At 73.5% G+C, this 55,075-nt stretch carries 52 protein-coding genes, 1 pseudogene and 1 riboswitch (2 of these 54 only partly in view); of the genes and pseudogenes, 18 read left to right on the top strand and 35 right to left on the bottom strand.

Features of this window, described 5'->3' with window-relative positions; translation table 11 throughout:
- Window positions 1-1,539, top strand: partial view of an FxSxx-COOH system tetratricopeptide repeat protein gene (gene fxsT, locus ACNJ93_RS01850; protein ID WP_418955530.1) — the final stretch only. Its footprint begins 2,424 nt before the window's first position; 1,539 of the gene's 3,963 nt are visible here — the last part of the coding sequence; its start codon lies off the left edge, out of view; the stop codon is at window positions 1,537-1,539.
- Between the two features lie 57 nt (window positions 1,540-1,596).
- Here the strand turns inward: fxsT and ACNJ93_RS01845 are convergent, their stop codons facing one another.
- The 7 genes from ACNJ93_RS01845 to ACNJ93_RS01815 form a co-directional block, all read right to left on the bottom strand.
- Window positions 1,597-2,472: an alpha/beta fold hydrolase gene (locus ACNJ93_RS01845; protein WP_418955529.1), complete on the bottom strand. Its 876-nt coding sequence runs from the start codon at window positions 2,470-2,472 to the stop codon at window positions 1,597-1,599.
- A 147-nt stretch (window positions 2,473-2,619) separates the two neighbouring features.
- Complete coding sequence (locus ACNJ93_RS01840; RefSeq protein ID WP_418955528.1) at window positions 2,620-2,856, bottom strand: hypothetical protein; 237 nt, start codon at window positions 2,854-2,856, stop codon at window positions 2,620-2,622.
- Window positions 2,857-2,910: 54 nt separating this feature from the next.
- Window positions 2,911-3,396 carry an NUDIX domain-containing protein gene (locus ACNJ93_RS01835; RefSeq protein WP_418955527.1) on the bottom strand — a complete coding sequence of 162 codons (486 nt, stop codon included), beginning with the start codon at window positions 3,394-3,396 and terminating at the stop codon, window positions 2,911-2,913.
- A gap of 55 nt (window positions 3,397-3,451) precedes the next feature.
- Window positions 3,452-4,186, bottom strand: a complete 735-nt coding sequence (locus tag ACNJ93_RS01830) for a D-Ala-D-Ala carboxypeptidase family metallohydrolase (RefSeq protein ID WP_418955526.1) — start codon at window positions 4,184-4,186, stop codon at window positions 3,452-3,454.
- 152 nt (window positions 4,187-4,338) lie between these two features.
- On the bottom strand, window positions 4,339-5,685 hold the full coding sequence (locus ACNJ93_RS01825; protein ID WP_418955525.1) for an NAD(P)/FAD-dependent oxidoreductase: 1,347 nt from the start codon (window positions 5,683-5,685) through the stop codon (window positions 4,339-4,341).
- Window positions 5,682-7,124, bottom strand: a complete 1,443-nt coding sequence (locus ACNJ93_RS01820; RefSeq protein WP_418955524.1) for an FAD-dependent oxidoreductase — start codon at window positions 7,122-7,124, stop codon at window positions 5,682-5,684. Before ACNJ93_RS01820 ends, ACNJ93_RS01825 begins: the two co-directional genes overlap by 4 nt.
- Entirely contained in the window at window positions 7,121-8,590 is a 1,470-nt protein-coding gene (locus ACNJ93_RS01815) for an FGGY family carbohydrate kinase (RefSeq protein ID WP_418955523.1), read from the bottom strand. The genes ACNJ93_RS01820 and ACNJ93_RS01815 overlap by 4 nt, the downstream gene beginning before the upstream one ends.
- Window positions 8,591-8,917: 327 nt before the next feature.
- On the opposite strand from ACNJ93_RS01815, the gene ACNJ93_RS01810 reads away from it, so the two are divergent.
- Together ACNJ93_RS01810 and ACNJ93_RS01805 are read left to right on the top strand one after the other, a co-directional pair.
- Window positions 8,918-9,898 carry a hypothetical protein gene (locus ACNJ93_RS01810; RefSeq protein WP_418955522.1) on the top strand — a complete coding sequence of 327 codons (981 nt, stop codon included), beginning with the start codon at window positions 8,918-8,920 and terminating at the stop codon, window positions 9,896-9,898.
- 111 nt (window positions 9,899-10,009) lie between these two features.
- Window positions 10,010-11,539: an amino acid permease gene (locus ACNJ93_RS01805; protein WP_418955521.1), complete on the top strand. Its 1,530-nt coding sequence runs from the start codon at window positions 10,010-10,012 to the stop codon at window positions 11,537-11,539.
- 27 nt (window positions 11,540-11,566) lie between these two features.
- Here ACNJ93_RS01805 and ACNJ93_RS01800 read toward each other — a convergent pair whose 3' ends face one another.
- Entirely contained in the window at window positions 11,567-12,364 is a 798-nt protein-coding gene (locus ACNJ93_RS01800) for a GntR family transcriptional regulator (RefSeq protein ID WP_418955520.1), read from the bottom strand.
- A gap of 273 nt (window positions 12,365-12,637) precedes the next feature.
- Here ACNJ93_RS01800 and ACNJ93_RS01795 point away from each other — a divergent pair, with 273 nt between their 5' ends.
- Entirely contained in the window at window positions 12,638-13,978 is a 1,341-nt protein-coding gene (locus ACNJ93_RS01795; protein WP_418955519.1) for a DUF2252 domain-containing protein, read from the top strand.
- A gap of 79 nt (window positions 13,979-14,057) precedes the next feature.
- On the opposite strand, the gene ACNJ93_RS01790 is transcribed toward ACNJ93_RS01795, so the two are convergent.
- Together ACNJ93_RS01790 and ACNJ93_RS01785 are read right to left on the bottom strand one after the other, a co-directional pair.
- The gene (locus ACNJ93_RS01790; RefSeq protein ID WP_418955518.1) at window positions 14,058-15,458 is read right to left on the bottom strand and encodes an NAD(P)/FAD-dependent oxidoreductase; all 1,401 of its coding nucleotides are present in this window, start codon (window positions 15,456-15,458) and stop codon (window positions 14,058-14,060) included.
- A gap of 34 nt (window positions 15,459-15,492) precedes the next feature.
- A complete protein-coding gene (locus ACNJ93_RS01785; protein WP_418955517.1) occupies window positions 15,493-15,870 on the bottom strand; it encodes an ArsR/SmtB family transcription factor in 378 nt (125 codons plus the stop codon).
- Between the two features lie 182 nt (window positions 15,871-16,052).
- Between ACNJ93_RS01785 and ACNJ93_RS01780 the strand changes: the two genes are divergently transcribed.
- Together ACNJ93_RS01780 and ACNJ93_RS01775 are read left to right on the top strand one after the other, a co-directional pair.
- On the top strand, window positions 16,053-17,957 hold the full coding sequence (locus ACNJ93_RS01780) for a heavy metal translocating P-type ATPase (protein WP_418955516.1): 1,905 nt from the start codon (window positions 16,053-16,055) through the stop codon (window positions 17,955-17,957).
- A 68-nt stretch (window positions 17,958-18,025) separates the two neighbouring features.
- Complete coding sequence (locus tag ACNJ93_RS01775) at window positions 18,026-18,541, top strand: excalibur calcium-binding protein (protein ID WP_418955515.1); 516 nt, start codon at window positions 18,026-18,028, stop codon at window positions 18,539-18,541.
- On the opposite strand, the gene ACNJ93_RS01770 is transcribed toward ACNJ93_RS01775, so the two are convergent.
- Complete coding sequence (locus ACNJ93_RS01770; protein WP_418955514.1) at window positions 18,538-19,071, bottom strand: PadR family transcriptional regulator; 534 nt, start codon at window positions 19,069-19,071, stop codon at window positions 18,538-18,540. The genes ACNJ93_RS01775 and ACNJ93_RS01770 overlap by 4 nt on opposite strands.
- Before the next feature lie 20 nt (window positions 19,072-19,091).
- The gene (locus tag ACNJ93_RS01765; RefSeq protein ID WP_418955513.1) at window positions 19,092-21,137 is read right to left on the bottom strand and encodes an FAD-dependent oxidoreductase; all 2,046 of its coding nucleotides are present in this window, start codon (window positions 21,135-21,137) and stop codon (window positions 19,092-19,094) included.
- Window positions 21,138-21,299: 162 nt separating this feature from the next.
- On the opposite strand from ACNJ93_RS01765, the gene ACNJ93_RS01760 reads away from it, so the two are divergent.
- Window positions 21,300-21,824, top strand: a complete 525-nt coding sequence (locus tag ACNJ93_RS01760; RefSeq protein ID WP_418955512.1) for a hypothetical protein — start codon at window positions 21,300-21,302, stop codon at window positions 21,822-21,824.
- Window positions 21,825-22,057: 233 nt separating this feature from the next.
- Here ACNJ93_RS01760 and ACNJ93_RS01755 read toward each other — a convergent pair whose 3' ends face one another.
- The 7 genes from ACNJ93_RS01755 to dhaK all read right to left on the bottom strand — a co-directional run bounded on the left by ACNJ93_RS01755 (window position 22,058) and on the right by dhaK (window position 27,331).
- Window positions 22,058-22,915, bottom strand: coding sequence for an energy-coupling factor ABC transporter ATP-binding protein (locus tag ACNJ93_RS01755; RefSeq protein WP_418955511.1), 858 nt, complete (start codon window positions 22,913-22,915; stop codon window positions 22,058-22,060).
- Entirely contained in the window at window positions 22,912-23,661 is a 750-nt protein-coding gene (cbiQ, locus tag ACNJ93_RS01750) for a cobalt ECF transporter T component CbiQ (RefSeq protein WP_418955510.1), read from the bottom strand. The genes ACNJ93_RS01755 and cbiQ overlap by 4 nt, the downstream gene beginning before the upstream one ends.
- Window positions 23,662-23,667: 6 nt before the next feature.
- On the bottom strand, window positions 23,668-24,213 hold the full coding sequence (locus ACNJ93_RS01745) for an energy-coupling factor ABC transporter substrate-binding protein (RefSeq protein WP_418955509.1): 546 nt from the start codon (window positions 24,211-24,213) through the stop codon (window positions 23,668-23,670).
- On the bottom strand, window positions 24,213-24,917 hold the full coding sequence (locus ACNJ93_RS01740) for an energy-coupling factor ABC transporter permease (protein ID WP_418955508.1): 705 nt from the start codon (window positions 24,915-24,917) through the stop codon (window positions 24,213-24,215). Before ACNJ93_RS01740 ends, ACNJ93_RS01745 begins: the two co-directional genes overlap by 1 nt.
- Before the next feature lie 28 nt (window positions 24,918-24,945).
- A riboswitch (cobalamin riboswitch) is annotated at window positions 24,946-25,169 on the bottom strand.
- A gap of 94 nt (window positions 25,170-25,263) precedes the next feature.
- Window positions 25,264-25,692: a PTS-dependent dihydroxyacetone kinase phosphotransferase subunit DhaM gene (locus ACNJ93_RS01735; RefSeq protein ID WP_418955507.1), complete on the bottom strand. Its 429-nt coding sequence runs from the start codon at window positions 25,690-25,692 to the stop codon at window positions 25,264-25,266.
- Complete coding sequence (gene dhaL / locus ACNJ93_RS01730) at window positions 25,689-26,330, bottom strand: dihydroxyacetone kinase subunit DhaL (protein WP_418955506.1); 642 nt, start codon at window positions 26,328-26,330, stop codon at window positions 25,689-25,691. Before dhaL ends, ACNJ93_RS01735 begins: the two co-directional genes overlap by 4 nt.
- Window positions 26,331-26,338: 8 nt before the next feature.
- Window positions 26,339-27,331 carry a dihydroxyacetone kinase subunit DhaK gene (dhaK, locus tag ACNJ93_RS01725; RefSeq protein WP_418955505.1) on the bottom strand — a complete coding sequence of 331 codons (993 nt, stop codon included), beginning with the start codon at window positions 27,329-27,331 and terminating at the stop codon, window positions 26,339-26,341.
- A gap of 224 nt (window positions 27,332-27,555) precedes the next feature.
- Between dhaK and ACNJ93_RS01720 the strand changes: the two genes are divergently transcribed.
- Window positions 27,556-28,026 carry a hypothetical protein gene (locus ACNJ93_RS01720; protein WP_418955504.1) on the top strand — a complete coding sequence of 157 codons (471 nt, stop codon included), beginning with the start codon at window positions 27,556-27,558 and terminating at the stop codon, window positions 28,024-28,026.
- A gap of 125 nt (window positions 28,027-28,151) precedes the next feature.
- Here ACNJ93_RS01720 and ACNJ93_RS01715 read toward each other — a convergent pair whose 3' ends face one another.
- Both ACNJ93_RS01715 and ACNJ93_RS01710 read right to left on the bottom strand, forming a co-directional pair.
- Window positions 28,152-29,567, bottom strand: a complete 1,416-nt coding sequence (locus ACNJ93_RS01715; RefSeq protein WP_418955503.1) for a carbohydrate-binding protein — start codon at window positions 29,565-29,567, stop codon at window positions 28,152-28,154.
- Window positions 29,568-29,636: 69 nt separating this feature from the next.
- Window positions 29,637-30,593: a LysR family transcriptional regulator gene (locus ACNJ93_RS01710; protein ID WP_418955502.1), complete on the bottom strand. Its 957-nt coding sequence runs from the start codon at window positions 30,591-30,593 to the stop codon at window positions 29,637-29,639.
- A 137-nt stretch (window positions 30,594-30,730) separates the two neighbouring features.
- Here ACNJ93_RS01710 and ACNJ93_RS01705 point away from each other — a divergent pair.
- Window positions 30,731-30,868, top strand: a pseudogene (locus tag ACNJ93_RS01705) (arginase family protein); the annotation flags it as partial.
- 108 nt (window positions 30,869-30,976) lie between these two features.
- On the opposite strand, the gene ACNJ93_RS01700 reads toward ACNJ93_RS01705, so the two are convergent.
- The 4 genes from ACNJ93_RS01700 to ACNJ93_RS01685 form a co-directional block, all read right to left on the bottom strand.
- On the bottom strand, window positions 30,977-31,606 hold the full coding sequence (locus ACNJ93_RS01700) for a hypothetical protein (RefSeq protein WP_418955501.1): 630 nt from the start codon (window positions 31,604-31,606) through the stop codon (window positions 30,977-30,979).
- Window positions 31,607-31,710: 104 nt separating this feature from the next.
- Window positions 31,711-33,777 (bottom strand): RICIN domain-containing protein, encoded by a 2,067-nt coding sequence (locus tag ACNJ93_RS01695; RefSeq protein WP_418955500.1) that lies wholly within the window; start codon window positions 33,775-33,777, stop codon window positions 31,711-31,713.
- Window positions 33,778-34,144: 367 nt separating this feature from the next.
- Window positions 34,145-34,363, bottom strand: coding sequence for a ferredoxin (locus ACNJ93_RS01690; protein ID WP_418955499.1), 219 nt, complete (start codon window positions 34,361-34,363; stop codon window positions 34,145-34,147).
- Entirely contained in the window at window positions 34,360-35,553 is a 1,194-nt protein-coding gene (locus tag ACNJ93_RS01685) for a cytochrome P450 (protein WP_418955498.1), read from the bottom strand. Before ACNJ93_RS01685 ends, ACNJ93_RS01690 begins: the two co-directional genes overlap by 4 nt.
- Window positions 35,554-35,709: 156 nt before the next feature.
- On the opposite strand from ACNJ93_RS01685, the gene ACNJ93_RS01680 reads away from it, so the two are divergent.
- Genes ACNJ93_RS01680 through ACNJ93_RS01660 form a run of 5 tightly spaced genes read left to right on the top strand, consistent with a single transcriptional unit; the run spans window position 35,710 to window position 40,628 of the window.
- Window positions 35,710-36,006, top strand: coding sequence for a hypothetical protein (locus ACNJ93_RS01680; protein WP_418955497.1), 297 nt, complete (start codon window positions 35,710-35,712; stop codon window positions 36,004-36,006).
- Window positions 36,003-36,092: a K(+)-transporting ATPase subunit F gene (kdpF, locus tag ACNJ93_RS01675; protein ID WP_362110617.1), complete on the top strand. Its 90-nt coding sequence runs from the start codon at window positions 36,003-36,005 to the stop codon at window positions 36,090-36,092. The genes ACNJ93_RS01680 and kdpF overlap by 4 nt, the downstream gene beginning before the upstream one ends.
- A 7-nt stretch (window positions 36,093-36,099) precedes the next feature.
- Complete coding sequence (gene kdpA, locus ACNJ93_RS01670) at window positions 36,100-37,764, top strand: potassium-transporting ATPase subunit KdpA (protein ID WP_418955496.1); 1,665 nt, start codon at window positions 36,100-36,102, stop codon at window positions 37,762-37,764.
- Window positions 37,761-39,923, top strand: a complete 2,163-nt coding sequence (kdpB, locus tag ACNJ93_RS01665; RefSeq protein WP_418955495.1) for a potassium-transporting ATPase subunit KdpB — start codon at window positions 37,761-37,763, stop codon at window positions 39,921-39,923. The genes kdpA and kdpB overlap by 4 nt, the downstream gene beginning before the upstream one ends.
- Window positions 39,924-39,944: 21 nt before the next feature.
- Window positions 39,945-40,628, top strand: a complete 684-nt coding sequence (locus tag ACNJ93_RS01660) for a potassium-transporting ATPase subunit C (protein WP_418955494.1) — start codon at window positions 39,945-39,947, stop codon at window positions 40,626-40,628.
- Window positions 40,629-40,705: 77 nt separating this feature from the next.
- Here the strand turns inward: ACNJ93_RS01660 and ACNJ93_RS01655 are convergent, their stop codons facing one another.
- Entirely contained in the window at window positions 40,706-41,866 is a 1,161-nt protein-coding gene (locus ACNJ93_RS01655) for a GTP-binding protein (RefSeq protein ID WP_418955493.1), read from the bottom strand.
- A 4-nt stretch (window positions 41,867-41,870) separates the two neighbouring features.
- Window positions 41,871-42,041, bottom strand: coding sequence for a 50S ribosomal protein L32 (gene rpmF / locus ACNJ93_RS01650; protein WP_418955492.1), 171 nt, complete (start codon window positions 42,039-42,041; stop codon window positions 41,871-41,873).
- A 227-nt stretch (window positions 42,042-42,268) separates the two neighbouring features.
- Between rpmF and ACNJ93_RS01645 the strand changes: the two genes are divergently transcribed.
- A complete protein-coding gene (locus ACNJ93_RS01645; RefSeq protein WP_418955491.1) occupies window positions 42,269-43,318 on the top strand; it encodes a permease in 1,050 nt (349 codons plus the stop codon).
- On the top strand, window positions 43,315-44,163 hold the full coding sequence (locus ACNJ93_RS01640) for a TIGR03943 family putative permease subunit (RefSeq protein WP_418955490.1): 849 nt from the start codon (window positions 43,315-43,317) through the stop codon (window positions 44,161-44,163). The genes ACNJ93_RS01645 and ACNJ93_RS01640 overlap by 4 nt, the downstream gene beginning before the upstream one ends.
- Here the strand turns inward: ACNJ93_RS01640 and ACNJ93_RS01635 are convergent.
- From ACNJ93_RS01635 to ACNJ93_RS01620, 4 genes are all read right to left on the bottom strand, one after another.
- Entirely contained in the window at window positions 44,133-45,770 is a 1,638-nt protein-coding gene (locus tag ACNJ93_RS01635; protein WP_418955489.1) for a cation acetate symporter, read from the bottom strand. The genes ACNJ93_RS01640 and ACNJ93_RS01635 overlap by 31 nt on opposite strands.
- On the bottom strand, window positions 45,770-46,057 hold the full coding sequence (locus tag ACNJ93_RS01630; protein WP_418955488.1) for a hypothetical protein: 288 nt from the start codon (window positions 46,055-46,057) through the stop codon (window positions 45,770-45,772). Before ACNJ93_RS01630 ends, ACNJ93_RS01635 begins: the two co-directional genes overlap by 1 nt.
- Before the next feature lie 265 nt (window positions 46,058-46,322).
- On the bottom strand, window positions 46,323-47,675 hold the full coding sequence (locus ACNJ93_RS01625) for a PucR family transcriptional regulator (RefSeq protein ID WP_418955487.1): 1,353 nt from the start codon (window positions 47,673-47,675) through the stop codon (window positions 46,323-46,325).
- A 178-nt stretch (window positions 47,676-47,853) separates the two neighbouring features.
- Window positions 47,854-49,209 (bottom strand): flavin monoamine oxidase family protein, encoded by a 1,356-nt coding sequence (locus tag ACNJ93_RS01620; RefSeq protein ID WP_418955486.1) that lies wholly within the window; start codon window positions 49,207-49,209, stop codon window positions 47,854-47,856.
- A gap of 373 nt (window positions 49,210-49,582) precedes the next feature.
- Between ACNJ93_RS01620 and ACNJ93_RS01615 the strand changes: the two genes are divergently transcribed.
- Window positions 49,583-50,704, top strand: coding sequence for a hypothetical protein (locus tag ACNJ93_RS01615; RefSeq protein WP_418955485.1), 1,122 nt, complete (start codon window positions 49,583-49,585; stop codon window positions 50,702-50,704).
- 54 nt (window positions 50,705-50,758) lie between these two features.
- On the opposite strand, the gene ACNJ93_RS01610 is transcribed toward ACNJ93_RS01615, so the two are convergent.
- Together ACNJ93_RS01610 and ACNJ93_RS01605 are read right to left on the bottom strand one after the other, a co-directional pair.
- Window positions 50,759-51,844 carry a DUF5954 family protein gene (locus tag ACNJ93_RS01610; RefSeq protein ID WP_418955484.1) on the bottom strand — a complete coding sequence of 362 codons (1,086 nt, stop codon included), beginning with the start codon at window positions 51,842-51,844 and terminating at the stop codon, window positions 50,759-50,761.
- Window positions 51,845-51,966: 122 nt separating this feature from the next.
- Window positions 51,967-52,563, bottom strand: coding sequence for a hypothetical protein (locus ACNJ93_RS01605; RefSeq protein ID WP_418955483.1), 597 nt, complete (start codon window positions 52,561-52,563; stop codon window positions 51,967-51,969).
- A gap of 336 nt (window positions 52,564-52,899) precedes the next feature.
- Between ACNJ93_RS01605 and ACNJ93_RS01600 the strand changes: the two genes are divergently transcribed.
- Window positions 52,900-53,163: a hypothetical protein gene (locus ACNJ93_RS01600; protein ID WP_418955482.1), complete on the top strand. Its 264-nt coding sequence runs from the start codon at window positions 52,900-52,902 to the stop codon at window positions 53,161-53,163.
- Between the two features lie 55 nt (window positions 53,164-53,218).
- Here ACNJ93_RS01600 and ACNJ93_RS01595 read toward each other — a convergent pair whose 3' ends face one another.
- Together ACNJ93_RS01595 and ACNJ93_RS01590 are read right to left on the bottom strand one after the other, a co-directional pair.
- On the bottom strand, window positions 53,219-54,103 hold the full coding sequence (locus tag ACNJ93_RS01595; protein ID WP_418961280.1) for an RNA polymerase sigma-70 factor: 885 nt from the start codon (window positions 54,101-54,103) through the stop codon (window positions 53,219-53,221).
- Window positions 54,104-54,237: 134 nt separating this feature from the next.
- Window positions 54,238-55,075, bottom strand: the 3' portion of a protein-coding gene (locus ACNJ93_RS01590; protein WP_418955481.1) for an NAD(P)/FAD-dependent oxidoreductase. 371 nt of this gene lie beyond the right edge of the window; 838 of the gene's 1,209 nt are visible here — the last part of the coding sequence; its start codon lies beyond the right edge, outside the window — the gene reads right to left on this strand; the stop codon is at window positions 54,238-54,240.

The following is a 55,075-nucleotide window of genomic DNA, read 5'->3' as shown; positions in this document are numbered from 1 at the left end:
ATCCACCGGCTCGTCCAGGCCGCCGTCCGCTCGCAGCTCTCGCCGGAGGAGCACGAGCGCACCATGCACGAGGTGCACAACATCCTCGCCGAGGTCAGCCCCTCGGCGCCCGGCGACCAGGACAACAAGGTCAACGACCCCAAGCACTGGCCCAACTTCGAGCTGATCTGGCCGCACCTCGGCCCCTCCGGCATCGTCGACTGCGACGAGGAGAAGGGCCGCCAGCTCCTCGTGGACCGGGTCCGCTACCTCCTCAAGCGCGGCGAGCTGGAGATGGCGCGGGTGCTCGGCGACCAGCTCAACGAGACCTGGACCAGGAAGCTCGGCGAGGACGACCGCACCACCCTGAACCTGCGCTTCGAACTGGCCAACGCCCTGCGTTCGCAAGGGCGGTACCAGGAGGCGTACACGATGGACGACGACACCCGCGCCCGGCAGCGGCGCATCCTGTCGCCCGGCCATCCCAACACGCTCACCACCTCCGGCAGCCTCGCCGCGGACCTGCGCGGCCTCGGGCGGTTCGCCGAGGCGCTGGAGCTCGACCGCGAGGTCCTCGCGGGCTTCCGCGAGACCTTCGGCCCGGAGCACCCCAGCACCCTCAAGGCCGCCAACAACCTCGCCATCGACCTACGGCTCAACGGCGACAGCGAGGAGGCCCGGCAGCTCGACGAGGAGACGGTGGACCAGCGCACCAGCGTCAAGGGCGGCGCCGAGCACCCGTACACCCTGACGAGCCAGGGCCACCTCGCGAGGGACCTGCGCGAGACCGGCGACTACCGGGGCTCCGTGGAACTGCTGCGGGAGGTGACGGCGTCCTTCGAGCGGGTCCTCAACCCGGACGTGCCGGAGGTGCTGCGCACCAACAAGAGCCTCGCCGTGTCCCTGCGCAAGGCGGGCAGCCCGCACGAGGCGAAGCGGCTCTCCGAGGTCACGTACAGCCGCTACCGCGAGCGGTACGGGACGCGTGTGCCCGACGCCCTGGCCTGCGGTCTCAACCTGGCCGCCGACTACTCGGCGGTCGGGGACAAGCGCGCCGCGCTGGAACTGGCCCGGCAGGTCCTCGACGGCTACCGGGAGGCCATGGGCGACGAGCATCCCTTCACCCTCGCCTGCCGGAACAACATCGTGATCTACCTGCGCGGCGTCGGGAACACCGAGGAGGCCCTCCAGGAGGCCGAGGCGGTGCGGGAGGCGCTCGAACGGAAACTCGGCGCCACGCACCCGTACACGCTGAGCGCGGCCGTCAACCTCGCCAACGTGTACGGCGACCTGGGCCGGATCGCCGAGGCGGAGCAGCTGGAGCGCAGCACGCTGGAGGCGCTCGTCGCACGGTACGGGGCCAACCACCCGGACGCGCTCGTCTGCCGCTCGAACCTGGCCATCACGCTGAAGGCGGCGGGCCAGGAGGACGAGGCGCAGGAGCAGCGGGCCAAGGTCCTGGAACCGGCGCTGAAGCAGTTCGGCGCCGACCACACGATCACGGAGGGCGCGAGGGTGTGGCGGCGGGTCAACCGCGACCTGGAGCCGCAGCCGGTGTGAGCGGGCAGGAGGACCGAGGGCCGTCCGGACCTCCGGGCGGCCCGCGGCTCCCGCGGCTCAGGCCGTGTGCCGGGCCGTGGCCCAGCTGAGGACCTTCGTCAGCACGCGCAGGGCGGCGAAATGCGCCGCGCCCCGCTCGATGACGAGTTCGGCGCGCGGGATCCGCTCGGCGAGCCAGCGGGTGTGCTGCACCGGCGCGAAGATGTCCTCCTCGCCGTGCCACAGCAGGACCGGGCCCTCGATGTCCTCGGGCCGGAAGCCCCAGTCCAGGCTGAAGGCCATGACGTCGTCGACCCAGCCGTCCGCGGAACTGCTCAGCCCCTCCGCGAAGTTCCGCACGAGCATGGAGCGGATGCCCACGTCCGAGACGATCTGGCGGTCGGGGGCCGGCAGGCCCCGGTGCATGTCGGCCACCGAGGCGTCCGGGTCGGATCGGATGGCGAGCGAGCGGAACTCCAGGGCAGCCGTGAGCTGTCGGTGGCCCGCGGCCGCGTTGATGTACTCCCGTACGTTCGACTCGGTCATCCCGTCGAACCAGTTGAGCCCCGGCGCGTTGCGCGGCGCGAGGCCGACGAGGGCCGCCGTGCGGAGGGTCCGCTCGGGGAGCAGCGCGGCGCAGGCGAGGGCGTGCGGTGCGCCGCCGGAGCGTCCCACGACCGCGAACTCGTCGATGCCCAGGGCGTCCGCCACCGCCTCTACGTCGGCCGCCGCGGCCTCGACGCGGCGGCCCGGCAGCCGGTCCGAATCGCCGTAGCCCGGCCGGTCGAAGGTGATCAGCCGCACTCCGAGCCGGTACAGCACGGCGGTTCGCGGGGCCGGGCCGAGGCGGCTCCCCGGGGTGCCGTGCAGCAGGAAGACGGGGCGGCCACGGGGATTCCCGAAGCTCTCCACCGCGAGCCGGCGGCCGTCCCGGGTGCGTATCAGCTGAGCCAATGGGTGCCTCCCCCGTAAGAACGACACACCGCAAGTATGGAGGCCGAAGAGTGTGGGGTACATACGTCCTCCGGCCGAACGTTCCGTCGTTTCCGGACCGTCCACCCGCGGCCGGGGGCCGTTCCCCGAACCCCCGCCCGCCTCGCGCTACGTCCGCGCCGCGGGTGTGTGGCCGCGCAAGGTGGAGACGAGGGTGAGGAGGCGGGCCTCGTTGCCGTCGAGGCCGGCGGCTCGGAGGGCCGTGTCGGCGTCGGTCATGGGAGGGGTGAGGATCGCGGCGGCGAGCGGGGTGAGGGACGGGTCGCTGAAGACGGCCTGGGTGGTCTCCAGGAGGCGGATGTACGCCTGGGCCGCGGCGCGTTCGCTGGCGGTGATGCCGGTCATGTCGGGCTCCTTTCGACGGTTCGCTGCTTCCACCCTCTCTCACGGGTCTGACAGTCAGGTCCCGCCGCCCCGTGCGGCCAGGTGCGTGGCCAGACGTTCGAGGAAGATCCGCTGGCCCGCGACCAGCAGCGGAGCCGCCTGGGGGAGGGGGAGCCAGGCGACCCGGTCCAGTTCGGGGAACCGACGCAGCGTGCCCGAGCCGCGGGGCCACTCCATCTCGAAGGTGCCGAAGACCGCGGTGGCTGGGTCCAGGTCGGCCTCCACCGCCCAGACCGTGACGGTCTTTCCGTTCTTCTGCCGGCTCTCGCCCAGCGGCACGCGCGCCCCCGGCGGGGCCGGCAGGCCGAGTTCCTCCTCGAACTCGCGCGCCGCCGCGGCCTCCGGCGTCTCCCCGGGGTCGTACTCGCCCTTCGGGATCGACCAGGCCGCCTCGTCCCGCGTGGCCCAGAACGGGCCGCCCATGTGCCCGATCAGTACTTCCGTCGCGCCGTCCGCGGCCGTACGGAACAGCAGGAGACCCGCGCTTCGCTTGTCCGGCATGCCGTCAAGTGTCGTCGAGCGCGGGTCCCTCCGCCAGCGAGCGCGGGGCGGCGTGTCAGATGCCGCAGCTGCTCGCCGACCAGTACCGGCTGGAGCGGTGGTCGAGGTGCGTGTGGTCGCCGTGGCCCGGGTAGCCGGGGCCCAGGATCCCGTTGAAGCCGTGGTAGCGGGCCTGCCTGGCCAGCGTGCACAGCGACGGCGAACCGGTCAGGTCCACCCCGTCCCCGTACAGGTGCCGGCTGTCCGAGGCCCCGCCGACCGCCGAGTTGCAGGCGTAGGAGCGGAAGCCGCTGCTGACACTGATCGGGACGTCGCCGAGGGCGTGCCGCATCGCCTCCAGCTTCCACATGGCGCGCAGCGCGTTCTGCTTCGCCGTCGCGGCGCTCACCGCGCCGCCCGACCAGTCGCTGTTGCACTTGTTGAGCTCGGCGTACGAGAAGTGCACCGGCGTGCAGTCGGCGTCCTGCAGGGCGTACAGCTTGGAGAAGGTCGCCGGGCCGGCGACGCCGTCGGCGGCGAGCCCGTACGCCTGCTGGAAGCGGGTCACGGCAGCCTTGGTGGCCGGGCCGTAGCTGCCGTCGATCGCGAGGACCCCGCCGTAGCCGGGGTAGCCGGCGACGCGGATCTGCAGCTGGGTCACGTCCGAGCCGGACATGCCCGAGGACAGGGTGCGGTTCCAGGTGTAGCACTCGTCGGCGTGCGCGGGAGCGGACGTGGCGACCGTGCCCGCGAAGGCCGCGGTCACCACCAGGACCAGGCCGAGCACGAATCTGACGGTACGGCGGACCATGACACCTCCGTGCGGAGAGAGGGGGAGTCGTCGTCTTGCCTTGGTTCCGTTCCTTGGTGTGCGGCATGAGCATGATGGGTCGGAACCGGCCGGTCAACCGCCTCCGTCAGGTGCCAGAGGACCCGACCACTGGCACCTTCCGCATCCGCGCGTCACCGCGCCCGCAGCACCACCGGGCCGCCGTCCGGGTCCACCGCCGCCGTCCACTCCGGCGTGACCCGCACCGAACGCGCCGGGTCCAGGACCGCCCACCGGCGGGAGCGCCACAGCAGGCGGCCGTCCTGCACCGCCGCCAGGACCGGCAGCCGCAGCGGCTCCGCCGGGCGCAGCAGCAACGGCCGCCGGGTGTCCGGACCGCCCACCCGGTTCGGGGTCACCCACAGCAGCGGCGGCTCGACGACCAGCGGAACCGTGCGCGACGGCCAGGGCGCCGCGGCCAGATGGCGCAGCACCGCGTACGCCGCCTGCCGGCCCTCCGCCTCCGCGACGGCCGCCGGCTCCGCCCCGCGCAGGCCGTTGCCCGCGGCGAACACGCCGGGCACGGGCGTACGGAACGCGCCGTCCACCGCCGGCCCGCGTGTCGCGGGGTCCAGCGGCACGCCCCCGGCACGCGCCAGCTCGTGCTGGGGGATCCAGTCGCCGGCGAAGACCACGGTGTCGCAGGTCAGCGTGCCCGTACGTCCTCCTCGGTGACGCACCGTCACCCCGGTCGGGCGGCCGTGGCCGACCAGTCCGGTGACCGTCGTCCACGGCAGCAACGGCGCGCCGACGCGCTCCCGGTACGCAGGCGGCCGCGGCCCCTCCGACACCACGCCGACGACCTCCACCCCCGCCTCCCGCAGGGTCCGCACCGCGCCGCGGGTCACCGGCTCCGCCGCCCCGATCACCACGGCCCGCCGGCCGATCGCCGCGCCGCGCAGCCCGTGCAGGTGGACGGACTGCTGCAGTTCGCCGGTCGTCAGCACCCCCGCGGGCCGCGTCCCCGGCACCAGGCGAGCGCTGCGCGGCCGTTCCCGCGCGCCCGTGGCGAGGACGACCGCCCGCGCCGTGACGCGTTCGAGGCCGGCCGGGCCCGTGACGTCGAGCGTCAGGGACGAGGCGGGGCGGGTCGGACTCGGGACGTCGAGTGTCAGGGAGGAGGCGGGGCGGGTCGGACTCGGGACGTCACGCGTCACGGACGAGGCGGGGCGGGCCGGATCGGGGTCCTCGTGCCACCAGCCCGTCGCCGTCGTCTCCGTGCGGAGCGTCGCGCCCGCCGCCACCGCCGCCTCCGTCAGCCGCCGCGCGTACTCCGGGCCGCTCGACGTCCGCCACCGGCCGAAGCCGGGCCGGTCGCAGTGCCGGGGCGCGCCGCCCGGCCACGGGTCCCGTTCCAGGACCTCCACCCGGCCCGCGCCCGCCTCCGCGAGCGTCGCCGCCGCCGAAAGGCCCGCCGGGCCCGCGCCGACGATCAGGACCTCGACGGTACGCCGCCGCCTGTGCGCGTCCGACCCGCTCACCGCCGCGCCTCCTCGGCCCGCGCCGCCTCGAACTGCGCCCGCACCGCCGCGCCGCACGCGAAGCCCTGGCAGCGGCCGCCGCGCGCGCGGGTGCGGCGGCGCAGGCCGTCGAGCGTGGCGGGCGGGATCGGCGAGGCCAGCGCGTCGCGGATCTCGCCGCGCGAGACCCGCTCGCAGTGGCAGACGAGCCGCCCGTACTCGGGGTCCCGGGCGATCAGCGCCGCGTCCTCGTACGGGCGCGGGAACGCCTCGCCCAGGTTCGGCATCCGCACCGGGGCGAGGGAGCGTTCGGGCCCCAGCTCCAGACCCCCGTCGGCGAGCAGGCCGACCACATGCGCGGCGATCGCCATGGACGCGCTCAGCCCCGTGGAGCGGATCCCGCCGACCGTCACGTACCGCTGCTCCGGGTGCGCGACGATGCGGTAGTCGTCGTGCTCGGTCGCCGCGCGCAGGCCCGCGTAGACCGCGGTGACCTCCTCGTCGACCAGCTCCGGCAGGATCCGCCGGCCCTGCGCGCGCAGCGCGGCGAGTCCCTCGGCGGTCGAGCCGGTGGCGGTCTTGTCGTCCAGGTCCTCCGCGGTCGGTCCGAGGAGCACGTTGCCGTACACGGTGGGGGAGACGAGCACGCCCTTGCCGAGCCGGCCCGGCACCGGCAGCAGGATGTGCCGGACCAGGGAGCGCGCGAACTTGTCGTAGACGATCAGCTGACCGCGCCGCGGGGTCACCGTGAAGTCGTGGTGGCCGAGCAGCGCGTCGAAGGCGTCCGCGTGCAGCCCCGCCGCGTTCACCAGGTGGCGCGTGCGCAGCACGCCGCGCGGGGTGACCAGCCGGTGCGGATCGCCCTGGCGGACCCGCTCGACCCGGCAGTCGAGATGCAGGTCCACCCCGGAGCGGACGGCCTGCGTGGCGTACGCGAGCGTCGTCGTCCACGGGCAGACGATCGCCTCGCCCGGCACCGACAGCGCCCCGAGCGCCCCCGGGCCCAACCGGGGCTCCAAGGCGCGCAGTTCGGCCGCGCCAACAAGGCGGGCGGCGTGGTACTCGTTGCGTTCGGCCTTCGCCGCCAGCCGCGGCAGCGCGGCGAGCTGCTCCTCGTCCCAGGCGACGAGCAGCGCACCGACGGGCTCGACGGGGATCCCGGTCTCGGCGGCGTACGCGAGCAGCCGCCGCTGCCCGTCGCGGACGAGCCGCGCCTCCAGGGAGCCCGGTACGGCGTCGAAACCGGTGTGCAGGATCGCGGTGTTGGCCTTCGAGGTGCCGTCGCCGACGTCGCCGGACGCCTCCACCAGGGCCACGCGCAGCCGGTGGCGGGCCAGTTCGCGGGCGATGGCGCAGCCGACCACCCCGGCCCCGACGACCGTCACGTCGTACGTCGTCCGCTCCGGATGCTCCGGATCCGCTCCGGCGCCGGGCAGCGGCCCGGACCGCGTCACCGTCATGCCGGAGCGCCCCCGCCGGCCGGGTCCGCCGCGAGCAGCGCCCGCACCGCCGTACGGAACCGCTCGCGCCGCTCCGCGGCCTGCGCCGCCCCGATCCGCGGCTCGTACACCGCCGACGGCTTCTGCCGCGGCACGGCGTCGTCCACGGTCAGCGCCCGGTCGAGACCGAGTCGGGCCACCGCCCCGACGCCCAGCGCCGTGGCGTCCGGCAACGCCGATACCTCCACCGGCAGTTGCAGCAGATCGGCCTGCGCCTGCATCAGCAGCGCCGAACGCGTCAGACCGCCGTCGACCCGCAGCACGTCCAGCGGCCCTCCGAGCTCGGCGGCCGCCGCGTCCGCCAGCTCCGCCACCTGCGCCGCGAGCCCCTCGCACAGCGCCCGCACCAGATGACCCGGTCCGGTCTCCAGGCCGAGCCCGGTGAGCGAGCCGCGCAGATCGCCCCGCCACCAGGGGGCGGCGAGCCCGGCCAGCGCCGGTACGAAGGTCACGCCGCCCGCGTCCGGCACCGAGCCGCCCACCGCGTCCAGGTCCGCGGCGCCGCCCGGCAGCACGCCCAGGTCGGTGAGCCAGCGCACCGCGGAGGCGGCCGTGTACACCTGGCCGTCCAGGCAGTAGCTGGTCCGGCCGGCGAGCCGCCAGGCCACGCAGCTGACCAGGCCGGAGGTGCCCCGACGGGGCACCGGACCGGTCTGCGCGAGCAGGAACGCGCCGGTGCCGTACGTGCACTTGGCCGTGCCCGGCTCCGTCACGCGCTGGGCGAGCAGCGCCGCCTGCTGGTCGACGAGCAGACCGGTCAGGGGAAGCGGGGGACCGAAGGCGCGCGTGACGCCGACGGCCGTGTCCGCGTCGACGACGCGGGGGAGCCGCTCGTCGCCCAGGCCGAAGACGCCGAGCGCGGTTCTGGACCACGCGACCGTGTCCAGGTCGAGAAGCTGGGTGCGCCCGGCGGTCGCGGCGTCGGTGACGAACTCGCCGGTGAGCCGGTGCACCAGCCACGCGTCGCTGGTCGTCACCACGCCCTCGCGGGTGAGGTGCCGTCGGATCCAGGCCATCTTGGGCGCGGCGAAGTACGGATCGAGGGGTAATCCGGTCAGTGCACGCAACTCTTCGCCGTACTCCGCGAGTTCGGCGCACAGCGGTTCGGCGCGGCGGTCCTGCCAGACGAGCGCGTCGGTCAGCGGATCGCCGGTGTCCGGGTCCCAGGCGAGCACCGTCTCGCCCTGGTTCGCGAGCCCCACCGCGGCCACCGCCCCGGCCGCCGGGCCCGCGTCGGCGAGCGCCGCACGCCCGGCCGCGACCACGGATCCGTACAGCTCGGCCGGGTCGACCTCGACCCGGCCGCCCGGCAGGTGGCGGGGGCGCACAGGCGCGGAACCCGTGCCGATCACGCCCCGTTCCGGACAGATCACGAGGGCCTTCGTGCCCGAGGTTCCCTGGTCGACGGCGAGTACCGCACCCCTCATCGCGCCACTCCGCCCACCCTGTCGTTCCGCCCTCGCGTGCTTGATCGCAGGGTCGAAGCCTGGTCCAGTCGGCGGACGGCGTCAAGCGTTCCCCCCGGTTCGGGCGACCCCGGGCCGGTCGCGTGCTGACCGGAGGTCAAATCCGTGCCCTGGCCGAATAGTTACGACGACCTGGAGGTCGTCCGAACAAGTGGACCCCTGGCGTCCAGCGGCCTCTATAGTGATCGCCGATCGACGGCAGGACTGCCCGCCGGAGGGCCGACCACCCTCCTCCCCGCGTCCCCGAGGAACCATGACCGCGACACCGCACGCACCACGTCCCGTCATATGAGCGGCGGCAACGGCTTCAGACCCGTGTACCACCCGGCGGGCCACGACAACGAGCTGCGCGTCGCGCTCCAGGACCTGCGGACGGGACGCTGGGTCTCCATGGCGCGATTACTCGACGGGACCGCCGGCTGGGCCGCCTGGACCCGCCGCACGCAGGTCCTCGCCGCCGTCGCCGCCGGATCCGACGTCGTACGCGCCTGGCGCGCCGAGGAGCCGCGCAGCGTCGCCGCGCTGGTGATGCACACCCGGGTCGCCGTCGAGCGGGCCATCCGCGCCCACCGCTCCGGCCACCCCCGCGCCGCGGACCTCCGCGCGGAGGCCGACACCGCCTGCCGGACGGCCGCCGCCGCCGTCCCCGCCGACCCGGTGCCCTGGATCTGCCTGCTCGCCCTGGCCGCCCTGGACCCCCGCCAGGAGCGGGCCGAGCACCGGCAGGGGCCGCCGGCCCCGATGCTGCCGCCCGGCCCCTGGGGGCTGCTGGCCGAGGCCGCCCGCCGCGACCCGCAGAACCGCGAGGCGCACCACCGGATGCTGCAGTTCCTGTACGCCCGCCGGGCCGAGGGCCCCGTCACCGAAGCCCTCACGTACGCGCACTGGGCCGCCGACGCCGCCCCCATCGGCTCCGCGCTGCACGCCCTGCCGCTCTACCCGCGGGTGGAGCGGTACCGGCGCGAACGGGGGCACGAGAAGGCCCTCGACCTGTACTGGGTCGCCGAGGACGCCATCCGGGACGCGAGCCGCGCGCTCGACTCCTGGTTCCTGTTCTGCGCCGTCGAGGAGGCGGCGCTGCCCGATCTGAACCACCTGGCGCACGCCCTGTGGGGCGCGCTCGACTTCGAGGCGGCCGGCCGCGTCTTCGAGGCGCTCGGCCCGTACTACACGACGCTGCCCTGGGCCTGCCGGACCGAGGACCCCGACGATCCCGCCCTGGCCGAGCAGGTCTTCCGGTCCGCCCGCGCCCGCTGTCTCGGCCCTTGACGCGGCGTCCCCCGCCCGCCCGCGACCGCCCGTACGAGATCCCCCGCCCGTACGAGATCCCCGCCCCGTACGCGACCGTCCCCGCTCTCCCGTCCCCCCGGAGGTAACGGCATGTCCCGCACCGTCCCCGTCTCCCTGCCGCACGAGTCCCGGCCACCTCAGGACGAGGAGGCCCGGCTGAGGGAGCTCGGCTACCAGCCGGTGCTCGCCCGGCGCATGGGCGGCTTCGGCAACTTCGCCATCAGCTTCTCCGTCATCTCCATCCTGTCCGGCTGCATGACCCTGTACGGCTTCGGCCTCGCCACCGGCGGGCCCGCCGTGATGATGTGGGGCTGGATAGGCGTCGGCGCGTTCGTGCTCTGCGTGGCGCTCGCGCTGGCCGAGGTCACCAGCGCGTACCCCACCTCGGGCGCGCTCTACTACATGGCGGACCGGCTCGGCGGCCGGCGCTGGGGCTGGTACACCGGCTGGCTCAACCTGCTCGGCCTGCTCGGCGCCATCGCCGGCATCGACTACGGCGCGGCCCTGTTCACCGGCGCGTTCCTCAAGCTGCAGTGGAACATCACGCCGACGCCCGGCTCGACCTTCCTCATCTTCCTGTGCATCCTGCTGCTCCACGCGCTGCTCAACCTCTTCGGCGTGCGCCTGGTCAGCGTGCTCAACTCGATCAGCGTGTGGTGGCACCTCACCGGTGTCGCCGTCATCGTCGGCGCCCTCGCGCTCGTGCCCGACCGCCACCAGTCGCCCGGCTTCGTGTTCACCGAGTTCGTCAACGAGACCGGCTGGGCCAACCCGTTCTACGTCGCCGCGATCGGTCTGCTGCTTGCCCAGTACACCTTCTCCGGGTACGACGCCTCCGCGCACCTGTCGGAGGAGACCTCCAACGCCTCCGTCAGCGCCGCCAAGGGCATCGTCCGCTCCGTGTGGGCCTCCTGGATCGCCGGCTTCCTGCTGCTCGCCGGGCTCACCTTCGCCATCCAGGACTACGAGGGGACCGCGGGCTCCGAGACCGGCGTGCCGCCCGCGCAGATCTTCCTCGACGCCCTCGGCTCCGACGGCGCGACGGTGCTGCTGCTCGTGGTGATCGTCGCCCAGCTGTTCTGCGGCAACGCGGAGGTCGCCGCCGCGAGCCGCATGGTGTTCGCGTTCAGCCGCGACAACGCGCTGCCCGGCTCGGCGATCTGGCGGAAGGTCAGCAGCCGGACGCAGACGCCGGTCCCGGCGGTGTGGCTGTCCGTGTCCGTGGCCGCGGTGCTGGCGCTGCCCTCCCTGTACTCGGCGACGGCGTACGGAGCGGTGACCGCCATCAACGTCATCGGGATCACGCCCGCCTACGCCATCCCCGTCTACCTGCGACTGCGCGCCGGCGACCGGTTCGAGCCCGGGCCGTGGAGCCTGGGGCGGTGGAGCCGGCCGATCGGCTGGATCGCGGTCGTGTGGGTGGCCTGCGTGACGGTGCTGTTCTGCCTGCCGCAGCGGTCGCCGGTCACGGTCGACTCGATGAACTACGCGGTCGTCGCGCTGGCGGTGGTGCTCGTCCTGGCCACGGTGTGGTGGTACGTCGCCCGGCGCTCGTACGGCACGCCGGCGGCGTACGGCAACGCGCGCGAGCAGGCGCAGATCGAGGAGGGCATCGTCTGACGCGCGGTGGCCGGCAGGCGCAGCTCGTCACCCGTCGAACTCGTAGGTGAGCGCGGCCTCCTGGGCCAGGAAGTCGATGTCGGTGATCTCCAGGGCGTTGCCGTGCTGGTCGTTCACCACCCGGTGGACGACCAGCCGGGCCGGTCCGTCGGCGGGCCCGTCGCCCCGGCTCACGCCGACCGACTCGCGGTGGGTCACCCGCAGGCCGGCCCGGTGCATCCAGTGGTACAGCAGCCGCAGGTCCGGCTGGTGCCGGGACGCGTCGAGCCGGCGGTACCGGCCCAACTCGGGGATGCGCTCCAGCGCGTGGCGGGAGAACCGCGACTCCGCGTGCTGCACCGGCGCGCCGTCCGGGGCCAGCACCACCTGCCGGTGGACCAGGGTGGCTTCCCCCGGCCGGAGCGCCAGCGGAGCTGCCAGCGCGGGCGGCGGCGGTTCCCAGGCGAGCACGGCGCGCACCACCGCGCCGGGCGTGGCCGCCCCGCCCGGGAACGTCTGACGGCGGGCGAGCAACAGCGGGAGCCGGTCGGAGCGTTCGGCGGGCGCGACGGCGGCGAAGGTGCCGCGCCGGTCCGTGACCACCCGCCCCTCCTCGCGCAGCATCTGCAGGGCGCTGCGCACCGTCTGCCGGTTGACCGCGTGCCGCCGGGCCAGTTCGCGTTCCGAGGGCAGCCGGCTGCCGGCGGCGACGGCTCCCCGGGCGAGGTCCCGCCGCAGGGCGGCGGCGACGCGGACGTACAGCGGGGGCGCGAGCCCCTCGGGGTCGGCCGCGGGGTGGGAGGCGAGGCGGGGTGCGGGGGCGTACGCGGGGACGGGGTCGGCCATGACGGGCCCTCTCTTCGCTCAGCGTGAACGCTTGGACCGTGTGCGTGATCAATGTCTATCATTGGTCTAAACCACTTCGGAAGGGCTGCCCGGACACCGGCGGGACTCTGGCCGAAACGGTGCAGACCGCGGGCGTCCTCGCAGGCCGGAGCGGGTTCGGGATGCGGCGGCCCGCGCGCGGCCCTTAACTGGCTCCAGACGGTCCGGTGACCGGTCCGCGGCCGATGCGCCGCGGAACTGCCGGTACGTGCTGGGAGAGGCGGGTGAGGCCGGATGACGACTCCGTCCGAGCGGGCCGCGCGCGGCCGGGCCATCCGCAAGAGGGTGCCGCGCTCCTCCCACGGCAACTGGATCCCGGCCTCGGGCCGCCAGGACCCCATAGCCGTCCTGGAGAAGCAGGGCGTCGACCGCGTCCCCGAACTCCTCCCGCTGCGCTACGGGCGCATGGCCGTCTCGCCCTTCGCCTTCCTGCGCGGCGCCGCCGCCGTCATGGCCGGCGACCTCGCCGTCCAGCGTCACACCGGGCTCACCGTCCAGCTCTGCGGAGACGCCCATCTGCTGAACTTCGGCGTCTACGCCTCACCCGAACGGACGATGCTCTTCGACGTCAACGACTTCGACGAGACGCTCCCCGGGCCCTTCGAATGGGACGTCAAACGTCTCGCCGCCAGCGTCGCCGTCGCCGCGCTGCAGAACGGCGGCACCAAGGCCAAGGCCCACCGCGCCGCCCTCGTCACCGTCGCCGCGTACCGGGAGGCGATGAACCGGCTCGCCGGCCTCGGCGAACTCGACGTCTGGTACGAGCGGATCGACGCCCAGCACCTGCTCGACTCCGTCCGCCCCGGCCGCCGCGCCGGACTCGAGGCCCGGCTCGCCCGCGCCCGCCGCCGCACCAGCCTCCAGGCCATGCGCAAGCTGACCGAGGAGACCGCGGACGGCACGCGCCGGATCGTCGAGGACCCGCCGCTCCTGGAACGGGTCGGGGACGTCGACCGCACCACCCTGGGCAAGATTTTCAGCGACTACCGCAGCTCCCTCGCGGAAAAGCGGCGGCTGCTCCTCGACCGGTACCGCTTCGTGGACGCCGCCCGCAAGGTCGTCGGCGTCGGCAGCGTCGGCACCCGCTGCTTCGTCCTGCTCCTGGAGGGCAGGGACTCCGACGACCCGCTGATGCTGCAGATCAAGGAGGCCGGCCGCTCCGTCCTGGAGGAGCACCTCGCGCCCAGCGCGTACCCCCACCAGGGCCATCGTGTCGTCGCCGGACAGCGGCTCATGCAGGCCGCCGGCGACATCTTCCTCGGCTGGATGACCGGACCGGAGCGACGGCACTTCTACTGGCGGCAGTTGCGCGACATGAAGGGCTCGGCGGAGGTCGAGCTCATGTCGCCCTCCATGCTGCGCGACTACGCGGCCCTCTGCGGCCGCACCCTGGCCCGGGCCCACGCCCGGTCCGGCGACCGCATCGCGATCGCCGGATACCTGGGCGGTTCGGACGCCTTCGACCGGGCCGTCGCCGAGTTCGCGATGCGGTACGCGGCCCAGAACGCCGACGACTACGCGGCGCTGACCGCCGCGATAGCGGCGGGCGTCGTCGCGGCGGCGCCGGGGGTGTGACGGGCGGGCCCGCCGGGCCCGCCGGGCCCGCCGGATCCTCGGGTCCGAGGCGTGCGGACCGGGGGAGCGCCAGGGGTGCTCAGTCCTGGGGAGCCTCGCGCCACATCGCCGGCTCGCGCAGCCCCTCGCGCACCGGCCCCAGCACCGCCCGGACGACCTCCGGCGCGAACAGCGCACCGGCCGGCTCGGTCAGCGTCAGCACCGCGCGGAACGGGGCGCCGACCACCGGATCGCTCATGTACCGCTGCTGGATCCGCTCGAGGTACCAGGACACCGGCTTGTCGGCCACGCTCGTGCCGAGGACGTTGCCGGTGGCGCCCGGCATCTTCAGGTCGGCGCCCTTCGAGATGTCCCACGCGAACGCCGAGGCGTCGAACAGGGCGCGCTGCACCCGTCGCGTGGTCGGCGTCTTCCTGCGGTCGGCGAGCGCGTCGCGCAGCGCGACCGCGCTCAGCGCGGCCACCGCCATGCCCTGCCCGTAGACCGGGTTGAACGTGGCCAGCGCGTCGCCCATGGCCAGGAACCCGGCCGGACGGCGGCCCGGACGGTCGTACCGGCGACGGATGTTGGCCGTCTTGCGGAAGCCGAACACCGGCGACTCCGGCTCCGCGCGGCTCAGCCACTCCGAGATGACCGGGTGCGGCAGCCGCTTCGCGAACTCCTCGAACCCCGACTCGTCCGTCGGCGGGGCGTCGTCGCGCAGCCCGGAGAGCGTCACCAGATGCCGGCCCTCGCCGATCGGCAGCACCACCGCGCCGTACACCTGACGGGGGTTGGGGACGATGTAGTAGCCGAGCGCGTCGGTGCGCTCCGGGTCCTCCTCGGCCCGGTAGATCCGCGTCGCGTAGGCGAGGCCCGTGTCGAGGACCTCCTCGTGCGGGGCCTCGGCGCCGATCGCGGCCAGCCAGTCCGGTGCCTTCGAACCGCGGCCGGAGGCGTCCACGACCAGGTCCGCCTCCAGCGTGCGCTGCTCCTTGTCCGCTCCCGCGCCACGCTCGCGCAGCCGCACGCCGCGGACCCGGGCGGAGTCGCCGGCCAGCCCCACGACCTCGCTGCCCTCGACGGTCTCGATCCGCGGGTCCGCCAGGACCCGGCGGCGGACCAGCCAGTCGAGCTGCGGGCGCGCGCCCGTGAACAGGCGGGTGGTGGCCGGAGTGCGCCGCATCCAGCTGCCGTTGGCCCAGCTCACCAGGTCCTGCGGCATGCCGACGGTCGGCGCGCCGAGCTCCGCCAGCTCGTCGAGAAAGCCCGGCAGCAGGGACTCCAGCGCCTGCTGCCCGCCCGCCAGAAGCACGTGCAGGTGCCGGCTCTGCGGGACGCCCGGCCGGGGCTCTGCGCCCTCCGGGTACCGGTCCCGCTCGACGACGGTCACCCGTTCCGCGTGTTCGGCGAGCACGCGCGCGGCGAGCAGCCCGGCGAGGCCGCCCCCGATCACCACCGCATGACGTGTCCGGCGCTCGTTCCCCAACTGGTCGGCCATGCCCGCCCTTTCGTCGTAGGTCCCCCGGGTCCTTCTACGACTGTCCAGTATCCACGGTCGGTTGGGGAAGATCGCGTGCGCCCAGCCGGAGGTGCTCGATGTGGTAGACGGCCTCGTCGAGGAGCTGGGCCACGTGGTTGTCGTACAGGCTGTACTCGATGCGCCGGCCCTGGCGGACGCCGTTCACCAGGCCCAGCGTGCGCAGCAGGCGCAGCTGGTGGGACACGGCGGACTGCTCCATGGCGACGGCCTCGGCGAGCTCGGTGACGCCGCAGGGGCCCTGGCGCAGCCGGGTCAGGATCATCAGCCGGGACGGGGTGGCGAGGGCCTGCAGCGTGGCGGCGATCGTGGCCGCGGACTCGGCGTCCAGCTGGATGGCCTGCGTCGTTCCGTCCTTCGCTCCATGTCCCATGCGCACATCGTATCGGCGGCCGGTTCGGCCCCCGCCGGGCATATATTCATGAATGAAGACCTCTTCATATGTTCCGCTATGGTGGTGGTCTCGGTGCGCCCCTCCGTGCGTCTCCGTGCGTACTCGTCCGTCCCTGCTTGTCCCCGCCCATGCCGTTTCCCGACCGTGAAGAGGTGTGCCCGATGGCTTCCCCGGTGCTCGACACCAGGACCACCGCCCCCGCCGCGACCGCCCCGCCCGCCGGGCGGCGGACCGGCCTGTTCGCCCTGCCCGAGGTCCGCTGGGCGGCGCTGAGCACGCTCGCCTTCCTCGCCGCGCTGCCGCTGGACCTGGCCGGTGCGCCCGCCTGGGCCTGGGGACCGCTCTACGCGGTCTGCTACGCCGCGGGCGGCTGGGAACCCGGCCTCGAGGGCCTGCGGGCCCTGCGCGAGAAGTCCCTGGACGTGGACCTGCTGATGGTGGTGGCGGCGCTCGGGGCCGCCGCGATCGGGCAGTACCTGGACGGCGGCCTGCTCATCGTGATCTTCGCCGTCTCCGGCGCCCTGGAGGCGCTCGCCACCCGGCGCACCGCCGACTCGGTGCGCGGCCTGCTCGACCTGGCCCCCGAGACCGCCGTCCGACTGCTGCCGGACGGCGCCGAGGAGACCGTCGAGGCCGCCGCGCTGCGCGTCGGCGACACCGTGCTCGTACGCCCCGGGGAGCGGCTGCCCGCCGACGGCACCGTGCTCGACGGCGCGAGCGAGGTCGACCAGGCGTCCATCACCGGCGAGCCGCTGCCCGTCCCGCGGGCGGCCGGCGACGAGGTGTACGCCGGCACGCTCAACGGCGCCGGGGCGCTGCGCGTCCGCGTCGGCGCCGACCCGGCCGACTCGGTCATCGCCCGCATCGTCGCGCTCGTCGAGGAGGCGAGCGCCACCAAGGCCCCCACGCAACTCTTCGTGGAGCGGATCGAGCAGCGGTACTCGGTCTGCGTGGTCGTCGCCACGCTCCTGCTCTTCGCCGTCCCGCTCGCGCTCGGCGCGGACTTCACCGAGACCCTGCTGCGCGCCATGACCTTCATGATCGTGGCCTCCCCCTGCGCGGTGGTGCTCGCCACGATGCCCCCGCTGCTCTCGGCCATCGCCACCGCGGGACGCCACGGCGTGCTCGTCAAGTCCGCCGTGGTCATGGAACGCCTCGGCGAGGCGGGCCGGGTGGCCCTCGACAAGACCGGCACGCTGACCCAGGGGGAGCCGCGGGTGTCCCGCGTCCGCGGCGACGAGTCGGTGCTCGCGCTCGCGGCGGCGGCCGAGCGTCCCAGCGAACACCCCCTGGGCCGGGCCGTGGTGACGGCGGCTCAGGAGCGCGGCGTGAGCGTCCCGGAGGCGAGCGACTTCGTCTCCGTGCCGGGCCGGGGCGTACGGGCCGTCGTCGACGGCCGCGCGGTGGAGGTCCGCAGGGCCGACGGCGAGGCGCACGCCGACACCGCCGTCGAGGTCGTCGTGGACGGCGAGGTGCGCGCCGTCCTGGAGTTCACCGACCGGCTCCGCGAGGGCGCGCCCGAGGCGGTCGCCGCCCTGACCGCGCTCACCGGGACCCCGCCCGCCCTGCTGACCGGCGACAACGCGGGAGCCGCGGGGCGCGTCGCGGAGGCCGTCGGCATCACGGACGTCCGCGCCGAGCTGCTGCCGGAGCACAAGGCGGCGGCGGTACGGGAGTGGGAGAGCTCCGGACAGCGCGTCCTGTTCGTCGGCGACGGCGTCAACGACGCCCCCGCCCTGGCCGCCGCGCACTCCGGCATCGCCATGGGCCGGGCCGGCTCCGACCTCGCCCTGGAGACCGCCGACGCCGTCGTCGTCCGCGACGAACTCGCCGCCGTGCCCGCCGTGATCGCGCTCTCGCGGCGCGCCCGCCGGCTGGTCGTCCAGAACCTCGTCATCGCCGGCGTCTGCATCGCCGCGCTGGTGACCTGGGACCTCGCCGGCCACCTCCCGCTGCCGCTCGGCGTGGCCGGCCACGAGGGCTCCACGATCCTCGTCGCCCTCAACGGCCTCCGGCTCCTTCGCGACGCGGCCTGGCACAAGGCGGCGGCCCACCGTTCGGCGTAACTACACAGGGTCACTCCCGCCCACCGCTCGTAGCGTCGTGCTGACAGCCCCGAGCGTTGGGAGACACCATGAACCGCCGTACCGCCGCGGTCGGCATACTCCTGGCCTGCGCGTCCGTCGTCCCCGCGGGCGGCATCGCGCAGGCCCAGGACCTGGACTGCCGCGACTTCGCCACGCGCGAGGAAGCGCAGAGGGAGTTCGACCGGAACCGCAGCGACCCGCACCGCCTGGACGAGGACGACGGGCCCGACGACGGCATCGCCTGCGAATGGCTCCCCTCCGGCCACCGTCCCACCCCCGCGCCCGTCGACCCCACGACCGCGCCGCTCGACCCGGTCCCGGCGCCCATCGACCCGGCGCCCCTGCCCATCGACCCCGCGCCCCGGCCCGTGGCCCCCACCCCCGCGCCCCTCGTCCCGACCCCCGCTCCCGTGACCCCCACGGTGATGCCGACCCGCGGCACCCAGGGCGGCGTGGGTGGCTCGTACCGCCCCACGGGCCTGGAGACCGGCCTCGGCGTCGGCCTCACGGGCGCGGCCCTCCTCGCCGGCGGCGCGTACGCCCTCCGCAGGCGGCGGTCCTAACGGTCCAGTTCCGTCAGGGCGTCCGTGAGCCAGGCGATCCAGAAGCGCTCCAGTTCGATCCCGCCCCGGAGCACCAGGTGCCGCAGCCGGTCCGGCTCGGTCTTCCGGCGCTCCGGCGGGAAGTCGCGGTCCTCGATCTCCAGGTACTCGTCCAACTGGTCCTGATGCAGGGCCAGATGGCGTTCGAGTTCCTCGCGCATCCCCGCGCCGCCGACGACCGCCGCCGCCCGCATGCGCAGCAGCAGCGCGGAGCGCATGGGCTTCGGGTCCTCGGTGCGGGAGACCCACTCCGCCAGTTCGGCGCGGCCCGCGGGCAGGACCTCGTACTCCTTCTTCTGCCCGCGCGTCGGCGTCTCGGAGGGCAGGGCACGGATGTGCCCCGCCTGCTCCAGTTTCCCCAGCTCGCGATAGATCTGCTGGTGCGTGGCCGACCAGAAGTAGCCGATCGACTTGTCGAAGCGGCGCGTCAGTTCGAGACCCGAGGACGGCTTCTCGAGCAGTGCGGTCAGGATCGCGTGCGGGAGGGACATGCACGCATCCTAGATTCGGATCACAGGGTGGCCGCCAGCCGCGTCCCCTGGTCGATGGCCCGCTTCGCGTCCAGTTCGGCCGCCACGTCCGCCCCGCCGATCAGGTGCGCGGTGCGCCCGGCGGCGACCAGCTCCTCGTACAGGCCGCGGCGCGGCTCCTGGCCGGTGCACAGGACGACCGTGTCGACGGGCAGCACGCTCGTCTCGCCGTCGACGGTGACGTGCAGCCCCTCGTCGTCGATCCGCTCGTACGTCGCGCCGGCGACCATGGTGACCCCGCGGTGCTTCAGCTCGGTCCGGTGGATCCAGCCGGTCGTCTTGCCCAGCCCCGCGCCGACCTTGCTGGTCTTGCGCTGCAGCAGGTGCACCTGGCGCGGCGGCTTCGGCCGCTCCGGGGCCCGCAGCCCGCCCCGCTCCTCGTACGAGGTGTCCACGCCCCACTGGCGGAAGTACGTCTCGGCGTCCTGGCTCGCGCCCTCGCCGCCGTCCGTCAGGAACTCGGCCACGTCGAAGCCGATGCCGCCGGCGCCGAGGATCGCGACCCGCTCGCCGACGGGCGCGCCGTCGCGCAGCACGTCCAGGTAGCCGACGACGCTGGGGTGGTCGACGCCCTCGATCTCGGGGACGCGCGGGGTGACTCCGGTGGCGACGACGACCTCGTCGTAGTCCGCGAGGAGTTCGGCCGTGGCGGTGGTGTTCAGCCGGACCTCGACGCCCTTGGCGTCCAGCTGGACGCGGAAGTAGCGCAGCGTCTCGTTGAACTCCTCCTTGCCCGGGACCTGCTTGGCGACGTTCAGCTGGCCGCCGATCCGGTCGGAGGAGTCGAAGAGCGTGACCGTGTGGCCGCGTTCGGCCGCGGAGACGGCGCAGGCGAGGCCGGCCGGACCGGCGCCGACGACGGCGACGCGCTTGGCCAGACGGGTGGGGGAGAGGACCAGTTCGGTCTCGTGGCAGGCGCGCGGGTTCACCAGGCAGGAGGTGATCTTCAGGCTGAAGGTGTGGTCCAGGCACGCCTGGTTGCAGCCGATGCAGGTGTTGATCGTCTCGGCGCGGTCCGCGGCGGCCTTGGCGACGAAGTCCGGGTCGGCGAGGAACGGGCGGGCCATCGACACCATGTCGGCGCGCCCCTCGGCGAGGATCTGCTCGGCGACCTCGGGGGTGTTGATGCGGTTGCTGGTGACCAGCGGCACCGACACCGCGCCCATCAGCTTCTTCGTGACCCAGGTGTACGCGCCGCGCGGCACGGACGTCGCGATGGTCGGGATCCGGGCCTCGTGCCAGCCGATGCCGGTGTTGATGATCGTGGCGCCGGCCGCCTCGATCTCCTTGGCGAGCGCGACGACCTCCTCCAGGGTGGAGCCGCCGGGGACGAGGTCGAGCATGGACAGGCGGTAGATCAGGATGAAGTCCTCGCCCACCCGCTCGCGGATGCGGCGGACGATCTCCAGCGGGAACCGCACCCGGTTCTCGTACGAGCCGCCCCAGCGGTCGGTGCGGTGGTTGGTGGCGGCGGCGATGAACTCGTTGATCAGGTAGCCCTCGGAGCCCATCACCTCGACGCCGTCGTACCCGGCGGCCTTGGCCAGCTCGGCGCAGCGGGCGTAGTCCTCGACGGTCTGCTCCACCTCGGCGTCGCTGAGCTCGTTCGGCACGAACGGGCTGATCGGCGCCTTGATCGCGCTGGGCGCGACCAGGGCCTCGTGGTACGCGTACCGGCCGAAGTGCAGGATCTGCATCGCGATCCGGCCGCCCGCCTCGTGCACCGCGTCGGTGATCAGCCGGTGCTCGGCAACCTCGTGGTCGGTGGTGAGCTTCGCCCCGCCGTCCCACGGCCGGCCGGCCTCGTTGGGCGCGATGCCGCCGGTCACGATCAGGCCGACGCCGCCGCGGGCGCGCTCGGCGTAGAAGGCGGCCATCCGCTCGAAGCCGTTCTCGGTCTCCTCGAGCCCGACGTGCATCGAGCCCATGAGCACCCGGTTGGGCAGGGTGGTGAACCCGAGGTCGAGCGGGCTGAGCAGATGCGGGTACGGGGTGGTGGCCGGGGCCTGGGCCGGGGTCGCGGACATGAGGGCGCCTCCTCGCGCGGGATCGTCCTCCCAGTTCTAAGGGACCGCGGGGCGGTTCTGCAACTAGTTGCAGAAGGGTGGGAGGGTGATGTGCGCTACTCGGCGGTAGGGGGCAGGCCGCCCTTGCCGCCGCGGATGGTCGGGCCCTTAGGCTCTGCGGCCATGGAGTACGCGCTCACCCACGAAGGCACCGCCTTCCTCAACTTCCGGCACTACCCCTTCCGAGGCGCGTACGCGCACGCCTACCGGTGGGTCGACGTCAAGCGGCTGCGGCTGCCCGCGGAGCCCCGCACCGACCGCGAGCTGCTCACCGCGCTCATCGCGCACGAGCAGTTCCGCGACGACTACGCGGGCGGGGGCGTCGAGCCGGACGGCATCCGGCACGGGCCCTACTGGCTGAGCCGGGTCACGCCCGAGGCGTACGAGCCGATCGCCGCGGAGGCCGCCGAGCGGGCGCTCCGCGACTGGGCCGACCAGTACGAGCCCGTGCCCGAGGAGCTGGCCGCGGACCTGCGCCGGGAGACCTCGTCGGACACCTGGCCGACGGCGGACGGGGTGTACCGCCTGTCGGGGCTGGGGGAGGACGCGTACCACGACTGGGGGCCGGTGCACGGGGAGTACCACGAGTTCGTGGTCCTCGACCGCAGGGCGCGACGGCTGACGCTGCTGGTGGCGGCGGACGACTGAGGGACGGAGGGAGGGAGGTCCGGGGAGGGTAGGGCGGTGACTGAGGGGGCGTATGGCGAGGCGGTGACTGAGGGGGTGGACGGCTGGGGCGGGGGCGAGGGCCGACGTGCCCGCGACGCCCCCGCCCGGCTCCGCCCCGCGCGGCCCGGCTCCGCCCCGCGCGGCCCGGCTCCGCCCCGCGCGGCCCGGCTCCGCCCCACCCGGCCCGGCTCGCCTCCGCCTGCCCCCTCGCGTCAGCCCGTCGGCCTCGGGGTCCGGCGAGTGGACCAGGTGTCGAGTTCCTCGGCCGTGCGGGGGCCCGGGGTGTTGTCCGTGAGGAGGCCCTGTTCGCGGAGGAGGCGGGCGACGGCCATGCCCCATGGGCGGCGGAGCCGGGCCGCGTCGAGCAGGGCGTCGTCCGCGAGGAGCTCCTCGACCGGGCCCGTGCGCAGGCCCGCCGGCGACAGCACGGCCGCGTCGTCGGCCCAGCGCAGGGCCAGGTCCACGTCGTGCGTCGCCATCACCACCGTCGTCCCCGCGTCCCGCAGCCGGCCGAGGACCTCCAGGAGCCGTTCCTGCCCGTGCGGGTCGAGGCCGGCCGTCGGCTCGTCCAGGATCAGCACGCGTGGCCGCATCGCCACCGCCCCGGCGATCGCGGCCCGCTTGCGCTGACCGTACGAGAGCAGATGCGTCGGCCGGTCCTCCAGCGCCGCGATGTCCAGCGCCTCCAGCGCCTCCCGGACCCGCAGCCGGACCTCGTCCTCCGGCAGCCCGAGGTTCAGCGGCCCGAACGACACGTCCTGCCCCACCGACGCGGCGAACAGCTGGTCGTCCGGGTCCTGCAGCACCAGCTGCACCGTCGTCCGCAGCCGCGTCAGGCCCTTACGGTCGTACGTCACCTCCTCGCCGGCCACCCGCAGCGCGCCCCGGGCGCACCGCAGACCGCCGCTGAGCAGCCGCATCAGGGTCGTCTTGCCGCTGCCGTTGCGGCCGAGGAGCGCCATGGCGCGTCCCTCGGGCACGGCGAAGTCGATCCCGTCGAAGACCGGCGGGCCGTCCTCGTACGCGAAGCCCGCCCGGACGAGCTCGACGACCGGGAGTGGTGGAGTCACGGCAGAGACCTTTCGAGGACGAGGGTGAGGGCGACCAGACCGGCCAGCAGCGCGGCCGTCGCCGCGAGGAACCGCCGGGACACCGCCGCCTCGGGCACCAGCACGCGCAGCGTGCCGTCGTACCCGCGCCCGGCGAGGCCCGTCTGCAGCCGCTGCGCCCGGTCGAAGGCGCGGACGAACGCCGTCGCGCCGAGACCGGCCAGCGAACGCCAGGTCGCCGCCCGGGTGGTCAGCCCGAGGCGGGCCGCCTGCGCCTGCCGGACGCGGGTGATCGCGTCGAGCAGCAGGAAGCCGATCCGGTACATCACGAGCGCCACGTCCACGACCGGCGCGGGCACCCCGGCCCTGACGAGGCGCGGCAGCACGTCCGAGACCGGCGTGGTGAACGCGAACAGCAGCACGCCCAGCGAGGCGGCGGAGGTGCGCAGCAGCAGCTCGCCGGCGTGCACCGGGCCGTCGGGGGCCAGGGCGACGAGGCCGGTGGGCCCGCCGACCTGGAAGAGCAGCGGCACCGCGCCGGTCACGCAGAAGCCGAGCGGGATGCGGAACGCCCGCCACAGCTGCCGGCCCGGCACTCCGGCCGGTCCGAGCAGCACGGCGAGGGTCGCGGCCGCGACCAGCACGGCGCCGGGCCACGGGGGCAACGACACCGCGCACAACGTCAGGCCGAAGCCGAGCACGGCCTTCTCGCAGGGATGACGGCGGCGCCAGCGACTGCTGTGCGCCGCCGCGTCAATGGGCAGCACGGGGCGTCAGCCCCCGGTGGAGGGCTCGGCCTTGCGAGCGCCCGTTTCGGCGGCCGCGGGGCCGCCGGCCGCGGGAGGAGCGCCCGCCTCCCCGGACGCGCCCGCGTCCTCGGACGGCACCGTCACCTCGGCCGACGCCCCCGCGGCCGCGCCCGCCTTGGCGGCCGTGCCCGCGGGGTCACCGCCTGCGGGAGGAGCGCCCGTCTCCCCGGACGCGCCCGCCTCGGCAGTCGCCTCCGCGGCCGCCAGCGCGCGGGCCTCGCCCTGTCGGCGGCCCTTGCGGAGCCCGAAGTAGTACGCGAGCACGCCCGCGCCCAACGCCGCCTGGAGCGAGAACAGCGCGGACTCGATCTCGCCGGACGGCGGCTCGTACAGCGGGGTGAACCAGGGCTCGTAGTCCGGTCGGAGTTCCGTGATCGCCGCCTCGGCCTCCCCGTCCGCGCCCGTGAACGGCTCCTCCTTGTGGTCGCCGAGACCGAGCGCGAGCGGCACCACGGCCAGTGCGGCGACCACGAGCAGCAGCAGACTGTTGATCTTCGCGTTGCGGCTCATCACCGGGCCCCCGCCTCCGTCGTCGTACCGGCCTTGGCGCCGCCCTGGAGCAGCACGCCGAGGCGCGTCAGCTCGCCCTTGCTGGACTGGATGAGCAGCCGCATCACGAGCACCGTGAGCAGCCCCTCGCTGACCGCCAGCGGGACCTGCGTGACGGCGAAGATCGAGCCGAACTTCGCGAGCGCGCCGGCGATGCCGCTGCTCGGGTCCGGGAACGCCAGCGCCAGCTGGACGCTGGCGACGCAGTACGTCGTGAGGTCGGCGAGGAACGCGCCGAAGAACACGCTCACCATCAGCGGCACGTCGAACCGCCGCAGCAGCCGGTACACCCCGTACCCGGCCCAGGGCCCGACGACCGCCATGGAGAACACGTTCGCGCCGAGGGTGGTGAGCCCGCCGTGGGCGAGCAGCAGGGCCTGGAACAGCAGCGTGATCGTGCCGAGCACCGCCATGATCGGCGGCCGGAACAGGATCGCGCCCAGCCCCGTGCCGGTCGGGTGCGAGCAACTGCCCGTCACGGACGGAAGCTTCAGCGCGGACAGGACGAAGGTGAACGCACCCGACGCGCCGAGCAGCAGCGTGGACTCGGGGTGGGCCTTGACCTCACGGGTCAGGGCGCGGACGCCGTGGACGACGAACGGGGCGGACGCGACACCCCAGGCGGCGGCGTGCAAGGGGGGCAGATACCCCTCGGCTATATGCATGGTTGGGAGACCCTCTCCAGCACCTCGTGGATGGACAACGCACCTTGGCCGGTCTCCTGGCTGACGGTCATGCCGCCCGGACTCCGCCTTCCCAGACCGCAGCGGTCACCCGCGGCGGTCCAGTGGCTTCCCGCGAGGGATGGAGCCGGACCTCCCGATCACAGTGGCGAGGGCCGCACCGGTTCCACACCGGTTTCCCGTACACCAAGGCGCTGCGACACTAGTGCGTTGACCAGGTGCATCACAACACGGCCGGGTGGCTGCGGAGGCGTTTGGGACGTGTGCCACACAAGGTGCCGCCGTGCCGCCGCCGGGCCCGGCGCGGGCGGCCGCGCATGGTGAGGGGTCACTCCTTGCGGTATCCGTACGCCTCCGAGGCCGCCGCGGCCACCGCGTCCAGGTCGCCGCCGGCGCTCGCCGTGACGAGGGCGGCGACGGCGCCCTCCAGGAAGGGCGCGTCCACGAGCCGCGCGCCCTCCGGCAGTTCGTCGCCCTCCGCGAGCAGGGCCTTCACCGTCAGTACGGCGCTGCCCAGATCGACCAGCAGCGCCACGCCCGCGCCCCGGTCGACGGCCCGCGCCGCCTCGGCGATCAGCGCGGAACTGGTGCCGAGCCCGCCGTCCGCGGTGCCGCCGGCCGCGGCGAGCGGCGCGGTCGAGCCGCCGCCGGTCAGCCCGCGGGCGAGTTCGGCGACGGCGGAGGCGACGGCGGCGCTGTGCGAGACGAGCACGAGCCCGACGTACGGGCGCTCCCCGTCCGGCCCCGCCGCACTCACTCGGCCCCCCGAGTCTTCTCGGCCGTCTCGGCCAGTGCGGCGATCAGCAGCGCGGAGGAGGCCGCCCCCGGGTCCTCGTGCCCGATGCTGCGCTCGCCGAGATAGCTGGCCCGGCCCTTGCGGGCCTGCAGAGGCACGGTCGCGAGCGCGCCCTCCGCGGCCGCGTCGCGGGCCGCCGCGAACGACTCGCCCAGTCCGTCGACCGCCGGCAGCAGCGCGTCCAGCATCGTCTTGTCGCCGGCCTGCGCCCCGCCGAGCTGCGCGACCGCCGCGACCCCGGCCGCGAGCGCCTCGGCGAGCCGCTGCCGGGTGACCGTCTCCGCGTCGCCGAAATCCTTCCCGGTACGCCGCAGCAGCGTCCCGTACAGCGGACCCGACGCACCGCCGACGGTCGAGATCAGCTGCCGCCCGGCGAGCATCAGCACCGCCCCCGGAACGGCGGGCTCCTCCTTCTCCAGCACGTCGGTCACGGCGGCGAACCCGCGGCGCAGATTGGCGCCGTGGTCGGCGTCGCCGATGGCCGAGTCCAGCTCGGTGAGCCGGTCCGCCTCCCGGTCCACGGCGGCCGCCGCGGCGGCGAGCCAGCGCCGGAAGAACGGGCCGTCCAGTTCGGCGTCGAACGCGGTCACGTCGGACACTCCTCTCCTCACCGACCCCAGCGCAGGGCGGGCGTCTCCACCGGCGCGTCCCACAGCCGCAGCAGCTCCTCGTCGAGCCGGCACAAGGTCACCGAGCAGCCTGCCATGTCGAGCGACGTCACGTAGTTCCCGACGAGGGTCCGGGCCACCGGAACCCCGCGCTCGGCGAGGACCCGCTGCACCTCGGCGTTGAACCCGTACAGCTCCAGGAGCGGCGTGGCGCCCATGCCGTTGACCAGCGCGAGCACGGGGCCGTCGGGCCGCAGATCGTCCAGGACGGCGTCCACGGCGAAGTCCGCGATCTCCCGCGAGGTCATCATGGCCCGCCGCTCCCGCCCCGGCTCGCCGTGGATCCCGATCCCCAACTCCAGCTCGCCCGGCGGAAGGTCGAACGTCGGGCTGCCCTTCGCCGGAGTCGTGCACGCACTCAGGGCCACCCCGAAACTCCGGGAACTCGCGTTCACCTGACGGGCGATCGCCTCCACCCGCTCCAGCGGCTGCCCCTCCTCGGCGGCCGCCCCCGCGATCTTCTCCACGAACAGCGTCGCCCCGGTCCCGCGCCGCCCGGCCGTGTACAGACTGTCGGTCACGGCGACGTCGTCGTCCACGAGCACCTTGGCGACCTGGATCCCCTCGTCCTCGGCGAGCTCCGCGGCCATCTCGAAGTTCAGCACGTCGCCCGTGTAGTTCTTGACGACGAACAGCACCCCGGCCCCGCTGTCCACGGCCGCCGCGGCCCGCACCATCTGATCCGGAACCGGTGACGTGAACACCTCCCCGGGACAAGCCGCCGCCAGCATCCCCGGCCCCACGAACCCCCCGTGCAACGGCTCGTGCCCGGACCCCCCACCGGACACCAGCGCGACCTTCCCCTCCACCGGCGCGTCCCGCCGCATCACCACCCGGTGCTCCACATCCACCGCCAACCCCGGATGCGCGGCGGCCATCCCCCGCAACGCATCGGCGACCACGGTCTCCGGGACATTGATCAGCATCCTCATGGGCGTCTCCTCGGGATCTGAGCAGAGGGTCGCTTCTCGGCGGTGGTGGAAATAGTCCTGTCGGCAGTATCGGCGCTGCCGCTGCGAAGGTCACGTGGGCAGGCTGATGCCCGACGATCACCTCCTCGCCGGCTGCCCGGCGGAGCGAGGCGTCGGTTCAATGGCGTGGCCGACAGGCCCGGGCGTGGCTACTCTGGCGCTTCTGCGAGCCGGGGAGGCACGGGATGGTGAGGCGCAGGACGCCGCAGGAGAAGAAGCGGCTGAGCTACGTCAGAGACCATCGGAACAACTACGGCGAAAATGACAAGAGCTCGCGCAAGAACATCCGCCGCAACAAGCGGTTCCCGAACAGAGCCAATCGACGTCACGCACAGACCGCGCTGGCGGCACTCCTCGGCTCACGCGATCGCGACGATGGCCGCGCCGACGGTGTCGAGGAGCGCATGAACGGCCGGCGCCCGAAGCGTTGGCGGAAGTTCCCCGACGCGCCGCTCGGGGCCGTCGTCGACGGCGCCCTCCAGCAGCGCGCGACGGCGGGCACCGGCGCAGAGGCCGAACGCGCTGCTGCCCGCCTCCGCAGCGTCCGCCGTCGATTCGACTGGACGGCACGCTCCGACAACCCGCTTCTGCCGCCCTTCGTCGTGCGCGGGGTCCGCTGGTCGCTCGTCGACGACGATGAAACGGACTGCGGCTGACGTCGGGCTCACGAAATGGAGCGCAGCCACGGGATGGTCGGGGGACGGGGTGGTGCGTGCGTCGGGGCAAGGGGGAAGCGCGGCCACCGTGTGGGTGCGTGGCCGCGCTTCGGGGCGGGGGTGGGTCAGAGGCGTTGCCAGAGGGCGGGGGCGTTGGGAGGTTCCCAGCCGGGCTGGGCCTGGTGGCCCTGGAGGCAGCGGTAGGTCGCGCCGCCGTAGGTGACCGTGTCGCCGGCCGCGTAGACCTTGCCGGCCGCCCAGGTGCCGCCCGGAGCGGGTTCGCCGGGGCCGGGGCCCGGGTCGGTTCCGGTGGTCCTCAGGGTCAGGCCGTAGTTCTGGAGGATCGGGTTCAGGGGCTGGAAGAAGGTCGTCCCGCCGGTGCGGCAGTTGCCCGAGCCGCCGGAGGTGACACCCTGAGCCTGGCTGCCGGAGATGTACGAGCCGCCCGAGTCGCCCGGCTCCGCGCAGACCGTGGTGCGGGTGACGCCCGAGATCGTGCCCTCGGGGTAGGTGACGCTGGTGTTGTGCTGCTGGATCGTGCCGCAGTGCCAGCCGGTGGTCGAGCCGGAGCGGCACACGGACGCGCCGACCGGCTGCAGGACGGAGCCGGTCACCTGCACCTGAGCGCCGCCGGAGCCCTTCACGTAGGGGGTGGCGGTCCAGTTGCCGTTGGCGGCGACCCACGCCATGTCGTTGCCGGGGAAGACCGACGCCTGGAAAGTGCCCTGGGCCACCTGGTTGTAGCCGCTGGTGCTGGTGCCCGCGCGGCCGCAGTGGCCCGCGGTCGCGAAGCCCTGTGTGGTGCCGCGGGTGACGGCGAAGCCGACCGAACAGCGGCCGCCGCCGCCCATGTAGTACGCGTCGCCGCCCCGGATGTCGTACAGCGGGCGCGGCGGCTCGCCGGTGCGGACGATGCGCACGAGGTCGCCGGAGACGCCCGTGGCGGCGAGGAGGCGTGCTCCCGCGCCGGGCCGGGCCTCCTCGACGACCAGGCGGTTGGCGCGCACGTCGACGTACCGGACCGGCGCGTCGGCGGTGGCCGCCCGGTCGAGCGCCGTTCTGGCCCGTTCGAGGCCGGCCAGACTGTTCGTCACCAGCCGCGCCCGCGCACCGGTCGCGCGTATCGCCGCGGCATCCGCGGCACGGGTCGTCGCCACGGTCAGGGTGGCGGCCTCGGGCCCGTCGACCCAGGCGCCGGCGAACGCACCGCCCAGGTCCTGACGGATGCGGGCGGCGGTGGCGCCGGCCTCGGCCTCGTTGACGAGGCGGTGCCGGGCCTGGGCGCGGGTCAGGCCCAGGTCGCGTTCCATGGCGCGCAGCAGCTCGGGCTGTGCCGCGTCCACACGGAGCGCGGCCGCCGCGGACGCCGGGCCGGACGCCTGGCCCGGCGCCGGGCCGGACGTCTGCGACGCCGGCGCCGACGGGGACGGCACGGGCGACTGGGGCACCGCCGTGGCGGAGCCGGCCTGGAGGCCGGCCACCACCAGTCCGGCGGCGGCCAGCGCGGTTCCGACCGCGCGGGCGGGTCGTCGTCGGAGCATGAGGAGTCTCCTCGGTCTCGTGGGGGATCTGCCGAAACCGTAGGAATCCCCGAGCCCCGACGGGAGTTGTCAGTCGGCCCCTGCCCTCGCGTTATGGCCCCCGAGCCGGGCGGCGTCCCGCGCCGCGCTGCGGGCGAGCGCGCCGGCGTGTGCCGCGCGGGCATGGCCGAGGACCGCCGGTGCGCGGACGGCGGCGCGTCCCTCGGGGTGCCAGCCGAGGAGGTGCCGCCATACGAGCGGGGTCCCGGCCAGCGGCCGGGTGACCAGGCCGGGCGTGGCGGGGAAGGTGGCCCGGCACAGGCCGACGGCACGGCCGACCTGGACCAGGTGGACGCAGGACGCGGTGTCCGTCTCGTACACGCAGGCCGGTGTGAAGCCGGCGCGGACGCAGGCGGCGGCGAAACAGTCCCCGAAGCAGCCGTCGCCGGGGACGTCCGTCCACGCCTCGGTGGCGAGTTCGGCGAGGGCGACCTGCGGGCGGGACGCCAGGGGGTGGTCGGCGGCCAGCATCACGTGCACGGGGTCGCGGGCGACCTCCGTCCACGCGAGCCGGTCGGCTTCGGGCGGGCTGCTCTCGCCGCAGACGCCGATGAGGGCGAAGTCGAGCCGTCCCGCCGCGACACCGCCGGCGATCTCGCGTTCCGACCAGGAGGTGTACGTGGTCACCGGCGCGCCCTGTCCGGCCCGGGCGAGGCGGTCGACCAGGCCGCCGAGGAGCGGGCCGTGGGTGCCGCCGAGCCGGTGGCCGTCCGCGCCCTCCCGCGCGAAGCGGACCGCCTCCTCCTGGAGTTCGCGCACGGCGGGCAGCACGACCCGGGCGCGGTCCAGCACCAGGGCTCCGAGCGCGGTGGCCGTCACGCCTTCCCTGCCGCGTTCGAAGAGGGTGCCGCCCAGGGATCGTTCGATGCGTTTGAGCTGGGCACTGAGCGCGGGCTGTGCCAGGCCCAGGGCGGTGGCCGCGCGGGTGAGACTGCCGGCGTCCGCGATGGCCCTGATCGTCTTCAGGTGCCTCAACTCCAAGTCCATGGGCAGAGCTTGGCCCGCGCACCGCGATAGGTCCAGACCAACGACGTGGGGAGTGGAGACCGGAGGCCGTGGACGCGTCCGCGTGCGCTGTTGCGGGGGTATCCGGCCGTGGCGAGGATGGCGGGATGCGGAACATCGACCGGGGCGACTGGCAGGAGGGCGACGGCGTCTTCAACGCGGCCGCCCTCGCCTCGTACACCCGGAGGCTCGCCGACCGCGTCGAACGACACGTGACGGACCGTGACTTCGCCCTGATCCTGGGCGGGGAATGCTCCTACGACCCCGATCTCGACCCGGACGGCACGGCCGGGCGGCTGCTGACCGACGTGGTCGTGGCGGCGTTCGAGGGGGCGGAGGGAGGCTGAAAGGGCCTCCCCGCCGGCTCAGCGTGCGGCGGCGCGTCGGCGGCGTGCCAGGAGGACGGCGACGGCTCCGGCCACGGCCGCGAGCAGGCAGCCGCCGGCCACCAGCCAGGGTCCGCGCCGCGGACCGGACGCGGCGGCGGTCGGGCGGTGAGCGCCGGAAGCGGACGGCGACGTGGTGTCCGCCGGAGGTGTGACGGCGGCCGGGGGTGCCGCAGTCGTCGGCGAAGCGGCGTTCACCGGCGGTGCGACGGTCGTCGGGGAGGCCGGAGTGCCGGGGGAGACCGTGAGTTCCTCCTCGTCCCGGCCCAGCGCCGGGTAGCCGGCCTCCACGACGACCTGCCATCGGCCGGGCGGCAGCGCCTCGGCGGTGGTCCAGCCGGTGGCGGGGGCGGGATCGCGGACCAGTTTCCACGGTCCGGCGGTCCGGCCGTCGGTGCTGCGGGCGTTGACCGTGGCGGCGACGCGTCCCTCGACGGCGTCGCCGTCGTTCTCCCAGACCACCTGCGTGCGCACCTTGCCGAAGGCGTGCCCGGTGATCTCCACTTTCAGGGTGTCGCCGTGGGCCTGCGCGGTCCCGTCGGCGACGGTCAGGGACAGAGCCGCCCCCGCCAGGGCGGTGGCCAGGGCCACGGGAAAGGTTCGGCGCATGAGGTCGTGCTCCAAGTCGGTCGGGTGCGCGGGGTGGTCGGGCGGGCGTGGGGACGGCCGGCGGGACTGGGCAGGTCCCGCCGGCCGTCCGGCTCGGCGTCGGGTCAGGACGCCTTCTGGACCGTCCAGGTCTGGGCCGGTGCGCCAGTCGCGCTCTGCAGCTCGATCAGCCAGGACCCGTAGTACGGGCGGTTGCTGACGCCGAGGACGTACCGGCTCGTGCCGGCGCCGATCGTCACGCGGCCGTTCCCGGCGGCGGTGATCCGCCACTGCTGGGACGCGGTGTCCCGGCAGGGCTGCTGCGCCACCCACATGCCGGCGCTCGGGGCGCCGCCCACCTGGAGGCACTTGCCGGAGACGGCGGACCGGATCCGGCCGAGGCCGTTGCCCGCCGGGTCGACGTACCACTGCTGCTGGGCGTATCCGTTGCGCTGGGCGCCGACCAGCACGGTGTTGTCCGCGCTGCGCCCGCCCCAGATCTCGGCGGCCGCGCCGGTGGCCCCGTTGACGAACAGCGAACGCGTGCCGGGCTGCGGCGTCGTGCCGCCGCCCCCGCCGCCCGTGGTGCGGAACGAGGTCGCCCTGCCGCGCGCGCCGTCCCGGCCGGAGGCGTCACGTGCGGAGACCGCCACGGTGTAGTCCGTCCCGGGCTTCAGGTTGTACAGCCGGACGCTGTTGGTCTGCACCCAGCCGATCGCCCGCCCGTCCAGGAACACCTGGTACCAGGCCGTGCCGGCGACCGGATTCCACGTGGCGACCGCCGAGTCCGCGGCGATCTGCCCGACGGTGACCGTGGGCCCGGCGCCGGAGCCGTCGGTCGGGGTCGGAGTGGGGGTCGGGGTGGGCTTGGGGGACGGACCGGGGTCCGGGTTCGTCGTGCCGCCGCTCCGGGTCAGGAACTGGTTGTCGGCGATGTTCCAGTGCGTGGCCAGGTAGCTCCCGGGCCGGGGGTTGGTGTGGAAGTAGTCGTCATGGTTGCAGTCCAGCCGGTTCTCGTAGTCCTGGCCCTGGCAGACGGTGCGCATCTTTGGGTAGTACGGGCTGTCCGAGTAGCACATCACGTCCCACTCGTCCGTACAGTGCGCGCCCCGGCTGGTGTTGGGCGCGCTGTTGTTCACCGCGCCCAGGTTGTGGCCGAGTTCGTGGGCGGCGGTGTGGCCGCCCCAGCAGCCCGCGTCCGTACGGCCGTACGACGGCCCGAAGTTGCTGAGGTTGTTCTGTCCCGGACGCTCGTCTCCGGCGAAGGTGCCGATGCCGCAGTAGACCTGCGCGTCGGCGAAGATCATGTACTTGCGGTCGCGGCGGTCGAGCCCCTTCGCCGCGAGCGCCCTGTTGGTGGCGCTGAACTCCGCGAGGGCCGAGTCCGGCAGCTCGATGTTGAGCACGGTGGGGGTGCAGTCGGCGGCCGTCACGTAGCGGATGTGCCGGACGCCGCCGGTGTCCTTGGCGCTCTCGGAGTAGATGAGGTCGGCGTCGGCCGCCCACTTGCGGAACGACGGGAAGTACTGGGCGTACCGGTCGCGTCCGGGAGCGTGGACGTACACGACCTGCACGCGGTTGCCCGTGCTGCCGTCGCCGTCGCACTGCACGGTCTGCCCGGCGGGCCCCGCCGCGGCCGACGTCTGTCGCGCCGTGACCGCCCCGGCGGTGCGAGGGGCCGCACCGCCGGACGCGGCGGCGTCGAGCGCGGACGCCGTGGCGGCCGGCGGCCCGCCGGCGACGGAACCGCCGCTCCCCGCCTTGGTGGGGTCGTCCGCGGGTGCCGACACCGGGATCGCGGGCGCGGTGCTCTTCTTGATGTCGACGCCCTTGGGCGGTGCGTCGGGGCCGTGCGTGCACGCGCCGGCGGCCGTGCGGTACACCCCCGTGCACCGGTCGCCCTCCGGTGCGACGGTCAGCCCCTTGTAGACCAGGCCGCGCTTGGGCTCGCTCTTCGGGACCCGCTTCAGCGGCTCGGGCTGCTCGTCGCGCGCCGGTTCCTTCGCCGGCTCCGTGGCCGCCGCGGGCTCCCCCTGGGCCAGCGGCAGCGGGCGGTTCTCCTCCGGCCCGGATCCCAGGCTCTCGTACGCGACCGAGCCCATCACCGTCAGCACGGCCACGGCGGCCGCGGTGAGTATGAGTCGGCGGGGTCTCCGGTTGCGGGGCTTCTTGAGTCTTCGCTGTCCGGACATGCGTGCACCTCTTCCTTGGTCGGGGAACGGTGCGCGGCAGCCTGCCAGATCGCTTTTGCGAAGCATTCAGTCAAAAGGGATGGCGCCTGCGTCGGCATGTCGCGTGACGAGGGTTCATGAACTGATGAGACATCAACTCGCTTCTGTAGAAGGGGAGTTACGCGCGTTGCTCACTGGTGGTCCAGTCCAGTCGCGCGATGTCGTGATGAGATCGTGATCTATAAGCAGGTTTCCATTGGCGGAGCCTCAACTTCCGCTCTCACCATGCGGATTGGCACGGTCGCGACCTGTGCCGATGCAACCTCGCGAAGGCGAGTCGCTCGGTGACGTCGGAGCGACGCATCCACCGTGTACGGCTGCAAAGAAGCTACGAGTCGTCGGGTTCCGGTTCGGCGAAGGTGATCGCGCCGGCGGGGCAGAGGCCGACGGCCATCCGGGCGGCCGCGCGGTGGGCGGCCGGCGGGGTGGCGTGGAGGAGGAGCACGAGGCCGTCGTCGTCCTGGTCGAAGACCTCGGGGGCGGTCATGGCGCACATTCCGGCCCCGATGCAACGGTCACGGTCGACCTTCACGTGCGGCGCGCTCACTTCGCGTCCCACGTGACCGGGAGGCTCTTCACCCCGAAGATGTCCGCCGTCTCCGGGCGCAGGGCGACCTCCGAGGCCGGTACGGCCAGGCGCAGGCCGGGGAAGCGGTCGATCAGCGCGCGGAACGCGACCCGCATCTCGACGCGGGCCAACTGCTGCCCCAGGCACTGGTGGATGCCGTGGCTGAAGGCGAGGTGCCCGCCGGCCTGCCGGCGGAGGTCGAGCGTGTGGGGGTCGGCGAAGCGCTCGGGGTCGCGGTTGGCGGTGTTGTACGAGAGGACGACCGTCGTGCCGGCCTCGATGGTCAGACCGCCCAGCTCGACGTCCTCCAGCGCCGTCCGGTGGAACGTCTTGGCGACGCTCAGGTACCGCAGCAGTTCCTCCACCGCCCCGTCGGTGAGTGCGGGATCGGCGCGCAGCGCGGCCAGCTGCTCCGGGTGCTGCAGCAGTGCGAAGGTGCCGAGGGACAGCATGTTCGCGGTGGTGTCGAATCCCGCCGCCAGGAGGATGAGGCTGATGCCCTTGAGCTCCTCGTCGGTCAGGTCGCTGTCGGTGAGTTCGCTCAGCACGTCGTCGGTGGGGTGGGCCCGCTTGGCGGCCACCAGCTGCGCGAGGTACTCCTGCGTCGCGGTGTAGGCCGCTATCAGCTCCTCGTCGCTGACCTCGCCGCCCATGAACGCGTCGATCTGCTCCTGGAACGACGCCCGGTCCTCGTAGGGCACGCCCAGGATCTCGCAGATCACGATGGTGGGGATGGGCTTGGCGAACGCGGTCACCAGGTCCGTCGGCGGCCCCGTCTCCTCCATGGCGTCCAGGCAATCGGCGGTGATCTGCTCGATCCGCTCGGTGAGCATCCGCATCCGCCGCACGGTGAACTTCCCCACCAGGGGCTTGCGATAGCGGCTGTGCTGCGGATCGTCCATGAGCAGGAACTCGCCGGGCGGCGCCGGAGGGAGCTCGAAGTCGACGACGTTCATCAGCTCCTTGCGCGAGCTGAACCGCGGGTCGGCCAGGACGGATCGCACCATGTCGTATCCGGTGATCAGCCAGCCGGGCTTGCCGCCGGGGTGGGTGTAGCGGCTGATCGGCCCGTGCCGGCGGGCGTCGATCAGCTCGGCCGGCGGGGCGAAGGGGCAGCCGGCCGGACGCTCCGTCGGCAGCGCCGCGACGGTGTGGACGGACTCGCTCATGATGGCTCCTCGTTTCGCGCTATGGCGTGTTTGCGAATGCCTGAACGCTACGTTGCGTTCACTGAAGCGTCAATCATATACGTCAGTAATTGCAGGTCAGGTGGGGGAAATTGATGCAATGGGTCTGCCGTTGAACGCAACGTTGCGTTGCAATGGATGACAGCGAAGGCAATGCCGACGGGCGGCCGGGGCGTCGAACGCCGAACCGACGGCCGCTCGCGCACCTGCCGCCGGCTCCCCGCGTACGGGATGCGTCAAGGCGGGCCTGCGGCGCATCAGGGCGGCGTCAACGACGACGGGAGGGCGGCTGAACAGGCTGTTTGCTCATCTCGTCAGAGAATCCGCTCTTCCTTCTTCCGGGAGTTCACGATGGCCGACGTGGCCTTCGTCGTCACCACGGCCGCGGTCTTCGCGCTGGTGGCGTTCATCGCCAAGGGGGTGGCGAAGCTGTGAGTGCCGAGAACGTCGTCGGTCTGCTCGTCGCCGCCGCCCTCCTCGGGTACCTCGTCCTCGCGCTGATCAAGCCGGAGAGGTTCTGAGCCGGGGATGAGTCCTGTTCTTGCTGGAGCGCTCCAGCTCCTGGCCCTGGTCGTCGCGCTCGGTCTCTCGTACCGGCCGCTGGGCGACCACATGGCCCGCGTCTACTCCTCCGAGCGGCATCTGCGGGTCGAGAAATGGATCTACCGTGCGATCGGCGCCGACCCCTCGGCGCAGATGCGCTGGCCCGCGTACCTGCGCGCCGTACTGGCCTTCTCCGTGGTGGGCCTGCTGTTCCTGTACCTGCTGCAGCGGCTCCAGGGTGCGCTGCCGGGCTCGCTCGGCTTCGTCTCGATCGACCCGGACCAGGCGTTCAACACCGCCGCCTCGTTCGTCGCGAACACCAACTGGCAGTCGTACTACGGCGAGCAGACCATGGGTCATGTCGTCCAGACCGGCGGCCTCGCGGTGCAGAACTTCGTCTCCGCGGCGGTCGGCATCGCGGTCGCCGTCGCGCTGGTCCGCGGCTTCGCCCGCTCCCGTACCGGCGAGCTCGGCAATTTCTGGGCCGACCTGGTCCGGGGAGTCGTACGGATCCTGCTCCCGATCTCCGTCGTGGGCGCGCTCGTGCTCGTGGCGTGCGGTGCGATCCAGAACTTCTCCGGCATCCACGAGGTCGGGCAGTTCGCGGGCGGCACCCAGCAGTGGAACGGCGGCGCGGTCGCCTCCCAGGAGGTCATCAAGGAGCTGGGCACCAACGGCGGCGGCTACTTCAACGCCAACTCCGCCCACCCCTTCGAGAACCCCGACGGGCTCTCCAACCTCTTCGAGATCTACCTCATCCTCGTCATCCCCTTCGCCCTGACCCGCACCTTCGGCCGCATGGTCGGCTCGCTCAGGCAGGGATACGCGATCCTCGCGGCGATGACCACGATCTGGCTCGGGTTCACGGCCCTGATGATGTGGACCGAGTTCCACCACGCGGGCCCCGCCTTCGACCTCGCCGGCGGCGCCATGGAGGGCAAGGAGACCCGGTTCGGCGTCGCCGGCTCGTCGATCTTCGCCGTGGCGACCACGCTGACCTCCACCGGCGCGGTGAACTCCTTCCACTCCTCCTTCACCGGCTTCGGCGGCGGGATCGCCATGCTCGGCATGCAGCTCGGCGAGATCGCGCCCGGCGGTGTCGGCTCCGGCCTCTACGGCATGCTGATCATGGCGGTCATCGCCGTGTTCCTCGCCGGCCTGATGGTCGGCCGCACCCCGGAGTACCTGGGCAAGAAGATCGGCACCCGCGAGATCACGTTCGCGGCCTGCTACATCCTCGTCACCCCCGCCCTGGTGCTCGGCTTCACGGCCGCCGCGCTCGCCCTGGACACGCCCGCGCACTCGATGACGAACTCCGGCGCGCACGGCTTCTCCGAGATCCTGTACGCCTACACCTCCGGCGCCAACAACAACGGCTCCGCCTTCGCCGGCCTGAACGCCGACACCCCGTGGTTCAACTCGACGATCGGCATCGTGATGCTGCTCGGCCGGTTCCTGCCCATGGTGTTCGTCCTCGCCCTGGCCGGCTCGCTCGCCGGGCAGACGCCCGTACCGGCGACAGCGGGCACCCTGCGCACCGAGAAGCCCCTGTTCGCGGGCCTGCTCGTCGGCACGATCACCGTCGTCGCCGGTCTCACCTACTTCCCGGCCCTCGCCCTGGGCCCGCTCGCCGAAGGGCTCGCGGCATGACCATCGACGTACGGCAGCAGGACCCCATGTCCCCCACGACGGCACCGACCGCCGCCGCCCCGTCCGGCGACGCACCTTCCGGCCACCGGCCCCTACCGACCGGCGACCGGCCGGCGGCGGGCCGGGTCGGGGCAGGGCTGTTCGAACCGAAGCAGCTGATCGCCTCCCTCCCGGACGCGCTGCGCAAGCTCGACCCCCGCGTGATGATCAAGTCGCCGGTCATGTTCGTGGTCCTCGTCGGTTCGGTGGTCACCACCGTGCTCGCCCTGAAGAACCCGGGGGACTGGTTCGGCTGGGCCATCACGGCCTGGCTGTGGCTGACCACCGTCTTCGCGAACCTCGCCGAGGCCGTCGCCGAGGGCCGCGGCAAGGCGCAGGCCGACACCCTCCGCAGGGCCAAGACCGGCACCGTCGCCCGACGTCTCACCGGGACGGGCGAGGAGCGGGTCCCCGGCACCGAACTCAGGATCGGTGACCGCGTCGTCTGCGAGGCGGGCGACGTCATCCCGGGCGACGGGGACGTCGTCGAGGGCGTGGCCTCGGTCGACGAGTCCGCCGTCACAGGCGAGTCCGCGCCGGTGATCCGCGAGTCGGGCGGCGACCGCTGCGCGGTGACCGGCGGCACGAGGGTCCTGTCGGACCGGATCGTCGTGAGGATCACGACGAAGCCCGGCGAGACGTTCATCGACCGGATGATCAACCTGGTCGAGGGCGCGGCCCGGCAGAAGACCCCGAACGAGATCGCCCTCCACATCCTCCTCGCCGCGCTGACGATCGTCTTCCTCCTCGCCGTCGTGACGCTGAAGCCGTTCGCGATCCACGCCGGAGCCGACGAGCAGACCTCGCTGATCGTCCTCACCGCCCTGCTCGTCTGCCTGATCCCGACGACGATCGGCGCACTGCTCTCCGCGATCGGCATCGCCGGCATGGACCGGCTCGTGCAGCGCAACGTCCTCGCCACGTCCGGGCGGGCGGTCGAGGCCGCCGGGGACGTGTCGACCCTGCTGCTGGACAAGACGGGCACGATCACGCTGGGCGACCGGCAGGCAGCCGCCTTCGTTCCCGTGCGCGGGACGACGGAGGCCGAACTCGCGGAGGCGGCCCGGCTCTCCTCGCTCGCCGACGAGACGCCCGAGGGCCGTTCCGTCGTGGCCCTCGCGAAGGAGCGCCACGGACTGAGCGAGCACGATCCCCTCGGGCCGGCCGACGCCGAGTGGATCGAGTTCACCGCCCGGACCCGGATGTCGGGCGTGGACGTCCACGGACGCAAGGTCCGCAAGGGTGCGACCGCTTCGGTCGTGGCATGGGTGGAGGAACGCGGCGGCGAGGTCGCGGCCGACGCCCAGGAACGCGCCGACGCCATCTCCCAGGCCGGCGGCACGCCGCTGCTGGTGGCGGTGGAGGACGACAGGGGTGCGCGGGTCCTCGGGGTCGTCCACCTGAAGGACGTCGTCAAGCAGGGCATGCGCGAACGCTTCGACGAGCTGCGCCGCATGGGCATCAGGACGGTCATGATCACGGGTGACAACCCGCTGACCGCCAAGGCGATCGCCGAGGAGGCCGGCGTCGACGACTTCCTCGCCGAGGCCACCCCCGAGGACAAGATGGCCCTCATCAAGCGGGAGCAGGCCGGGGGCAAGCTGGTCGCGATGACCGGCGACGGGACGAACGACGCACCGGCCCTCGCCCAGGCGGACGTCGGCGTGGCGATGAACACCGGGACGTCGGCCGCGAAGGAGGCCGGCAACATGGTCGACCTCGACTCGGACCCGACGAAGCTCATCGAGATCGTCGAGATCGGCAAGCAGCTCCTCATCACCCGGGGCGCGCTGACCACCTTCTCCCTCGCCAACGACGTCGCGAAGTACTTCGCGATCATCCCCGCGATGTTCGCCGTGGCCTACCCGAGCCTGGACAAGCTCAACATCATGCGGCTGGCCTCGCCGGAGTCCGCGATCCTCTCCGCGGTCGTCTTCAACGCACTGGTCATCGTCGCCCTCGTCCCGCTCGCCCTGAAGGGCGTGCGCTACCGGCCGTCCAGCGCCGACAAGATGCTCCGCCGCAACCTCGGCGTCTACGGACTCGGCGGCCTGATCGCCCCGTTCATCGGCATCAAGCTCATCGACCTGCTCCTCTCCCTCGTCCCCGGCCTCAGTTGACCAGAAAGCGTGCTGACGACCATGAACAACTCCGCGGCCGACACGGGCCGTGTGCTGCGGGCCGGACTCCGGGCCCTGCTCGTCCTGACCCTCGTCTGCGGCGTGCTCTACCCGCTCGCCGTCACCGGTGTCGCCCAACTCGCCTTCCCCGGCAGGGCCAACGGCTCCGAGATCACCGACGCGAGCGGGAAGGTCGTGGGCTCCGAACTCATCGGCCAGCGCTACGACCTCCCCCTCACGGACGGCGAGGAGAAGGCGGCCCCCGATCTGCGCTGGTTCCAGCCCCGCCCGTCCAACGGCCTGGGCAGCAACAGCGTCAACACCCAGTACCGGCTGATCCTCTCCGGCGCGACGAACCGCTCGGGCGACAACGCGGAACTGATCCAGTGGGTCGAGGACGCCAAGGCCGCCGTGGTCGAGGACAACTCCACGGCCTCGTACACGGTGAACCCGGCCGACGTGCCCGCCGACGCCGTCACCTCCTCCGGCTCCGGCCTGGACCCGCACATCTCCCCGGAGTACGCGCGGCTCCAGGTCCACCGTGTCGCCGCGCGCAACGAGCTCGACGTGGCGACGGTCGAGCGGCTCGTCGCCGAGCACACCGACGGGCGCATCCTCGGCTTCATCGGCGAACCCCGCGTCCACGTCCTCCGGCTCAACCTCGCCCTCAAGGCGGAGCTGGCCGAAGCCGGTCGGCAAGGCTGACGGCTGCCGGCCCCTTGCCCCGCACCGCCCCGCCCCGCACCGCACCGGACGGGGCGGGCGCGGGGGCCGGGCGGGCCTCAGGCCGCCTGCTCGTGCTCGCAGGCGTCGTCGATGCCGTACGTCTCCCAGGCGGGGAAGTCGTCCCCGGCCGGAACGGCCTCGCCCGGAGCCAGCAGGCAGGCGTCCAGGGCAGCCCGGAGGGCTTCGGTCCGCAGGCCGGTGCCGATGAAGACGAGCTCCTGACCCTGCGTGGTCTCCGGGCCTCGGGCACCGGACGGTTCGAACCGGGCGACGGCGCCGGCCTGGGACCACAGCCCCGTCACCCGGGGCCGGCTGGCGAGCCAGAAGAACCCCTTGGAGCGCAGCACCCGGCCGAACGTCCCGCTGTCCAGGCCCTTGGTGACGAACGTCCACAGCCGTTCGGGGTGGAACGGCAGATCGGAGCGGAACACGAGCGAGGAGATGCCGTACTCCTCGGTCTCGGGCACGTGGTCACCGTTAAGCTCCTTCACCCAGCCGGGAGCCTGCTGTGCCTTCTCGACGTCGAACAGGCCGGTGCCCAGGAGCTGTTCGAGCGGCACCCGGCCGCGTACGGCGGGCACGATCCGCGCGTCCGGATTGAGCCGGGACAGAGCGGCGCGGAGCCGGCGCGCCTCCTCCGGGCCGACCAGATCGAGCTTGTTGAGGACGAGGACGTCGGCGAACTCGACCTGGTCCATGAGGAGATCGCTGACGGTGCGCTCGTCGTCCTCGTACTGATCGAGGCCGCGCGCGACGAGTTCGTCGCCGCCTCCCAGTTCCGTCAGGAAGTTCGCGGCGTCCACGACCGTCACCATCGTGTCCAGCCGGGCGAGGTCGCCGAGGGTCGCGCCGTCGTCCCGGGGGAAGGAGAACGTGGCGGCGACGGGCAGGGGTTCGGAGATGCCGCTGGACTCGATGAGCAGGTAGTCGAACCGGCCCTCGCGGGCGAGGCGGTCGACCTCCTCCAGCAGGTCGTCGCGCAGGGTGCAGCAGATGCACCCGTTGGTCATCTCGACCAGGCGCTCCTCGGTGCGCGACAGCGCCGCCTCCCCGCCGCGCACGAGCGCGGCGTCGATGTTGACCTCGCTCATGTCGTTGACGATCACGGCGACGCGCAGGCCCTCGCGGTTGCCCAGCACGTGGTTGAGCAGGGTGGTCTTGCCCGCGCCGAGGAACCCGGACAGGACGGTCACCGGCAGGCGGTCGTACGGGGGCACGCGCTCAGCCCTCGGGGCGGATGAGGCCGCGCTCGTACGCCTTCACCAGGCGCTGCGGGACCTGGTACACGACGCCGTCGACGGTGACCGGCACCAGCTGCGGCGTGCTCGCCTTCCACTGGGCGCGGCGGTGACGGGTGTTGCTGCGGGACATCTTCCGCTTGGGGACGGCCATCGGGGGCTCCTCGGTCGTGTTCGGGCCGGACGCCCCGGAGGCTATATGAAAATGGATTCCATTAGCAATGTGACGCCGCGTACGGAGTGGCGCACGTGTCGCGACGCTAGATGAACATGAATGTCGTCGGCTATTGTGTGCCCGCCCGCGCCGGGCGACCTCCGGCGCGGGCATGGGGGCTTCCGTCGTACCCGGCGGGCCGGTGGACCGAGAGGCAGGGGCGCGGCGTGGTTGAGGGCTCGGCGGGCACGGCGACTGCGGCACCACCCCGTCCCCGCGACGCGGGACCGCACGGGACCGGCTCGGAGCGTCGGCGCGCGACCACGTCCGGCGCGCTCGGCTCGGTCCTCGTCGGGGCCGCCGTGGCCGCGGTGCTCGCGGGGCCGTGGCTGGAGCGGCTGTTCGGGCTGGCGGCCCTCGGGGCGTGGCGCACGCTGCTGGTGGCCATCGTCGTGCAGGGCGTGCCGTTCCTGCTGCTCGGCACGGTCGTCTCGGCGGCCATCGGCGCGTTCGTTCCCGCGCGGGTCTTCTCCAAGGCGCTGCCGCGCAACCCCGCCCTCGCGGTCCCGGTGGCCGGCGCCGCCGGCGTGGTGCTGCCCGGCTGCGAATGCGCCTCGGTGCCGGTCGCGGGCAGTCTCATGCGGCGCGGCGTGGCTCCCGCCGCGGCGCTGACGTTCCTGCTCGCCGCACCGGCCGTCAACCCGGTGGTGCTCGTCTCCACGGCCATCGCGTTTCCCGGCAGTCCGGAGATGGTGGCCGCGCGGTTCGGCGCCTCGCTCGTCACCGCCGTCGTCATGGGCTGGCTGTGGATCGCATTCGGCCGTGAGGAGTGGCTGCGGCTGCCGAGGGGCCGTGCCGAACACGCGCCGGGCGTCGGCCGGTTCGGGGCGTTCCGGCGCGGGCTGCAGCACGACTTCCTGCACGCGGGCGGCTTCCTGGTGGTCGGCGCCATGGCCGCCGCGACCTTCAACGTCCTCGTACCGCCGTCGGTCCTCGAGGTGTTCTCCGATTCGCCCTGGCTGGGCGTGCTGGTGGCGGCGGTGCTCGCGGTGCTCCTGTCGGTGTGCTCGGAGGCGGATGCCTTCGTCGCGGCCTCGTTCACCGGTTTCTCGCCCACCGCCCGGCTCGCCTTCATGGTGGTCGGCCCGATGGTCGACATGAAGCTGATCGCCCTGCAGTCGGGCGCCTTCGGGCGGGCGTTCGCGGTGCGCTTCTGCGCCGCCACGTTCGTCGTGGCCGTCCTGTGCTGCGTACTCGTCGGAGGCGTCCTGCTGTGACCGCACGACCCCCTGTCCGCGCGGGACGCCCGCGCCGGATCAGCGAACTCGCCCTGCCCCTGCTGCTGTTGCTGACCGGCGCGGGCCTGCTGCGCGCCACCGTGCGCAGCGACGTCTACCTCCGGTACGTGAAGGAAGGGCTGTGGCCCTACCTCGTGGCCTCCGGCGTCCTGCTGGTCGTCCTGGGCCTCGCGGGGTTCGGCGCCGAGGTGACGCGCCGCCTGCGACAGCCGGTGCTGCGGCGCGACGCGTCCGGGAACCGGTACTGGCACGACCCGGCCGACGACCACGCCGGGGCGCACGACGAACACGGGCAGGAGCACGGGCACGGGCACGAGCACGGCGGGGCCACGCGCGTCGCCTGGCTCCTCGCCGTACCGGCGCTCACCCTCCTGTTCGTCGCGCCGCCGGCGCTCGGCTCGTACACCGCCTCACGGGAGGGCGGCGCGGCGCGGGTCGAACGGACGACCTACGAGGAACTGGCGGACGCGCCGACCACGGCCATGGCGCTGGAGGAGTTCATCGGGCGCTCCCTGTACGACTCGATGAGCCTGCGCGGCCGCAAGATCCGGCTGCTCGGGTTCGTCACCGCGGGCACGACCCCGGACACCTGGTACCTCAACCGCCTGAAGGTCGGCTGCTGCGCGGGCGACGCGCGGACGCTGCGCGTGGAGGTGCACGGCGTGAAGGCCCCGGGCGACGACACCTGGGTCGAGGTCACGGGAGTCTGGCGGGCCGAGGAGACCACCGCGGAGGACCCCGTACCGACGATGGACGCCGGCGCGGTGAAGCCCGTCGCCCCGCCCCGCAACCCCTACCAGGACGCGGCCCCCTCCGCCGGCTGAGCCGCCGGCGGAGGCGCCGGCGCACGCCGTCGGCCCGTGACGCTGCCCAGCCAGCCGAGCAGGAACGCGACCGGCAGCGACACCAGGGCGACCGTCTGCAGCGGGAACCACGCGAGGTCCCACTCGGGGAACAGCGCCGCCGGGCTGCCGGAGAAGACCGGGCTCAGGACCTGGAGACCGAGCGCGCAGCCGAGACCTCCGTACAGCGTCCACAGCAGCCCCCTGCGGGTGAAACCGCGCCAGAACAGGGAGTACACCAGCGCCGGGAGCAGGCAGGAACTCGCCACCGCCAGGGAGATCGTGGACAGGAAGCCCATGTTCCAGCCCTGCACCCACACCGCGAGGCAGATGCTCAGCACCCCGACCGCGGCGGACGCGACACGCGCCGCGGCCACCTCCCGGCCCTCGGTCGTGCGCCCGGGGCGGACGACGTTGGTGACGAGGTCGTGGGCGACCGAGCCCGCGGCCGCCAGCGTCACGCTCGCGACGATCGTGAGCGCCGTGAGGAACACCGCGCTGGAGACCAGCACCACGAGCCACGCCTCACCGGCCTGCGCCGACGAGCCGCCCGCCAGTTCGCCGGTGAGCATCAGCAGGCTGCTGGTGCCCGCAGGGTCGGCGGCGAGGATCTTCTCGGCGCCGATCAGGGCCGCGGCCCCGAGCCCCATCACCGTGGTGAGCAGACAGACGGCGCCGACGATCGCGATGGTGTGACGGACCGTCCGGCGGGCCGCGGCGGCGTCCGGCGCGGTGTTGAGCTGGGTCGCGACATGGGGCATGCACGCGACGCCCAGCACGACGGTGACCATCAGGCCGATGAGGTCGAGCGTCCCCTGGACGGGGCCGCTGGCGGCGAACCTCAGGCCCGGACGCATGTAGCCCTCGGGCCGGCCGCTGCCCTGCCCGGCCGCCTCGATGAGGGAGTCGGGACTCCAGTGGAAACGGTGCAGGAGTACCGCCGCCACGGCCACGGCGACGACGAGCAGGACCACCGTCTTGACCACCTGGATCGCGATCATGGCGCGCATGCCGCCGAAGGCCGTGGCGCAGACGACGAGGGCGCCGATCATGACGACGGTGGCCTGTTCGGCGCCGGGACCGGACAGGCCGAGCAGCATGGCCGTGGTCCTGCCCGCTCCGGAGAGCTGGACGATCAGATACGGGACGCACGCGCTCAGCGTCACGACGGCGACCGCGATCCGCACCGACGGCCCCGGCGCCCGCAGGGCGAACGTGTCGCCTAGGGTGTAGCCGCCGCGCGACCGCAGCGGTCCGGACAGCAGGAGCAGGACGCCGAGCGACAGCACGGTGCACAGGGCGATGAGCAGGCCGTCGAAGCCGAAGAGCGCAACGGCGCCCGACGTGCCGAGCACGGTGGCGGCGGACACGTAGACGCCGGTGAGGACGAGGGCGCCCTGGACGGGCCGCAGCCTGCGGCCCGCCGTGTAGAAGTCGTTCACCCGGTCCCGCTCGGGGCCGTTGAGCACGCAGAAGAACAGGATGGGGACGATGAAGGCGAGGAAGCCGACGAGGACCCAGGAGCGGGTGTCCGTGTCGAGGTCGAGGGTCCCGGGTTCCCCTGCGGCGAGGACGATATGACGGAACATCAGGACGGCTCCTCCGTCGCGTGGTACGCGGCCTCCTCCTCGTGGGCGGCGCGGTCGTAGCGCGCCGCCGTCCACAGGAGGAGCGAGCCCTGCGCGAGCAGCGCGACGACGCCGAGGTTGATCTCCCCCAGGACGCGGGCCGCCATCAGGTCCTCCGCGGTGCAGACGAGCAGGAGATGGAGCGCGAAGGTCAGTCCGTTGACGAGCGCGAACGACCTGCCCGGCCGGTGGGGCCGGGGTCTTTCACGGAACCGAGGGGGGTGCGGCTGGGGACGCGGATGGGCCATGGAGCTCTCCTGGCGGCAAGGACGCGCGCGCATCGCCTCGCCCGGGCGGTGCGCGCGCGAGGGCACTGCCCCTGACGGCACTGCCCTTGGTGAGGGCTCACCAGAACATGTGCGGCCACGGTCGGTCCACGGGCTTCGGGCACGCCGTTGTCGGTTCCCAACGGCGGGGTGCGGCGGCTGTGCCGATGCCCATTTGGGGGCGGGGCGCGGCGGGGCGGCGGGGCGGCGGGGCGGCGGGGCGGCGGGGGCGTACGGCTGTGGGGCCTCAGGCTTCCGGCGCGGCGCCCCAGTCGCCCCAGTCGTCCCCGGCGTCTCCAGCGTCCCCGGCGTCTGCGGAGCCCCAGGCGTCTCCGCCGCCGAGGACCGCCGCCGGCCCGAGCAGGCGGAGCGCGTCCAGGGCGAGCGTGAGCCGTACGAGGTCGCGGGGGCGGGACAGTTCGAGACCGGTGACCTGCTCGAAGCGGCGCAGCCGGTTCAGCACCGTGTTGCGGTGGCACAGCATCTGCCGGGCCGCCCGGACCGCGGAGCCGCCCGTCTCGATCCACACGCCGAGCGTGTCGATCAGCGTCTCGCGGTCGGCGGGCTCCAGGCCGTACAGCGGCCGGAGCACCCGCAGGGCCAGCTCGGCGGACAGATCGGGCCGCGAGACCAGCAGTCCGTCCGGCAGCCGGGCGTCGAGCCGGGCGACCTCCCCGTCCGCGCGGCACGTCCGCAGGGCGAGTCCCGCCAGGTCCCGTGCCCGGGGCAGGTTCTCGAGGCCCTGGACGACGGGGCTGATGCCGACGCGCATGCCGGGTCCGGCGCCGGCGGCGAGGGCGGAGGCGAGCGCGTCGAGCGGACGGTCGCCGAGGTGGGCGACGAGCAGATGCCGCTGTGCGCCGACGTGGCGCAGGAGCCGCATGCCGCGGACCTCGGGAACGCCGTCGGGCACGCGGCCGAAGGGCGGCGTGGCCCGCAGCTCCGCCACCGCGAAGCGGCCGTCGGGCGGCAGGTCGAGAATGGACGCGGCGTCCTGGACGAACGCCGGGTCGCCACGAGTCTCCAGGACGGCGGCGAGGATCAGACGTACCCGCTCGGTGTGCCGGCTGGCCACGCCCTGGGCGACCTGGCGGTAGGCGTCGGCGACCAGGACGGCGTCGCGGTCGTTCATCTTCCACACCACCTGCGCCACTTGGACGAGGTGCCGCGGGTCGCCGAGCCCGTCCCGCTCCACGACGCCGACGATCCCGCTCCAGACCTCCGAGCCGGCCACCCGGAAGGCGTGCATCACCTCGTCGAGGGGGCGGCCCTCCTCGGCGCGGCGGCTGCCGAGCTCACGGGTGTAGCGCTCGACGTCCGCGATGCGGCCCGGGTCGAGGGCGGCCTCCAGGGAGAAGCGGACGCCCGTGTCCACGGACTGCCTGAGGTCGGGCGGCGAGAGCACCGGATCGGCGTAGTACGGCACCTCGGTACGGATCTGGTGCCCCACCGAGTCCGTGAACGAGGCGCCCTGCCGCAGCAGGCGCCGGCAGGCGTGGTCGAACAACCGGAGCGGCGAGGGGTCGGCGACGGCCGGGGGCCGCGTACCGCCGGTGGTGCCACGGGGACCGGCCGTGCCACGGACGGAACTGCTGTGCATGGGCCCTCCAGACGGTCGGGGCGTGCGAGGACACCACCGCGGCTCGCCGTGTGCCGGCGCTCCGGGAGGACCACATGCTAAGCAGTCGGTCACGTCGGGGGCCGGTCCTCGGCCGAATCGTGATGATCCGGGTGGCGGACGGGCCGGACGGGGCCCAAGGGGGCCGGCGCGAGCGGGGTCAGCGCCTCAGGCTCGTGAGGACCGCCTTCGCCGCGTTCTCGCCCGAGGTCGCCGCGTCGGCGAGCGAGGGCATGTCGAGCTGGTAGTCCCCGGCGAGGTGGATCGGGCCGAGCGGGCTGCGCAGCGTGGGCAACGACTCGCGCCCCCGGGGACCCCAGAACGGCACCACGCGGTGGTGACGGCGCACGATTCCCTCCCCGAGCTTCCCTTCGAGCTGGGGATAGACCGAGACGAGGTCCCGGGAGAACCGGGCGACGATCTCCTCGTCGGAGAGCTCGAACAGGGCGTCGGCCGTGGCACCGCCGGCGAAGCACGCCAGCGCGCCGCCGGGCTTGCGCGGCCCGTTCTTCCGCATGGCGGCGGCGTGGTTGAAGATCGCCTGGAAGGAGAGCTGGGGCGTGGACACCCCGAGGAGTCCGTCCCAGGGCTGCGGCCCCTCCTCCTCGGTGAAGAAGCCGACGATCACGTACCGGCCGTAGCGGATGTCGTCGAACGCGCTGCGGTACGTCTGCGGGAGTTCCGGAAGGATCCGCGACGCGACATCGCTGGGCACCGTGACGACGGCGCGCTTCGCGCGTACCCGCACCGTGCGGTCCGCGTCCGCGTAGGTCACGACGACGCCGGCCCCGCTCGTCTCCACGGACCGTACGGTGGACCCGAGCCGCAGGCGGTCGCCCAGGTCGGCGGCGAGGATGTCGGTCAGGGTCTGGTTGCCCCCGACCGGCAGGGCGAAGTTCGGCACCTTCGCCGGGTCGGCGAGGGCGAGGCCGATCGAGATCACCAGCTGGGTCGCGGCGGTCTCCTCCGGCTCGCAGCCCATCCACTGACCCGACCACGACCGGACCATCGCCCGAGCGACCTCGGACCGGACGCCGCGCAGGAGGTCCGAGGCGGGCCGCCTGTCCAGCTTGGCCCGCACCCTCCTCGCCAGGCCGTTGTCCGACTCCAGGAACGGGACCGCAGAGAGGATGCGGGCGCCGACCAGCGCCATGCCGACCTTGTCCCTCAGGGTCATCCGCGTGCGGAACATGAGGGCGAACACGTCGGACGTGTCGACCATGGCGCCGTTGAGGACCAGCGACACGCCGGTTCCGGCCAGGGAGCCCATCTCGACGCCGTGCCGGTCGAGGGCGTCGATCAGCGGGCCGGTCCCCTCGGTGAACTGCGTCCCGACGTTGATCCAGTAATCGCCCCTGCGGACCGTCTCGACGCGTCCGCCGGCCCGATCCGCCGCCTCGAGCACCATGACGTCGGCCTCGTCCGCGAGCGTGGTGGCCGCCACCAGACCCGCCATTCCCGCGCCGACCACCACGACGTCACAGGTCTCCTCGTCCACACGCTGCGCTGCGGCCATGAATCCCGACTCCTTCTTCCTGTGTGTCACGCGCTCTTCCTGTGGGTCACGCGCGAAGCCCTCCGCACCACCCGGACCCGCGCCCCGGGAGGCATCTGTACGACGGGTGGACTGGATGCAAAGGCAAACTCGAATCGATTCGAATTGAAGTGGGGTGGCGAGGGTGTGTCAAGGTCGGAGTAAGGAAATTCGGGCGTGAGTACCGGCGGAATTGATGGATCCCGAATCAGGTTCGGCTTGCAAAATCTGCTCCGGAGGAACGACGGGCGCACGCGGTGTCCTGCGCCGAAGCGTGGATCGCGGCGAGACGTCAGCGGGGTGGGCCGGAACCTGGCAACCTGGCGGGACGCCCACCCGCCCAGGAGGAACCGCCGTGACCGAAACCCTGAACGACGCTGTCGACGCCGGTGACGACGACGCCGCCGACCGGGAGGCGGTCGAGCGCGACCGGGCCGAAATGCGGGAGTTCATCAAGGGGTTGAGCGCGGACGACATCAAGTCGGGGAACTGGTTCACCAAGCTCTGCGCCCACGCCATGAGTTCGTACACCGACAAGGTCGACTGGCGGTACTTCCAGGAGCGCTACGAGGGCGTGCCGGCGGATGCCGTCGTCGACCAGCGCATCAAGATGGCGGCTCGGTACGCCGCGCTCGAAGGCGGGCTCTCCGCCGGGGCGTACTCGGCGGCGGTCGTCGCCACCCTCGGCAGCCTCGGTGGCGCATCCCCGGCGACCGTCCCGGCCGCCGTCGCGACGCTCATGGTCGACGTCGCCTTCATCACCCGGCTCCAACTCCGCCTGGCGTACGACATATCGGTGCTGTACCGGGTCCCGCTCGACCTGTCCGACCCGGACGACCTGTGGAAGCTCATCCGGGTGGCCTTCACGATCAAGAGCGGGGAAGTGGTCCGGGAAGGCGTGGTCAAGGCGGTGCCGGTCGTGGTGCGGCCGTTGATCAAGCGCTTCTACTCCGGGGCGGTGCTGAGCGCTGCGAAGGGGCTCCCCTTCGTGGGGAAGTTCCTGCTGCAGCGCAACGTCATCAAGATCGGTATCCCCGTGGTCGGCGTTCCCCTCGCGGTCGTGCTGAACCGCTATACGACGCTGCTCGCGGGGCGGCACGCGCAGGCCGTCTTCCGGAACGAGGCGCGGGTGATCGAGGTCGCCGAGGGCCTGAGCGAGCGGAGCCGGCACCCGCGGTTGATGCTGTGGGTCGCCTGGCTGGTCATCACGGCGGACCGGAAGATCGCCGACGACGAGGCGCTGTTGATGCGGCACCTGGTCAGACTGGTCAGAGAGCGGCACCAGGTCGTCGAGGAACGGCTCGCCCGCCTCGTGGACATCGACCACGCCGAGGTGTGGGCCCAGTTGGACGCCGAACCGGGCGACCTGAGCGACCTCCTCGACGCGGCCGACCGGGTGGCCACGGTGACCGGCGACGCCAACGCCCGCAGGAAGGCCGTCCTCGCGGAGCTCCGGGACCGCTGCAGCCGAGCCTGACCGGCAGCGCTGCACCAGCGGGCCGCCGGGACCCGGCGGGCCGGCCGGGTGGGCTCAGTCCTCGTCGCTGTCGAAGTGGACGGTGCCGTCCTCGTCGAGCACGGGGTGGAGGCGTTCGGGGCCGTGGTCGGCGACGTCGGAGGGACGCGGCCCCTCGGGCCCGTCGGGTCCCCAGCGGAGCAGGCGGCGGGTGCGGACGATCCTGTACTCGGTGCCCAGGACCTCCAGTCGGTCGACCCGGCCGGCGCGCAACCGGTCGGCGGCCTCGGCGTACGCGATCAGCTCCTCGGCGGTGTCAGGGGTCCGCGCGGCGGCCTCGGTCCGGGCGTCGACGTGCCGGCCGGCGGCCATGGGGATGAGCCCGTCCCGGCGCGGCGCGAACCACGTCAGGGAGAAGTCCAGCGACCTGCGGGCGCCGTGCGCGGTGGCGTGCGGGCCGCTGATCGGGTGCCAGCCGGGGCCGTTCTTCTCGACGACCGTGAACGTCGCCGGCAGCAGCAGGACGTCGGGGTGGGTCCGCAGGGCCCGTCGGGAGTCGCCGCGCACGTCCTCGGGGAACCGCGAGCCGGTGTGGGCGAAGCCGCGCAGCGCCAGCCGTTCCGCGGCCTGGGCCGGGGTGACCGGTGCGTCCGGGTCCAGGACCAGGCCCTCGTCGACCTCCGCGCTCCTGCTGCCGGGGCTCCAGTCGGGGACGAGGGGTTCCGGGTCGGTCGGCCGCGGGCGCTCGATGCCGTCGGCGCCCAGGCCGGCGTACTCGTCGGCGCGCACGATACGGAAACGCGTGCCGTCCACGGCGAGTTCGTCGACGGGCTCGCTCTCCAGCCGGGCGACGGCCGCGAGGAGCGCACGGCGCTCCGCTCGGTCCTGGGCCTTGTCCTTCGCGCGGAACCACAACAGCGAGTTCAGGCTGTCGCGGGCCGCCTGCGGGCAGCCGGCCGAGATCGCGACGACCACCCGCCACCGCTGCCCGTCGCCCTCGTCCTGCGCGGCGACCCCGAACATCGGCCCGCGCACCGCCACGGAACCGGCCCGCACCGCGGCGTCGACCGCGTCGGCCTCCACCGCGGCCTCGACCGGCTCCACCGGAACCCGCACCACCAACGGCCGCGCCCCACCGGGCCACACATCCCCAAGCTCCATGCCCCCATCGTGCCGACCGGGCACGCATCCCATGCGGGTTCGCCGGAATCTCTCCGTCTCGGCGGCAACCTGTGCAGGTGACCGGCGGGCCGCCCCGCCACCGCGGAACCCGGGTGCACCGGTCAGCGCTGGGGCCCGTGGGTCGCGAGCCAGCTGAGGGCTTCCCGTTGGAAGTGGGGGTCCTTGTAGAAGTTCTCCTTGGCCACGCTCTCCAGTGTGTGGAGGACGTCGGGGGAGGTGGCGGGGTCGCGTACCGCGTAGACGGCCGCGCCGGTTTCGTAGGTGTCGGTCAGGAGCCAGACGCTGTTGTCCAGGGCCAGCGCGGCGAAGCCGGGGTGGCCGGAGCGGACGCCCAGGAACGAGGCGGCACCGGCGCCCATGAGGTCCCACCGGTCCAGGAGGCGGACCCGGCGCCAGACGTGCATCGTGCGGCGCCGTCGGTCCTCCTCGGCGGTCCAGGTTCCCCGGGGCAGCATGAGGAGGAACTCGCCGTTCTCGTCGATCAGGCCGGAGGACGTGGCGAGGTCGTACCAGGCCGCGTTGAGGCGCTCCACGAACCGCGGGTCCCGGTAGTCGACGAGGCAGAAGCCGAAGGACCGCTCTCGTTCCCAGCCGAGGACGTGCGGGATCGCCGAGGCCGGCGCCGGCTCGGGCAGTACCTCGATGCCGGCGCGCAGCAGCGGTCGGAGCACCTTGCGGTGTCTCTCCTGTCGGCCCATGTCGTCACCCCCCGTCGATGCTCACCGGCACGGAGATCCTAGGGTGCCGGGTATGACGGGGTGGATCCGCAGTGGCGTCATGGCGTGAGTGGACGGGAAGCGGTACGAGGACGAGACGGTCCTCGTGTACTTCAAGGGCCTCGGGCTCCCCGAGATCGTCGAAGGGCTGACGGCCGCGGACCGGCCGCCCTTCGCGCACGGCGGCAGCGTGGCGCCCGGCCGCTGGGGGACGGTCGTGCACCACATGCACACCCCCTCGCAGGGCGACTTCGCCCCGGTCGACCACCGGTCCTTGTGCTCCGCCGGGGGCGAACTGGTGGTCTTCGAACCCCATCCGTGCATCGCCAAGGCGCACGGCTCCAAGGCGTACCACTTCCGGGACGGACGCGCGTCTCCTGCGTCGACTACGAGGATCCCGCCCATGTCGGCGAGCACTGGCCCAACGAGCTGGCCCCCGTCATCACGGCCGCGGCGCTCGACGTCGACGCCCCGGACTTCGAGGAGCGGCTGACCCAGGTGATCAGCGACCACCTGGGTCTGCCGGCGCTCGACCGCGGCTCCCTCACCGTGGACCGCGGCATGATCGCCGCCTCCTTCTAGCCTCATCGCCGCTTACTTCCCGGCCGCCCCGCGCGGCGGCCGGGAGCCGCGCGGTTCAGCGCAGGGTGAGCGGGGTCTCGGACGTGAGGTGGGTCAGCTTGCCCGGGTTGCGGACGTAGTAGAGGCCGGTGACGCGGGCGTTCTCGACGCTGAGCGCCATGACGCCGTCGACCTCGCCGCCCATCCGGACCAGCAGGGCCGGGTGGCCGTTGACCAGCGTCGGTTCGGTGGTGAACGCGCCCGCGAACCTGCCGATGCCGCCGGCGAACATCCGGGCCACCCGCTCCGCCCCCACCACCGGCCGCAGCGCGGCGTGCTTCACGCCGCCGCCGTCGCTCATCAGGACGACGTCGGGGGCCAGCACCGCCAGGAGTGCCTGGGGATCGCCCGTCTCGGCGGCGTACCGGAACGACTTCAGCACCGCCCGGCTCTCGTCGGCGGTGACGCGCCGGCGGGGACGGCGGGCGTCGACGTGCCGGCGGGCGCGGTGGGCGATCTGGCGGACCGCCGCGGGGCTCCGGTCGACGGCGGCCGCGATCTCGTCGTAGCCGATGTCGAAGACCTCGCGCAGCACGAAGACGGCCCGCTCGGTCGGCGACAAGGTCTCCAGGACGAGCATCAGCGCCATCGACACGCTCTCGGCGAGCTCGACGTCCTCGGCGACGTCCGGGGCGGTGAGCAGCGGCTCGGGCAGCCACGGGCCGACGTACGCCTCCTTGCGCCGCTGCAGCGTACGCAGCCGGTTGAGCGCCTGGCGGGTGGTGATCCGGACCAGGAACGCGCGCCGGTCGCGTACGTGCTCGTGGTCGGCCCCGGCCCACTGCAGCCAGGCGTCCTGGAGGACGTCCTCGGCGTCGGCCGCCGATCCGAGCACCTCGTAGGCGACGGTGAAGAGCAGGTTGCGGTGGGCGAGGAACGCCTCGGTCGCCGGTTCGTCGATCGCCGGCTTCTCGGAGGCGGGTGCGTCGGGCGCCGGATTCTCGACGGCCGGGCTCTCGGCGGCCGGTTCCCCCTTCACGGGCTCCTCGGAGCGTTTTTGCCCGTCCACGGCCGGGTCCTCGCCGCGCGTACCGGTCACGCGGTCCGGCCGGCGGTGGCCGGCGCCTCGGCGCGGTGGACGCGCAGCAACTGGCGGCGCTTGGCGACGCCGCCCGGAATGCGGTGCAGTCCGAACGAGCCCGGCTTCTCCGCTTCTCCCGACAGGTGCTTGGGAATGCCCGCGCACACCATCTCCTTGATCCTGGCGCCCAGGGCGTCGTCGATGTGCAGCCACACCGCGACGTCGGACCTGTTGGCGAACTGGTAGATGCCCGCGTTCCGGCCGAGGCTGATGCACTGCGCGTACATCGACTGGTGGAGGTGCTCCGGCTCCTCGCCCGCGAGCCGGCTGAGCACGGTGTCCGCGGCGCGCGCGCCCAGCGGCGTGGCGTTCAAGCAGCTCATCCGCAGCGGCAGGCCGGACGGCGCCGCGGAGTCCCCGGCCGCGAGGATGCGCGGGTCGTCCACGCTCGTCAGCGTCTCGTCCGTGAGCAGCCGCCCCACCGCGTCGGTGCTCAGCCCGCTGCGCGCGGCCAGGTCGGGCACGCCGAAGCCGACGGTCCACACGGTCACCTCGCTCGGCAGCTCACGTCCGTCGGCGAGCCGCACGGTGTCGGCGGTCACGGCCGTCACCTTCGCGCCGGAGCCGTCGACGACCGTCACACCGAGCGCGGCCAGCCGCTTCGCGACCGAGCGCCGGCCCCGCGGGTGCAGGTACGGGCCGAGGACGCCGCCGCAGACCAGGGTCACCCGGCGCCCCGCTTCGGCCAGCTCGGCGGCGGTCTCGATGCCGGTGGGGCCGGCGCCGACCACCGTCACCGGGGCCGTCGCGGGCGCGGCGTCGAGCGCCGCGCGCAGCCGCCGCGCCTCCTCC

Origin of the sequence: Streptomyces tritici (assembly GCF_048500665.1) — a bacterium.
Lineage (GTDB): Bacteria > Actinomycetota > Actinomycetes > Streptomycetales > Streptomycetaceae > Streptomyces > Streptomyces tritici.
The sequence above is the reverse complement of the archived record's forward strand: the minus strand, read 5'-3'. Positions and strand labels throughout refer to the sequence as shown.

What these genes read in the sequence shown, in the direction of transcription:
- ACNJ93_RS01765 (WP_418955513.1), bottom strand. Translation starts at nt 21,137, where the DNA reads ATGTCCGCGACCCCGGCCCAGGCCCCGGCCACCACCCCGTACCCGCAT.
- ACNJ93_RS01660 (WP_418955494.1), top strand. Translation starts at nt 39,945, where the DNA reads ATGAACAACTCCGCGGCCGACACGGGCCGTGTGCTGCGGGCCGGACTC.
- ACNJ93_RS01745 (WP_418955509.1), bottom strand. Translation starts at nt 24,213, where the DNA reads ATGAGCCGCAACGCGAAGATCAACAGTCTGCTGCTGCTCGTGGTCGCC.
- ACNJ93_RS01785 (WP_418955517.1), bottom strand. Translation starts at nt 15,870, where the DNA reads ATGGGACATGGAGCGAAGGACGGAACGACGCAGGCCATCCAGCTGGAC.
- ACNJ93_RS01610 (WP_418955484.1), bottom strand. Translation starts at nt 51,844, where the DNA reads ATGGAGCTTGGGGATGTGTGGCCCGGTGGGGCGCGGCCGTTGGTGGTG.
- ACNJ93_RS01815 (WP_418955523.1), bottom strand. Translation starts at nt 8,590, where the DNA reads ATGAGGGGTGCGGTACTCGCCGTCGACCAGGGAACCTCGGGCACGAAG.
- ACNJ93_RS01805 (WP_418955521.1), top strand. Translation starts at nt 10,010, where the DNA reads ATGTCCCGCACCGTCCCCGTCTCCCTGCCGCACGAGTCCCGGCCACCT.
- ACNJ93_RS01800 (WP_418955520.1), bottom strand. Translation starts at nt 12,364, where the DNA reads ATGGCCGACCCCGTCCCCGCGTACGCCCCCGCACCCCGCCTCGCCTCC.
- ACNJ93_RS01790 (WP_418955518.1), bottom strand. Translation starts at nt 15,458, where the DNA reads ATGGCCGACCAGTTGGGGAACGAGCGCCGGACACGTCATGCGGTGGTG.
- kdpA (WP_418955496.1), top strand. Translation starts at nt 36,100, where the DNA reads ATGAGTCCTGTTCTTGCTGGAGCGCTCCAGCTCCTGGCCCTGGTCGTC.
- ACNJ93_RS01830 (WP_418955526.1), bottom strand. Translation starts at nt 4,186, where the DNA reads ATGGTCCGCCGTACCGTCAGATTCGTGCTCGGCCTGGTCCTGGTGGTG.
- ACNJ93_RS01620 (WP_418955486.1), bottom strand. Translation starts at nt 49,209, where the DNA reads ATGGCCGCAGCGCAGCGTGTGGACGAGGAGACCTGTGACGTCGTGGTG.
- ACNJ93_RS01795 (WP_418955519.1), top strand. Translation starts at nt 12,638, where the DNA reads ATGACGACTCCGTCCGAGCGGGCCGCGCGCGGCCGGGCCATCCGCAAG.
- ACNJ93_RS01770 (WP_418955514.1), bottom strand. Translation starts at nt 19,071, where the DNA reads ATGTCCCTCCCGCACGCGATCCTGACCGCACTGCTCGAGAAGCCGTCC.
- ACNJ93_RS01680 (WP_418955497.1), top strand. Translation starts at nt 35,710, where the DNA reads ATGACAGCGAAGGCAATGCCGACGGGCGGCCGGGGCGTCGAACGCCGA.
- ACNJ93_RS01625 (WP_418955487.1), bottom strand. Translation starts at nt 47,675, where the DNA reads ATGCACAGCAGTTCCGTCCGTGGCACGGCCGGTCCCCGTGGCACCACC.
- ACNJ93_RS01810 (WP_418955522.1), top strand. Translation starts at nt 8,918, where the DNA reads ATGAGCGGCGGCAACGGCTTCAGACCCGTGTACCACCCGGCGGGCCAC.
- ACNJ93_RS01700 (WP_418955501.1), bottom strand. Translation starts at nt 31,606, where the DNA reads ATGCGCCGAACCTTTCCCGTGGCCCTGGCCACCGCCCTGGCGGGGGCG.
- ACNJ93_RS01740 (WP_418955508.1), bottom strand. Translation starts at nt 24,917, where the DNA reads ATGCATATAGCCGAGGGGTATCTGCCCCCCTTGCACGCCGCCGCCTGG.
- ACNJ93_RS01840 (WP_418955528.1), bottom strand. Translation starts at nt 2,856, where the DNA reads ATGACCGGCATCACCGCCAGCGAACGCGCCGCGGCCCAGGCGTACATC.
- ACNJ93_RS01775 (WP_418955515.1), top strand. Translation starts at nt 18,026, where the DNA reads ATGAACCGCCGTACCGCCGCGGTCGGCATACTCCTGGCCTGCGCGTCC.
- kdpB (WP_418955495.1), top strand. Translation starts at nt 37,761, where the DNA reads ATGACCATCGACGTACGGCAGCAGGACCCCATGTCCCCCACGACGGCA.
- ACNJ93_RS01630 (WP_418955488.1), bottom strand. Translation starts at nt 46,057, where the DNA reads ATGGCCCATCCGCGTCCCCAGCCGCACCCCCCTCGGTTCCGTGAAAGA.
- ACNJ93_RS01780 (WP_418955516.1), top strand. Translation starts at nt 16,053, where the DNA reads ATGGCTTCCCCGGTGCTCGACACCAGGACCACCGCCCCCGCCGCGACC.
- ACNJ93_RS01720 (WP_418955504.1), top strand. Translation starts at nt 27,556, where the DNA reads ATGGTGAGGCGCAGGACGCCGCAGGAGAAGAAGCGGCTGAGCTACGTC.
- ACNJ93_RS01820 (WP_418955524.1), bottom strand. Translation starts at nt 7,124, where the DNA reads ATGACGGTGACGCGGTCCGGGCCGCTGCCCGGCGCCGGAGCGGATCCG.
- ACNJ93_RS01685 (WP_418955498.1), bottom strand. Translation starts at nt 35,553, where the DNA reads ATGAGCGAGTCCGTCCACACCGTCGCGGCGCTGCCGACGGAGCGTCCG.
- ACNJ93_RS01710 (WP_418955502.1), bottom strand. Translation starts at nt 30,593, where the DNA reads ATGGACTTGGAGTTGAGGCACCTGAAGACGATCAGGGCCATCGCGGAC.
- ACNJ93_RS01695 (WP_418955500.1), bottom strand. Translation starts at nt 33,777, where the DNA reads ATGTCCGGACAGCGAAGACTCAAGAAGCCCCGCAACCGGAGACCCCGC.
- ACNJ93_RS01835 (WP_418955527.1), bottom strand. Translation starts at nt 3,396, where the DNA reads ATGCCGGACAAGCGAAGCGCGGGTCTCCTGCTGTTCCGTACGGCCGCG.
- ACNJ93_RS01760 (WP_418955512.1), top strand. Translation starts at nt 21,300, where the DNA reads ATGGAGTACGCGCTCACCCACGAAGGCACCGCCTTCCTCAACTTCCGG.
- ACNJ93_RS01605 (WP_418955483.1), bottom strand. Translation starts at nt 52,563, where the DNA reads ATGGGCCGACAGGAGAGACACCGCAAGGTGCTCCGACCGCTGCTGCGC.
- rpmF (WP_418955492.1), bottom strand. Translation starts at nt 42,041, where the DNA reads ATGGCCGTCCCCAAGCGGAAGATGTCCCGCAGCAACACCCGTCACCGC.
- ACNJ93_RS01635 (WP_418955489.1), bottom strand. Translation starts at nt 45,770, where the DNA reads ATGTTCCGTCATATCGTCCTCGCCGCAGGGGAACCCGGGACCCTCGAC.
- ACNJ93_RS01715 (WP_418955503.1), bottom strand. Translation starts at nt 29,567, where the DNA reads ATGCTCCGACGACGACCCGCCCGCGCGGTCGGAACCGCGCTGGCCGCC.
- dhaK (WP_418955505.1), bottom strand. Translation starts at nt 27,331, where the DNA reads ATGAGGATGCTGATCAATGTCCCGGAGACCGTGGTCGCCGATGCGTTG.